A 57,354-nucleotide genomic window follows, 5' to 3' on the forward strand; every position below is an offset into this window, starting at 1 on the left:
GGCCGCGCCAGACGCTGGGGTGGGATACCCCGGCCCAGCGTCTGGCCGAGCTGATCGCTCCCGACCCGGTGGCGTGAGCCATGGTTGCACTCACCACTTGACGCGGCCCGCCGGAATTCGGTCGATATCGCCGAGATCAACGGAGGGGTGCGCACAGCCTTCATCCCGAGCCGCGTACCCGCGCGACCAGCCGTTCCACGCGATCGGCCGCATCCGCGAGCCGCGCTCGGGAGACGGCGCCGCCGCGGACCGCCTCCAGCAGGCCGTCGCGCGCGGCCGCGAACATCTCCTCGTCGCCCGCTCCGGCCGTGGACGGATTGCCCAGGCAGAGCAGATCGGCACCGGCCGCCAGCGCGGCCACGGAGCCCCGGGCCAGGTGCTCCCGCATTTCCCCGGCCCCGGTGAAGGCGGTGAGCCCGCGCATGTCCAGCGCGTCGGTCAACGCCACGCTGGTGAACCCCAGTTCCGCGCGGAGCAGCGCGTAGACGCGCGGCGACACGCTGGCCGGGACCGTGCCGTCCAGGACCGGGATGCCGATGTGGCCGACCATCACCATGTCGACGCCCGCCGAGATCGCCGCGGCGAAGGGAGGCAGCTCCCGACGTCGCAGCGTCGCGAGGTCGATGTCGATGACCGGGAGGTCGACGTGGGAGTCGACGCGCGTGTCGCCGTGTCCGGGGAAGTGCTTGGCCGCGGCCGCCACCCCGGCCGCGTGCAGTCCCGCGATGAACGCCGTCCCGTGCCGGGCGACTGTGTCGGGGTCGGCACCGAAGGAGCGCACCCCGATCACGGGGTTGGCGGGGTCGACGTTGACGTCCATGACGGGCGCGAGCGCGGCACCGATACCGACCGAGCGCAGTTCGCGCCCCATGGCCTCGGCGACATCGCGGGTGTGCGCGGTGTCGCCAGCGGCGCCGAGTTCCCCGTGCCCCGGGTAGGGCGAACCGTTGGCGGCGTGCAACCGGGAGACGGTGCCGCCCTCCTCGTCGCTGGCGCACAGCAGGTCCGGGCGCAGCTCGTGCAGCTCGGCCGACAGGCGAGCGGGGGCGTCGGCGAGGTTCGGGGTGAAGTACAGGACGGAGGCGAGGCCGTCCTCGATCGCGCGGGCCAGCCACGGCGGTACCGAGGTTCCGGTGAAGCCGGGCATCAGGACCGTGTGGACCATCCGGACCAGGCGCCGGTCACCGTGTCTCTCGCCGTCGGATCCCGCCACCGCCGTCACCCCTTCACCGCTCCCTGGACGAGTCCGGAGACCAGTCCGCGCTGCACGATCAGGAAGAACACCATGACCGGGACGGTGATGATCGTGGAGGCGGCCATCAGCGCTCCCCAGTCGGTGGTGTGCTGCTGGAAGAACTGGCGCAGGCCGACCGCGACGGTGAACTTCTCACCGTCCTGGAGGAACGTCAGCGCGAGGATGAACTCGTTCCAAGCGACGATGAAGGAGAAGACGCCGGTGGCCACCAGCCCCGGGGCGACCAGGGGGAACAGCACCGACCAGAACATCCGGGGCCAGGAGGCGCCGTCGATGTAGGCGGCTTCCTCGACCTCGATGGGGACGGCGGCGACGAACCCGCGCAGCATCCAGATGGCGAACGGCAGGGACATCGCGATGTAGACGATGCTCAGACCGATCAGCGAGTTGAGCATTCCCAGGTCGCTGGCTTGGAGGAAGAGCGGGATCACCAGAGCCTCCAGCGGGACCATCTGCACGATGAGCACCATGACCAGAACGCTGGTGCGCAGTCGGAAGCGGAAGCGCGCCACAGCGGTGGCCGCGAACAGTGCCAGGAGGCTGCTGCCCACGACCGTGATGAGCGCGACGAGCAGTGAGTTGCGCAGGTAGGTGAGGAACCCGGCCTCGGTCAGCACGTAGGTGAAGTTGTCCAGGGAGAGGGTCTGGGGGACGAGTGCGTCGGTGCCGGAGACGGCGCGCTCCGATACCCCGCTGACCAGCATGAAGTAGGCGGGGAAGAGGGTGAAGGCGAGGACGGCGGTGATCCCCGCCGCGCGTCCGGCGGCTCGCGTGGAGCCGCCCGCGCGACGGGGACGGGGCCGGGTTTGGGCGGTGGGGTTTCGTGGCGTGTCCGGTACGGCGCGGGCGCCGCTCGGCTTCCCGTCAGCGCGCTCGGCCAGGCGGCTCATCGCAGTTCGTCCTCTCGGAACAGGGCACGCAGGTAGACGATGGTGATCGCGAGCAGGAGCAGGGTCAGCATCACGGCGATCGCCGAGCCCATGCCGTAGCTCTGGTGGCTGAAGGAGCGAATGTAGGACCACACGCCCAGGTTGAACACCTCCTGGTTGCCCCCGGAACCGCCCGGCATCAGATAGACCTGCGCGAACACCTTGAAGTCCCAGATCGTGGAGAGGATCGTGACGACGGCGAACACCGGGCGGATGGTCGGCACGGTCACGTACCAGAACCGTTGCCAGGCACCGGCGCCGTCGATCAGCGCCGCCTCATACAGCTCGCGCGGGATGGTGAGCAGACCGGCGAGCACGGTGACGGCCACGAACGGGAAGCCGTGGTGGATGACGTTGAGGACGACGATCGCGTAGAACCACAGCCGGTCGGCGAACCAGTTGAACCCGTCGGGACCGAGGAGCCCGAGGGCGGTCAGGGCGTTGCGCACGACGCCGCGGTCGACGTCGAAGATCCAGATCCAGACGTAGGTGCCGGTGACGGCCGGCATCGCCCAGGCGACCATGACGCAGCTGATGACGATGGTCCGGGCGACCGGCCCCAGGGAGCGCAGCAGCAGCGCGACGAGCGTGCCCACGGCCACCGTGCCGCCGACCGCGAACACGGCGAACACCACCGTGTTGGGCAGCACGACCTGCCACAGGTAAGGCTCGGAGAGCAGGTCGAGGTAGTTGGCGCCCCAGTTGTAGTTGGTCTCGCCGGTGTAGATGTTCTTCAGCTCGTAGTGCTGGAAGGACAGCCACACCACGCGGCCGAGCGGGAACAGCAGCAGTCCGCCGATGACCAGGAGCCCGGGGGCCAGCAGCCCCCAGGGCAGCCACCGGCGCACCGACCGCACCGGTGTCCTGGCGCGGGGGCGGGGCGGCGGAGGGTCGTCCCGCTCGGCGGTGGGCCGGGTACCGACGGCGGCGCTCACGTGTCAGGCGCCTTCGTTGAGGGTCGTCTCGATCTCCTCTGCGGCCTTGGCGGTGGCGTCGTCCAGGGAGGCCTTGTCGTTGAGGATGGACTGGATCATCCGGGGGATGACACTGTCGCCTTCGACCTTGCCGAAGTTCTGTGAGGCCGGGAGGCCCTTGCCGGCGTCGCGCATCTGCACAGCGAAGGGCGCGACGAGGGGGTCCTGCGATTCGGTGAAGGGGGCGAGCTGCTCGGTCTTGCCGGGGAAGTAGGTGCTCTGCTCCGACCACAGCGCCGCGTTCTCGTCGTTGGTGAGGAGCTCCATGTAGGACCAGGCGAGGTCCTCGTCCTCGGTTCCGGACATCATGGCCAGGTGCGAGCCGCCGACGAAGGAGGGGCTGAAGCTGCCGTCGGGGCCGGGGATGGGGAAGACGCCGATCTTGCCCTTGAGTTCGGGGTTAGCCTCGATGATGGCGGCGGGGGTCCAGCTGCCGGAGACGGCCATGGCGACGTTGCCGTCGGTGAAGTTGTCCAGGACGTCGGTCTCACGCCAGGTGCTGGCGCCGGTGCTGGAGACCTTGTCCTTCAGGGCGAGGTCGGTGTAGAAGGACAGGCCTTCGCGTGCTTCTTCGCCGTCGAGGGGTGAGGTCCACGTCCCGTCGGGACCCTGCACGGCGATCTCGCCGCCGGCGCCCCAGATGAACGGGAGGGCGTGGTAGTAGGCGTCGCCCGCCACCGGGAAGGCGGTGATGTCGTCTTTCTCGCCGGCGATTGTCAGCGCGGTCTCCCGGAGCTGGGCCCAGGTGGTGGGCTCCTCCAGGCCGAGTTCGTCGAAGATGTCGGTGCGATAGATGATCGAGCGCACCCCCGCGTACCAGGGCAGGCCGTAGAGCTTCCCGTCGACGGTTCCGGCCTCGACAAGACCCTCGGAGTAGGCTGCGGTGTCACCGACCCGGTCGCTGATGTCGATGAGCGCGCCGGAGGCGGCGAACTCCGGGGTCCAGGTCGTTCCGACCTCGGCGACGTCGGGCAGGCTGCGCCCGGCAATGGCGGTGACGAACTTGTCGTGGGCGTCGGCCCACTGCACGTACTCGACGTTGACGTCCGCCCCGGTCTGTTGGCGGAACTGCTTGGCCACATCGGCGAAGTACTCGCTTGCGTCGGGGTTAGTACCCTCCATGATCCAGACGTCGAGGGTCCCGCCGTCCGCGGCGCTGCCTCCCCCGCCGCCTCCGCAGCCGGTGGCGAGCAGGGCCAGTGCGGTGCCGAGCGCGGCGACGGACCGGGCATGTGTTGGTGCCATCGGAGATCTCCCGTCCATTCAGGGTCCCCCGCGGGGTGGTAAGAAACCTACGCAAAATCCACTCGGCTGTGAAGAAGGTCCACTGGCCGATCGCGGTCCCCCTCGACCTGCCGCCGGGCGGCAGGTGAACACCGTACCCGGCGGCCGTGGGGAAGGGTCAGAACGAACACGGCATGGACTTGATGCCGTTGACGAAGTTCGAGACCAGCCGCTGCGGCTTGCCGGTGGAGTGGATGGCGGGAAGGCGCCGGTGCAGCTCGCGGAACATGACGGTGACTTCCCGCCGGGCGAGGTGCGCGCCGAGACAGAAGTGGGGGCCGGGGCCGCCGAACCCGACGTGCGGGTTGGGGGTGCGGGTGATGTCGAAGCGGTCGGGCTCGTCGAAGACGGTCTCGTCGCGGTTGGCCGAGGCGTAGTAGAGCACCGCCTTGTCACCGGCACGGTAGTGGTGGCCGTTCATTTCGTGGTCGCGGGCGACGGTGCGGCGCATCCACACCACGGGTGAGGCGTGCCGGATGATCTCCTCGACCGCGGTGGCGGCGTGCGCCTCGAAGTCCGACCACCACAGGTCGCGCTGGTCGGGGTGGAGGGTGAGGAGTTTGAGGCCGTGGCTGATGGCGTTGCGGGTGGTCTCGTTCCCGGCGACGGCCAGCAGGATGAAGAAGGAGCCGAGTTCGGCGTCGGTCAGTGATTCGCCGTCGATGTTGGCGTTAACCAGTGCCGAGGTGAGGTCGTTGGTGGGGTGGGCGCGGCGTTCGGCGGCGAGTTCGCTGAGCAGCCCGGCCAGATCGGATCCGGCGGTGAGGAGCCGCCCCAGTGCGGTGTCGATGTCGTCGCCGAGGTAGTCGCGGTCGTGTCCCGCGAGCACGATGTTGGAGTTCTCGAACACCATCCGGTGGTGGCTCTCGGGGATGCCCATCATCTCGCAGATGACCACGAGTGGGAGGCGAGCGGCGGCGTGGGCGACGAAGTCGCAGGGGCCGGTCTCCTCCAGTTCGGCGACGATGCGCTCGGCCTGGCGCTGGACGCCGTCCTCCAGCCGGGCGAGCATGCGGGGGGTGAAGCCGCGCGAGACGATGCGGCGCAGCCGCGCGTGCCGGGGGTCGTCGAGGTTGATCATCGATCCGAAGAACTCGCCGAAGCCCTCGGGCATGTCGGGGATGGAGACCGCGCTCGGCTCTGAGGCGAATACCTGCGGGTTCCTGCTGGCTTCGACCACGTCGGCGTGCCGGACGAGCGCGTAGTAGCCGGGTCCGCTGGGGACCGGGCCGAGGTCGGGTTCGGTGAAGAAGACCGGGGCGGGCTGGGCGCGCAGCCGGGCGAAGGCGGCGTGGCGCTCCGAGCTGGGACGGCTCCAGAACTCCATGTCGGAGAGGTCGATGTCGTCGAGGGGGGCAGGTCTGGTCACCGGAGTCATGGGGGGGTGTCCTTTCCCTCACTCCCGCCGTCCCGAAGGGGCGGGACGGCCGAGGTACGGAGTGCGCTGGCTCACCCCCACACTCTTTACATATCAGTTACCTATGTCAAGCAAGGCGCCCCTTATGCCCGCTTTTTCGTCGTTTCAGTGCGTCTCAGGGTCACTCCGCCAAGCCGCACGCGATGCGTAGCGTCGAGATGAGCTCGGCCGGCTTGTACACGGCCTGGCCGATGGCCGCGCAGAAGGCGGCGAGCATGTGCACGTAGATCACCGGATCGCCGTTGGAGAAGCGCTCGGCCGCCTCCTCCTCGCCCAGAGAATAGGCCTCCCACACGGTGACCACGGCGAACTCGATCTCCGGGTCGAGCACGTCGGCCACCGCCGAGGCCACGGCCTCGCGCGCGTCCGCCGGCTTCCACACCACCCCGGTCTCCTGCACCCGGCGCGTGAGGAAGGTGGCGAAGACCTTCAGGTCGGAGGTGACCTCGGCGACGTCGCCACCGATCGCGGCCACCGCGCTCTCCAGTCCGTCGCGGTCCTTGCGCACATAGGCGTCGACGAGGGTGACGGCGATCTGCTTGACGCGGTCGGCGTTGTCTGCGTCTTCTGTTTCAGGCATGTCTCCATCATGCCCGCGTCGAGGGCGTTGATCGCCACGGTTCAGGCGCGATGCCCGTTCCCACCCCGTCCCTCCGTTGATCTCGGCGATATCGACGGAGGGACGGTGACTTCGGTGGTGGAACGTCAGGTGAAGTCGGGCCGCAGCGGCATGTGCGCGTCGGTGCCGTCGAGCTTGACGCCGAGGATCTGGTGCAGCTGCACCACGTTGCGCTCGAAGCCGAGGATGCAGCCGGCCATGTAGAGCCGCCACACCCGCGCGGTGCCCTCTCCGACCTGGGCGACGGCAGCGTCCCAGTTGGCCTCCAGGTTGTCGCACCAGCGCCGCAGCGTCAGCGCGTAGTGCTCGCGGAGGTTCTCCTGGTGCCGGATCTCGAAGCCCGCGTCGTTCATCGACGTCTGCAGGACGCCCGGCCCCTCCAGCTCGCCGTCGGGGAAGACGTAGCGGTTGATGACACCGCCGGGGAACATCGGGGGCAGGTCGTTGCGCGGCCGGGTGATGCAGTGGTTAAGCAGGCGGCCGCCCGGCTTGAGCTTGGCGTACAGGCCGGCGAAGTAGGAGTCGATGTTCTTGTGGCCGATGTGCTCGGTCAGGCCGATGGAACTGATCCGGTCATAGATGCCGTCGGGCACGTCCCGGTAGTCCATGTGCCGGACCTCGGCCAGGTCGGACAGGCCCTCCTGGGCGATCTTCTTGCTCGCCCACTCCGCCTGCTCCTTGGACAGGGTGACGCCCAGCGCCTTGACGCCGTACTCGCGGGCGGCGTGGCGGACCATGCCGCCCCAGCCGCAGCCCACGTCCAGCAGCCGCATGCCGGGCTGGAGGTCCAGCTTCTTGGCGACCAGGTCGTACTTGTCGAACTGGGCCTGCTCCAGGGAGGTCTCGGGGGTGGCGAAGACGGCGCAGGTGTAGGTCATCGACGGGCCGAGCACCAGCTCGTAGAACGCGTTGGAGACGTCGTAGTGGTGCTGGATCACCTCGGCGTCGCGGTCCTTGGAGTGCCGCAGACCCCGGCCGAACAGGCGCTTGCGCGTCATCTCCTGCGGCGGCGGGGGAACGCGGTTGACGAACTTCACCCACCCGATGTCCTTGGCGATCTTGACCATCTCCAGTGGGGAGATGCGAATGCCATCCCCGATGGCCAGATCCCACATGCGCTTCAGGGCGGTGTACATGTCGCCCTCAAGGTCGAGGTGGCCGCCCACATAGGCCCGGGTCAGGCCCATGGCCCCCGGCGACTGGGCCAGGTAGTTCAATGCCACCGGGGTGCGGACGACGATGGTGACATCGCTGTCCGGGTCCCCCGCTGTGCTGCCGTCATAGGCGCGGAACCGAACGGGCGCGTTAGCGCCAACCACGCGTTCGAAGATCTCCGCAAGCCGCATGCTCTTTCCCTTCATCACCTCAGTGCCGGACCAGTCCCCCGCAACCGGTCGGCGATTCACTTATTGCCGACACACTTCTCATAAAGCCCCAGAAGCCGCCCATCGGGGTCGTAGGCCCGCTTCAAGCGCTGGTACGCGTCGCCGTTGTACTGCCGCCAGAACTCCTCCTCGGTATAGAAGGCGTCGGAGTACAGGGACTTGTGGCCGTCGAGCCGTGCGACCTCCTCCTCCACCAGCCGGTTGTGGTGGGCGCGCCGCTGCCCCGGTTTCATCTCGACCATGCCCCAGAAACCGAAGTTGATGTAGAGGCGGTCCTGCTCAAGCGGGTACAGCGGCCACACGTGCGGCTCGCCCTCGGCCGGCGCGGCCCGCTCGCGCAACCGCAACGGGCACATCCAGACCGGGGTCATGCCGATCTCGGCGTGGAAGAAGTCGAGGAACTCGGCGCCGCGCTCCACGCCGACCTCGATGTCCTGGATCAGCGGCTCCGACTGCCGCTTGCCCGTGTAGCGGGCGAGCAGGCGGCTGAAGTCCGTGCGCCGGTCCAGCGCGACCAGCCTGCGGTAGACGTCGGAGCGCTTCAGGGAGCGCGGCCAGAAGCGGCGCACGGTCGGGTTCTGGACGCCGAACGCGCGGGAGCACCAGAACCAGTCGGTGTCCCACCGCCACAGGTAGTCGTGGATGGTGAGGTAGTCGCCCGGGCCCGGCCCGGCGTAGCGCGGGATGGACTGGTAGTAGATGTCATGGCCGGTGTAGTCGCTGGCCCAAGGGGCGCTGTCGACGAACGCGGCCAGGGTCAGGTAGAGCTCGCCGGGACCGAAGGCGACACCGTCGATGAAGTCCACCTGCTCGCCCTCGTACTCAGCGTCGGCGCAGATGCGCGCGAAGGCGTCCATGGCCTCCTTCGCGTCGCCGAAGCGCAGGTGGCGCAGGTGGACATAGGGCTTGACCGGCTCCAGCTCGATACGCAGCCGCAGCGAGTAGCCCAGCGTGCCGTAGGAGTTGGGAAAGCCGTGGAACAGGTCCCGGTACTCGTTGTCGCGCCGGGCCACCACGGTGTCGCCCGCGCCGGTGAGGATCTCGATCTCCTGCACCGACTCGTGGGGGAGCCCGTTGCGGAAGGACGAGGCCTCGATGCCCATCCCGGTGACCGCGCCGCCCAGGGTGATGGTGCGCAGCTGCGGCACCACCAGCGGCATCAGTCCGTGCGGAAGGGTGGCGGCGACCAGGTCCTCATAGGTCGTCATCCCGCCGACCTCGGCCACACGCTCGACCGGGTCGACGGAGATCACCGAGGAGAAGGCACTCACGTCGAGCGGTTGGGTGGCCGAGGGGTCACGGAAGCGGAAGAGGTTGGAGGTCGGCTTGGCCAACCTCACCGGCGCCCCGGGGGGCAGGGCCGCGTAGTCGCGCCGCAGCCGCTGGACGGCTTCGACGTGATCGGCGAAATCTCGTTGCGTAGGCTGACGAATCACGTTCACCCGCTCTATTCACCCGCTTCAGACGCTATTCGCGCCCCTGTTCAGCACAGCTTGGACACCGAAAGGGCGTAAGCCGTCCGTCAGCCTACGCCTACCCATCGGTAGCGACAGCACGCCCGGTATTGTTCCGCCCCCACCGCCTCATGTCTCCCTTCTCACAGCCGAAACTGCGGTTCGTTGCCTATACGTGAGCGGAGAACACGGAACGGCGTGGTTCCCCACCTCATTCTGTCGCGGACACCACAGCGCATCCATGACATTTTTTCCGGCCTACCGCGGGGACCGCCTATGATCGGCTGACGTGCGCATCACCCTCACCCTCGTCGACTCCGGCATCGGCATGCTGTCCACCGCCGCCGCGCTGCGCGCGGCCCGGCCCGACGCCGACCTGATCCTGTCCATGGACCCCGACCACATGCCGTGGGGGCCGCGGCGCCCCGACGACGTGATCGGGCGGGCGCTGGCCGGAGCGCGGGCCACCGCTGACGCCCGTCCCGACGCGATCGTGGTGCCCTGCAACACCGCTTCCGTCCACGGCCTCGACGCGCTGCGCGCGGAATTCGAGCCGGACGTCCCGGTTATCGGCACCGTCCCGCCGATCAAACCGGCCACCGAGCACGGCGGTCCCATCGCGGTCTGGTCCACCGTCGCCACCACGCGCAGCCACTACCAGGCCGACCTCGTCGCGCGCTTCGCCGCCGGACACACCGTCACCCCCGTGGCCTGTGTCGGGCTCGCCGAGGCGGTGGAGAGCGCGGACCCGGCCGCCGTCGCCGACGCCGTGGGCTACGCCGCCGAACGCACCCCCGCCGACGTCGCCGCTGTCGTCCTCGGCTGCACCCACTACGACCTCGTCGAGGACGAGATCTCCGCGGCGCTGGGGCACCGCGCCGAGCTGTTCAGCGCGGCCGACGCCGTCGCCGCGCAGACCCTGCGCCGTCTGGGCGTCGCCCCCACGCCGGATGCTGCCCGCACTGGCACCGTGAGCGTACTGGCCAGCGGCCGACCGAGCACGCTGCCCGATGCGGCGCTGAGCTATCCGGCGGGCGCGGCGCTGGCCCTGCCTCCGGTACGCACCGGCGTCTGAGACGCCCCAGCTCCTCCTGCCACGCCAACGCCGAGGACGGTCGCGCCCGTCTTTTCGACAGGGGGAGCGGATAGACTCGGGCGGACCGAGGCCGGGAGGCATCGGGCACGGCGACACGGGAGGGGAGCACGGCGCACATGGGATGGCTGGACCGGTTCGGACTCCGCAAGGCCAAGCGGCAGAGCAACGCCCGTTTTGACCGCGCCGCAGAGGATTCCGATGTGAAGGCACTCATCGACTTCGCTAAGAGCCGCGTGGGCGTGGAGTTCTACGTCGAGCCCGAAACCTTCGCCACCAGCACCACAGCGGTCGCGGTGGCCACCGACGGCGAGTGGACCCGCCGCCGGGTCGGTTCCCCCGATGTCATCCGTCGGGTCGCCCGCAACCTCGCCGCCCCTGTCTACGACGTTCAGGTCGTGGGCTATCCCAAGCGCATGCGCGAGTGGACCGCGCGCAACAAGCGCGGCCTGTCCCTGGACGACTGACCCCCCGGATTCCCCGTGGCCCGCCGCCGGTCACGAGAACCGCCCCCGATAAGGAAGTCGTCGCGCCACATGAGCGCCCCACGCAGTAACGGCATGCCCACGTGGCTGCCCCGGGCCATGGTCCTCGCCCTCTGGACCGTGATCGTCTTCGGCGTGGCCGGATGGATGCTGCTCCAGCTTCGCGGCCTGCTGATCCTGCTGCTGATCTCGTTGTTCCTCGCACTGGCCCTGGAACCCGCGGTCAACTGGCTCCATCAGCGCGGCTGGCCTCGGGGACTGGCCACGTCCGCGGTCCTACTGGGCGCCTTCGGCGTCTTCCTGCTGTTCGTCAGTGTCCTGGGCTCCATGCTGATCGGGCAGGTGCTGGACTTCGTCAACCAGCTCCCCGCGATGAGCAGGGCGCTCCTGCGCTGGGTCAACGCCACGTTCAACACGTCGTTCGACCCGGTGTTGCTCCTGGACGAGATCTCCGACCTCAGCGGAACCCTGGAGCGCTACGCCAGCAGCGCGGCCGAGAACGCACTGGCGGCCGGCACCACGGTGCTGACGCTGGTGTTCAACGGCATGGCGATCGCGCTGTTCACCTTCTACCTGACCACCGACGGCCCGAAGTTCCGCCGCACCCTCTGCTCGGTGCTGCCGCCCCGGACCCAGAGCGAGGTGCTGCGCGCCTGGGAGATCGCCATCAGCAAGACCGGCGGGTACATCTACTCCCGCGCACTGCTGGCGCTGATATCGACGGCGGCGCACTATGTCGCGCTGCTGGTCCTGGACATCCCCTACGCGTTCGCCCTGGCCCTGTGGATCGGCGTCATCTCCCAGTTCATCCCGACTGTCGGCACCTTCATCGGCGGTGCCCTGCCGGTCCTGGTCGCCCTGTTGCAGGGCCCCTTCCCCGCCCTGTGGCTGCTCGTGGTCATCACGCTCTACCAGCAGTTCGAGAACTACCTGCTGCAGCCGCGGATCACCGCGCGCACCCTGGACATGCATCCCGCGGTCGCGTTCGGGGCGGTCATCGCGGGCGCCGCCATACTCGGCGCCCCGGGCGCCCTGCTGGCGCTGCCGGTCGGAGCGAGCCTGCAGGCGTTCCTCGGTGTCTACATCAAGCGCTACGAGGTCGCCGAGCACCCCCTGCTCGACGCCGTCGAGGAGACCGAGGAACCGGCGGAAAAGACCAGTACCCACGGCCCCGCCGCATCCGCCGAGGCCGGCAACGGAAACCAGCCCGACGGCTGAAAAAGCGCAATGTACCGTACATTGCCACCGTGTTTCTAGAGGTAAGCGGGAAAAGATTTCCGGTACACCGTTTTTTGGTCGTTGATGACGACAGTTTGTAGAACTCCTTCGGCCAACCGGTTCCCTTATAAGGGGTTCACGTCGCATACTCCCTGGGGAGGGGGAGTGAAAGGATGAAGCGGGATCTCACCGCCCTGTGCTGCGATTGTGGCGCGATCCAACAGGTCAGCGCGCATAACGGCATAGGCGAAGCACAATCCGCGTACGGCCACGCGCGCTGCGTGGTCCGTCGGGTGTGCCGGTCCTGCGGATATCGGACCGACCATGCCTACCTGCGCGACGATGACGAGCGTGACGAACTGGAGGACGCGCTCAAACTCGATGACGCCCTCGCCGCCGAGGCGCTGGACGAAGAGGTCGAGCAACTACGGCTGTGCGGGATCGACATCGGGCATGCCCCTGTCCCCGCCATATGGGACGGACAGCCGGTGGGAATGGTCACCCAGCGCCTCTCCGACCGGTCGTACGCCATCGTGCTCGACCCCGAGTCGTCGGTCGTCGCCCGGCTCAAGCTCATCGACATGATCTGGAACGAGTTGTCCATCGGCGACAACGAGGACCGCTGGTACATCCAGCCCGCTGATGACGAAAACCCCGGATACGCCGTCCGCCTCTTCGGGTACCGGGTGCGCCGCTAGGGAAAAACGCCGGAGGGGGACCGAGTGCGGAAGACCGGGGTCTGCTGGGCGGCCTTGTCGGCGTTCACCTGACCGATGTTCGGTGGTGAAAAGCAGCAGCGACGGCAGGCGAGGGTGGGGGCTCTCTTTCGCCCACCGGGCGACGCCGGGTCCTCCAACGGGTACGGCGGATCCGGGGTCGCCGCGTGCGGGGGTTGTCTCGCTTCGCGTGAAGGGCCTTCCGCGACGCGGGCCCCTCCGCCGATGATCATGGGGAGAGTCCCGATCCTGTCCGCTTTGCCGGAAGAATTGCCATGATCATCGCCGGGAGAAACGACAAACGCCGACAGGGCCGCCAAGCATGCCCACAGGCCATCATCCCGCCACGGGAGCCGCTGACAGGCGACGCAGCGCGGCGCGGGCGACGTCGGGGTCGGTGGTGCCCCAGTAGGGCGGCAGTGAAGAGCGCAGGAAGCCGCCGTAGCGGGCCGTGGCCAGGCGGGGATCGAGCACCGCGACCACGCCCCGGTCGTTCATCGAGCGCAGCAGCCGCCCGGTGCCCTGGGCCAGCAGGAGAGCCGCGTGGGTGGCGGCCACGGCCATGAACCCGTTGCCTCCATGGGCGCCCACGGAACGCTGGCGGGCGGAGGCCAGCGGGTCGTCCGGGCGCGGGAAGGGGATCCGGTCGACGATGACGAGCTGCAGCGACGGTCCCGGGACGTCGACCCCCTGCCACAGGGACAACGTGCCGAACAGGCAGGACTCCTCGTCGTCGGCGAAACGGCTGACCAACTGGCCGGTGGAGTCGTCGCCCTGGCACAGGATCTCGAAGTCGAGGCGGTCCCGCAGCTCCTCCGCGGCCTGGGTGGCGGCCCGCATCGACGAGAAGAGGCCGAGCGTACGCCCGCCCGAGGCCTCGATCAGCTCGGCGATCTCATCGATGTAGCTGGGTGCCAGGCCATCGCGGCCCGGTGGGGGCAGGTGCTTGGCGACGTACAGGATGCCGCTGCGGGCGTGGTCGAAGGGAGACCCGACGTCCAGCCCCCGCCATCGGGGTTCGCCCGCCGAGGTGTGGTCCGGCTCCGCCGCAGCGGCGTTCGTGCTCTCCGCGCCCGCGGCAGCGGTGTCCGTCGGCGGGTCGTCGGTGGGAGCGGTGCCGCGATCACGGGTCGCCGCGGCGCGCGGCTCCCCCGCGTCAAGGACGGTCTGCCGCCCCAGGCCCCACTGCATGGCCAACGTGTCGAAGGACCCGCCAAGCGCGAGCGTGGCCGAGGTCAGCACTGCCGTGCGATCGCCCCACAGCTTCTCGCGCAGCAGGCCGCCGACGGCCAACGGGGCAAGGTGCAGGCTGGGCGCCTGCTTGCCGCCCTTCGCCAGCCACACGACGTCGCGGCGGTCGCGCAGCGGCGGTTCGAAGGACTCCAGGATGCCCACCGCGGAGTCGTGGACCTCCTCCAGCGCGGCCAGCGCGAGCTTGCGTGCCGTGGCGGTCTCGGGATCCTGCTCGGCGCTGGCCGGGCGGATGGCGGTCATGCAGGCGTGCGCGGCGTCGCGGACACTGGCCACCGCCCCCGCGAGGCCCTCGGGGATGTGGTCGATTCGGCCGGGCTCCTCCTCGACGAACATCAGCCCCAAGCCCTCGCCGGTCTCGGCCAGCCGACCGGTGAGCCCCTCCTCGCAGAGCCGCGCGGCACGCTTGGCGGCGGTGGTCACCGACCGCTCGCTCAGGGCGAGGGTGGCCACGGACGTCACGCGGTCGGCGAGCTCGTGGGCCTCGTCGACCACGAGCACCCGGTGGTCGGGCAGCAGCTGGTAGCCCTGCATCGCACCGATAGCGAGCATGGCGTGGTTGGTGACGACGATGTCGACGCCTCCGGCGTCGGCCCGCGCCTGCTCGGCGAAGCACTCCTGGCCGAACGTGCACGCCGACGCGCCCACGCACTCGTTGGCGGACACCGAGACCTGCCGCCAGGCGAGGTCGCTGACACCGGGCACCAGCTCATCGCGGTCGCCGGTGATGGTCTCGTCGGCCCACTCATGCAGGCGCTTGACCTGGCGCCCCAGCGACGAGAGCTGGTGCGGGTCGAACAGGGAGGCGTCCTCGGGCTCGTCATCGGCGGTCTGCAGGCGCTGACGGCACAGGTAGTTGCGCCGCCCCTTCAGGATGGCGAACGTGGGCTCGCGGCCGAGCAGCGGGGCCAGGGCCTCGGCCAGGCGCGGAAGATCGCGTTCGATGAGCTGGCGCTGCAGGGCGATGGTGGCCGTGGAGACGACCACGGTGGAATCGGTGCGCAGCGCGTGGTGGAGGGCGGGGACCAGGTAGGCCAGGGACTTCCCGGTACCGGTCCCGGCCTGCACCACCAGATGCTCCTCGGCCGCGATGGCGTCGTCGACCGCGGCGGCCATGGCCACCTGGCCGTCGCGGCGGGCGCCGCCGAGGGCGCTGACCGCGGCGTCCAGCAGGGTTTCGACATCGGGAAGTTCAGCCACACAAGCAAATCTAGTGCCCTGTGGAGACGGATGCGCCGCTCGTCCACACACCCCGGGGCGGCGCACCCGACCCGCTCGGGGCAGACGTCCCCCGCGGCGGTTCGGCGGAGTGTCCCCGGCCCCCGGTCACGCCTTTTCGAGGTCGATGGTGACCTCGTCGTGCAGGAAGCAGTAGTGGTCCCGCACGTCCTGGCCCTCCTGCAGCGGGTGGGGGATGGTCCAGGCGGCGTCGGCGATCTCCCGGTCGCCGACGCGGATGTTGAAGTAGCACGCCCCGCCCTTGTAGGGGCAGTAGGTCCGGGTCGTGCTGGGCGTCAGCAGCTCGCGGCGCACGTCGCTCGGCGGCAGATAGTAGCGGTTGGGCAGGCCGGTCTCGGAGAGCACGACGGGGTTGGCGGAGAGCGCGAGGACCTGGTCTCCGACGGACACCCGGACGATCGTGTGCGAGCGGCGGGTGTCGACGCGGTGATAGGGGTCGGGCAGGTGGCCGTAGACGCGTTCGGCCTCGTCGAACCAGGCGTCGGCGGCGTCCCAGTACAGCGAGGCGAGGCCGCGCAGCCAGTAGGCCTCGTCCTTGGGCTGCGGATAGGACCACACCGCGTTCTCCACGACGCGTTCGCCGACCTTGACGTGGCGGTAGGTGGCGTCCCCCTTGTACGGGCAGTGCGTGGTGTGATCGCTGGGCTGCAGCATGCCCTGCCGGATGTCCTCCTCCGGGACGTAGAGCACGGGCAGCAGGTGAGTCTCGTGCACCAGGTAGCCCCGCTCGGAGTCGAGCACCGTCCGCCCGCCGATCTCGGCCCGGACCCGCCGCGGGAACGGCTCCATGAACAGCGAGTGCCGCGGAGACTCGACGGTATAGTTCACGGTCTTCGGTGCGTCTGCGGCGAGCGGTCCGCCGCCGAGGGTGAGTGACATCTCTGTCATCCTCTCATCGGATTAGAGATTCCCAGGGTGGTCATGCCCGCGGCGAAGCGGTCTCATCCGACGTCGGCCCGGGGCGCGGGTGGGCGCGGCGGGGGCGCGGCTCTGATACGGCGTCGCCTCACCTGTCGTCGCCGTCGATTCCGGCCTTGCGGCTCCGCCCCAGGTAGATCGCGGCGCTGCCGCCGCCCAGCGCGACCAGGCCGCTGCCGATCAGGCTGAAGAGCGCGCTGCCGGTGATGGGGAGGTAGCCGGGGTGGTCGGCGCGGCCCGGCTGGCGGGGCGGGGTCGGGGCCGGGAGGACCGGCTGCGCGGGCGTGGGCTGGGTCGGTGACGGAGTGGAGCTCGGCCGCCGCTGCGGCGCCGACGGCGCGGACGGCGGCGGTGTGCGCGGGCCGGGGTCGGTCGCCGAGGGGGACGCGGGCGGGGTGGTACCGCTGGCCCCGCGCTCCGGCGGGGGCGCCGGCTGGGGGTCGGGTTCGGGTGTGGGGTTCCCCGTCAGGACGGGCGGCTCCGAGGCCTCGCCGCTCTTGGGCGTGCCGCCGCTCACTCCGCGGGTGGGGGTCGCGTCCGCAGTGCCGCCGCCGGGCTCCGTGTCACCGTCGCCTTCGCCGGGTGTCCCGGTCCCCGTTGCCTCGCCGGTGGCTTTCTCGCTGTGCACACCGGCCTGGGCGAGCTCCAGCAGGTAGTCGGCGGAAGCGGTCTCCTCACCGTCCTCGGCCAGCCACGAGACGGCGAATCGGATGGTGAGCCAGGCGTTGGCGGTCGTTGCGGTGGTCCGCTCGTCGAACAGTTCGGCCACATGCTTCTCGGCGGTGACCTCCACGTGGACGCTGTCGCCGTGCGCGCCCTCCTCGATCACGTCGGTGCGGTAGGGGCCGTCGGCGAGGTCCACCGGCTCGCCCAGGATTTCCAAGCCCTCGACCTCCATGGTCGCGCGCGCCCCGTCCTGGACCGTCCAGTCGGCGAGCGTGCGGACGGATTCCAGCACCACCAGGTCCTCGTCCCGCAGGAGGTCGGGGAGCTCCCTCCCCGCGCCCTCGTCCGGGTCCCGCGCTTCGGCGAAGGGCGCGCAGTCGGGGGCGAAGCGCAGGTTCGCGACGTCCGCCGCGGCGGTCAGCTCATCGTCCCGGCGGGTGACCGCGCTGTGGGCCCCGCCCGGCGGTTCGCGGAAGTGCGGCTCGGCGCCGACCCCATCGGCGTCGCTCGTCCAGTCGGCGGTGGCGTCCCCGCCGGAGCGATCGGTGGTGATATCGCCGATAACGCCCTGGTCGCACCATTCGAGCGCGGCGATGCGCGCCGCGGCGAAGTGCTGTCCCGATCGATCGGCGACGTGGTCGGAGAGGGCCGATGCGGCCAGCGCCGGAAGCGCTCCGGCGAGCGTCAACGCGCCCACGGCCGTGATCGCGCTTCCTGTCGCGATCAGCCTACGGTGCGGTGTGGGGGAACTCGCAGTCACGATCGTCCTTAGGAGGGCGCTGAACAGTCCCCGGGTATCCCGGAGAACCGTCATCGAACCTACATTCCCATGCGGCGTGCGATAACGGCAGTCGTGTCACCAACCCGATACGCCGGAGACCCGGTGCGGGCGGACCGTCCTCGCCCGCACCCTGGGGTCGGGGCCGAGTGAGGTCGCTACGGCGTCGCAGGTGGCCGCGGGGATACCCACGGGGAACGCCACGGAGGCCGATGAAGGGTCACCCTGCGGCCGGAATCGGCCACTCGCCCCCGCGACGGGAAAAAGGGCCCACAGCCGTAGGACACGCGACCTTCCGAAAAGCGGTCGCTACGGAACACCCGGTACTCCGCCAGGACCACGCGCGGCACCCCCGTGCCCCTGCCTCCGCGCACTGCCCAATCCGGTCACCCGGTCAAGGAGCTGACGGGTGAGGCGATTCGCCGCCGCGGCATGAGGCCGCGGGGTGTGGATCGGGACATCCGGTGCACGGAGCGACCGTCGCGCATGGCCTCCCGGCCGCCGCCTGCGGGCGCTCGCCACCCCTGCCGCGCCGCGACCATGCGGCGCAAGAAGGCCGCAGTTGCACACCATACGCTGGTGCGATATCGCTGCGTAGGCATATCGCGTCGTATGGTGACATCGCCGAGTTGTCCCAGCCGGGAGGTCCGGAACGCCCTCATGCTCACCGTGCTGACCCACCGCACCTACCGACGCCTGTTCGCCGCTCAGGTCATCGCGCTCATCGGTACCGGCCTGGCCACCGTCGCCCTCGGCCTGCTCGCCTACGACATCGCCGGTGCCGACGCCGGCGCGGTGCTGGGCACCGCTCTGGCGATCAAGATGGTCGCCTACGTCGGCGTCGGCCCGCTGGCGGGCACGCTCGCCGTACTCCTGCCCCGCAAGGCGCTGCTGGTGGCGTTGGACGCGGTCCGCGCGGCGATTGCGCTCGCCCTGCCGTGGGTGGACCAGACCTGGCAGGTCTACGTGCTGATCTTCGTGCTGCAAGCCGCCTCAGCCGCGTTCACCCCGACCTTCCAGGCCACCATCCCCGACATCCTCACCAGCGAACGCGACTACACCCGAGCGCTGAGCCTGTCCCGGCTGGCCTACGACCTGGAAAGTCTGCTCAGCCCCCTGCTTGCCGCCGGCCTGCTGCTGGTGGTCGGCTACGACCACCTGTTCGTCGGCACAGCGATCGGCTTCGCGGCCTCCGCCCTGCTGGTGGCCGCGGCCCTGCTGCCCGCGGCGCACGCGACCGCGCCCGTCGGCCGCCCCCTGGATGCGACCACCCGCGGCATCCGGATCTATGTGTCCACCCCGCGGCTGCGCGGCCTGCTCGCCGTGCACCTGGCCGTCGCCGCGGCCGGGGCGATGGTCCTGGTCAACACGGTCGGCTACGTCCGTCACCTGCTGGGCCTCGACGAGGCCGCCGTCGCGCTCGCCCTGGGCGCCTACGGCCTGGGCTCGCTGCTGGCCGCCCTGGCCCTTCCCCGCGTCCTCGACCGGTTCGCCGACCGCACGGTCATGCTGTGCGCCGCGGCGCTCCTGGCCGCCGCTCTGGCGATCGCGGTGCCGGTCACCGCCGCCCTCGGGGCGTGGCGGTGGCCCGGTCTGCTCCTGCTGTGGGCGGTCATCGGCGCGGGCAGCTCGCTGGTGCTGACCCCCAGCGGCAGGCTCCTGCGCCGCTCCGCCCACCCCCAGGATCGCACAGCGCTGTTCGCCGCCGACTTCGCCCTGTCCCACGCCTGCTGGCTGCTGTGCTACCCACTGGCCGGCCAGCTGGGCCGTATCACCGGAATGGCCCCGACCCTGGCGGTTCTCTGCGCGCTCACCACCGTGGCCGCTGTGGCCGCGACCCGGCTCTGGCCCGCCCACGACCCCGAAGTTATCGAGCACGGCCACCCCGAGCTCGACCCCGAGCACGACCATTTCAACGATGGCGCCACCGTGAACGGCCACCGGCGCCACACCCACCCCTACCGCATCGACGGCCTGCACACCCGCTGGCCGACATGACCCCGATACCGGCGGTGGGTTCACCTTGGGCCGACCGCTCCGAGAGCTCGCCGGGGGCGCACGGCCGCGGAAGAAAAGCACTCCGCGGAATCCGGTGTGCGCCGCCAGGCCGGGGTGATGTGTGAGGGCCGCCTCTACTTGGGGAGCCACGACCACCTGAGACTGAAAAAGGCCGACAGTGTACTGTCGGCCTGCGGTGTTCAGAGTGGAGCTATGGGGATTCGAACCCCAGACCTCTTCCATGCCATGGAAGCGCGCTACCAACTGCGCCATAGCCCCGTGGAGACATCCGCGAGTATATCGGACCCGCGAAGCCGCGCCGACCACCTCGGCGGCGTCCGTTCTCCGGTACCGCGGCCCCGCCCCACTGGGGGTGGAGCCCCGGGCCTCGGGCGACGGCCGGACCGGCACCCCCGGCGAACGAGAGAGCCGCTCCCGGTCACCCGGAAACGGCTCGCGGCGTGGAGCTATGGGGATTCGAACCCCAGACCTCTTCCATGCCATGGAAGCGCGCTACCAACTGCGCCATAGCCCCTGATTCGGCGCCGCCCGGCGGGCTTCTCGCCCCGGCGACACCACGACTCTACCGGATCCGCGCGGGTGCTCGCGCCAGTGCGGGGGCCGGCGCGGACCGCACGCCACATTGTCGACACGCAATAAGCTTGAGGGGTGTCCGAATCGAAGCTTGAGATACAGATGCTGCACGACCGCCTGCTCGTACGCGAGACTCCGGAAAAAGGAGAGCGGCGCAGCAGCGCCGGTTTGGTCATTCCTGAAACCGTGAAGATGGCGACCCGCCTGGTCTGGGGTGAGGTCTGCGGGGCGGGAACCGGAGCCCGACACGTCAAGACGGGCGACCGGGTGCTGTTCAACCCGGAGGACCAGCACGAGGTCGAGCTCCAGGCAGAGCGCTACCTGGTGCTGCGTGAGCGCGATGTCCACGCCATCGCCAGCGAGCACCCCACGCAGGGCACCGGCCTCTACCTGTAATGGCCCTCGACGGCCGCTGACCGCCCTCACGGCGTCACCGGCGTCCCTCCGCCGGCGGATCACCGGTGGCAAGCTCGGGAAGCGACACTCCCCCCACAACGACGAAACGGCCCGGCGAGCGAGGAAGACGCGTTCGCCGGGCCGTTTCGGCCATGTGTGGAGCTATGGGGATTCGAACCCCAGACCTCTTCCATGCCATGGAAGCGCGCTACCAACTGCGCCATAGCCCCTGATGGGAGTCGTCGGGGGTGACCCCGCCGACTCCCCGAACAATAGCGGAAACCGGGGTTTTCGTCGAAACGATGACCGGCCGCCCGGGGCGGAGCTCGTCACCCGCCACCCCAATGTCCAGGTCACCGGGTCAACGGTCATCACTGAGGACGCGCTCCTCGGGCAGGCTGGCCGCGTTGTGCTCCAGCAGCCGCCAGCCGCCGATGCGCAGCGGCCCGAGGAGCGACCACGAGCAGTTGCCGAGCGGCCCCAGCGCCTGCCGCAGCTCCGTCGGCAGGCCCAGCATCCGGCCGATCCCCGCGCGCAGGGCCGCGCCGTGACTGGCCACGACCAACAGGCCGTTCTCCGGGACACGGGCCAGGCCGCGCACGATGGCCTCCTGCACGCGCTCCCCCACCGCCTCCATGTCCTCCCCGTCGGGGATGGCCATCCGGGCGTTCTCCTCGGGCCACCGCTCGTGGATCTCCGCTGTGGTCAGGCCTTCCCAGGAGCCCCCGTACCGCTCCCTCAGCCCTTTGTCGTGCTCGACCGTCAGCCCGGTCCGCGCCGCCAGGCACTCCGCGGTGTCGGCGGCGCGGCGCAGGTCGGAGGAGACGATGGCGTCCGGCCGCAGCCGTGCGAGCAGCGCCGCCGCGCTGCGCGCCTGCTCTACCCCGGTGTCGTTCAAGGGGATGTCGGTCTGCCCCTGGAACCGCTTCTCGGTGTTCCAGGCGGTCTGGCCATGGCGCCAGCAGATGACACGGCGGGTCTCGGGCACGGGCTGCCTCTCAACAATCGAGCGTGAGCGGGCTAAGGGAGTGTCGGTGGCGGTGGGAGTCGCTCCGGGCCGCGGTGCCCGGACGGTCGGGCCGGTCATCCGGACCGGGAAGGGTCGACCTAGGTGTCGTCGGTGGTGCGGCTCTGCCCCTTGGCGGTCTCCGGGAGCTTGATCTCCGGGCAGTCCTTCCACAGCCGTTCGAGGCCGTAGTGCCCGCGCTCCTCCTCGTGCTGGACGTGCACCACGACCTCGGTGTAGTCCAGGAGTACCCAGCGGCCGTCGCGTTCCCCCTCCCGGCGGACCGGTTTGGCGCCGGCCTGGCGCAGCCGCTCCTCGACTTCGTCGACGACGGAGCGCACCTGGCGGTCGTTGGGGGCGGAGCACAGGAGGAACGCGTCGGTGATGACCAGCTGGTCACTGACGTCGTAGGCGATGATCTCCTGGGCGAGTTTGTCCGCCGCGGCCTCCGCGGCGATGTTCACGAGCTCGACGGCCCTGTCCGTGGCGGTCACGATGTTGCAGCTGCCTCCCCTGGGCCGTTACCCCGACATGTGATCGTCGAGGTAGAGCCCGGTCTTGTTGATATAGCGAACGATGCCGTCGGGCACCAGGTACCAGATCGGTTCGCCCTTGCGGACGCGCTCCCGACACTCCGTCGAGGAGATAGCCAGCGCTGGAATCTCCACCAGGCTGACCTTTCCGTCGGGAAGCCCGGTATCGGTGAGCCGATGCCCGGGACGGTTACAGCCTACGAAATGCGCGAGTTCGAAAAGCTCATCGACGTTGTGCCAGCTCAGGATAGCGCCCAGCGCGTCCGCTCCCGTGATGAAGAACAGTTCGACATCGGGGCCGTACATCCCGCGCATCTCGCGCAGGGTGTCGAGGGTGTAGGTGGGGCCGTCGCGGTCGATCTCGATGCGGCTCACCCGGAACTGCGGGTTCTCCGCGGTGGCGATGACCGTCATCAGGTAGCGGTGCTCGGCCGCGGCCACCTTCGACAGGTCCTTCTGGTACGGCTGCCCCGTGGGCACGAACACCACCTCGTCCAGATGGAAGAGGTGAGCGACCTCACTGGCCGCGACGAGGTGGCCGTGGTGGATCGGGTCGAACGTACCGCCCATGATGCCCACGCGGCTGGGACGCGCGCCGAGCCGCCGTGCGCCGCCCAGTGCGTTCGTTGCTTCGTTCGGCACCTTGACCGCTCCCGTTTCTTCCCCGATGCCGGTTTTCGTCAACCAACGCCGAGAGTAGCCGACTCGTCCTGCTTTCTGCCCCCGCCCTACCCGGCGGAGTCGCGTGAAATTCGCGTCATATCTCGACATCGGAAAGCCCGGAGCATAGGCTGCCGACATGTCCACGAACTCTCCAGAACGCGCCCGCGTCCGCCTCGAAAACATCAGTTCCCGGGCCTACGAGCATCCCGCCGACCGAGGCGCGCTGGTCGCGCTGCGGTCGCTACGGGGGTTCGACGAGGTCTTCAAACGGCTGTCCGGCCTCTTCAACGAACGCGCGCTGCGGCTGATGTTCCTCTCCAGCTCGGTGCGGGTGAGCGAACAGCAGTTCCCCGACGTGCACAACTACGTGCGCGACGCCGCCTACGTCCTCGACCTGGACGAGGTACCCGAGCTCTATATCCAGATGAACCCGAAGCCCAACGCCATGGCGATCGGCAGCCAGAAGCCGTTCATCGTCATGACCACCGGGCTGTTCGACCTGCTCGACGCCGAAGAGCAGCGGTTCGTCGTGGGCCATGAGGTCGGCCACATCCTCTCGGGACACGCCGTCTACCGCACCATGCTCCTCGCGCTCATACAGCTCGCCGCGCGCGTCGCCTGGATTCCGCTGGGCTACATCGGCCTGCGCGCCATCGTCGCGGCCCTGGAGGAGTGGTACCGCAAGTCCGAACTGTCCTGTGACCGCGCCGGGCTGCTCGCCGGGCAGGACCCCGAAGCCGCCAAGCGCGCGCTCATGAAGATGGCCGGCGGGTCGCGCCTCGCCGAGATGAACCCCGACGCCTTCCTGGAGCAGGCCAAGGAGTACGAGCGCGGCGGCGACGCCCGCGACAGCCTGATCAAGCTGGTCAGCCTGATGGGCCAGACCCACCCGTTCGCGGTGATCCGCATGGCCGAGCTGGACCGCTGGATCAAGGACGGCTCCTACCGCCGCGTCATCGCCGGGGACTACCCGCGCCGCGACAGCGACAAGGACGCCTCCATCGGCGACGAGGCCCGCCGTGCCGCCAACTCCTACAAGGAGTCCTGGGAGCGGTCCGACGACCCGCTCCTCGGCACGCTACGCGACGTCGCGGGCACCGCGGCCAGCGCGGGCGGCAAGCTCTTCGACACCGTGGCCGACCGTTGGAAGAGCGCCGGCCGTCGTGACGGGAACTCGTCCACTTCGGGGTCGTGAGACACACCTGACGCGAGGGCGATCGGGTGAACGATATCGCCGACCTTCGATCGCCCTCCCGCCGCCTCAGCCGACCCAGGTCAGGTGGAGGGCGACGAGGTCAAGGAACTGGAGGCTGCCCTCAAGCAGCTCGTCGGGCAGCTCACTGGCCTGTTTCGCGGCAATCTCCGAAAGCCTGACCGTGTACACCTATCGCCCCAACCAGGCCTCGATCTGGGCTTTAATCTCGGAAGCAGGTGTGCCGTGCACAGGCTCGCCGCGATTCAGCCGGTCAGCGATTTCCATCATACGGCGGTGTTCCGCGGGATCCCTGGAAGAGAGAGCGACGACCCACCACTGGTCGATGAATTCGAAGACCGCGGTCAGGTCACGTCGTTCCTTCGCCTCATTCATGACGCGACGGAACTCACGGTCGAAGGCATCGACGTCCTCCGGAAGCAGGGCCTCCCGGATCGCCTGCGGAGTCTTCTCAATACGTCTCCGCGTATCCGAACCTGACTCAGCACCCGAAGGTGTATGGGCACCCATCACCATCGTTTGTCCCACCTCCTTTCGTCACCGTAGAAGACCTCCCCCACGCTGTGGCGACAAACAGTGAATCAGTCTCCACCATGCCGCGTCAGCGCACGTGGCCATCGCCCGTGACGACGTACTTGGTAGAGGTCATCTCCGGCAGGCCCATGGGGCCGCGGGCGTGCAGTTTCTGCGTGGAGATACCGATCTCCGCGCCGAAGCCGAACTCGCCGCCGTCGGTGAAGCGTGTGGAGGCGTTCACCATGACCGCGGCCGAGTCGACCCGCGCGACGAAGCGCCGCGCCGCCGCCTGCGAATCGGTCACGATCGCCTCGGTGTGCGCGGTGGAGTAGCGGCGGATGTGGGCGACGGCGTCGTCCAGGGAGTCGACGACCTTGACCGCGAGGTCGGCGGAGAGGTACTCGGTGGACCAGTCCTCCTCGGTGGCCTCGACGACCTCCGTGTCGTAGGAGCGGACCTTGGGATCGCCGTGCACGGTGACGCCCAGCTCGCGCAGGCGCCGCAGGACGTCCGGCAGGAAAGCGTCGGCGACGTTCTTGTGGACCAGCAGCGTCTCGGCGGTGTTGCAGGTGGAGTAGCGCTGCGTCTTGGCGTTCACCGCGACGTCCAGCGCCTTGTCCAGGTCGGCCGCGGCGTCGACGTAGACGTGGCAGTTGCCCTCGCCGGTCTCGATGACCGGGACGGTGGAATCGCGCACCACGGCCTGGATCAGGGCACCGCCGCCCCGCGGGATGAGCACGTCGACCAGGCCGCGCGCCCGCATCAGCGCCTGCGCGGAGTCGCGGCTGGCGCCGGGGACGAGCTGCACCGCGTCGACGGGAACCCCGGTCTTGGCCAGCGCACCGCGCAGCACCTCCACGATGCGGGTGTTGGACGAGTAGGCCGAGGAGGAGCCGCGCAGCAGGGCGGCGTTGCCGCTCTTCAGGCAGAGGGCGGCGGCGTCCGCGGTGACGTTGGGGCGGCCCTCGTAGATGATGCCGATAACACCCAGCGGGACCCGGATCTGGTGCAGTTCCAGGCCGTTGGGGAGGACCTTGCCGCGCACGACCTCGCCGACCGGGTCGGGCAGCTCGACGATCTCCCGCACGGCGTCGGCGACCGCCTCGATGCGCTCGACCGACAGGGAGAGGCGGTCGATCATCGCCTCGCTCTGGCCGTTCTCGCGGGCACGGGCGGTGTCCTCGGCGTTGGCCGCGACGATGGACTCGGCGTGCTCGACCAGGGCGTGGGCCATGGCGAGCAGCGCTTCGTCCTTCACCGCGCGGCTCAGCGGCGCAAGGTCGGCGGCGGCGTCCTTGGCCCGCTCGGCGACGGCGTGGACCTCGCGCTCGATGTCACTCATGGTGGTGTTCCGCTTTCCAGGATCGTCGGGGTGGTATGCGCCAGCTTATGGGGTGGGACCCCGGGCGCGCCGGTCCTCTCCCCCGATGTCGTCCTGCCCGGCGCCCACCACAGCGTGGGGACCCCCGCTCCGATCGGAGCGGGGGTCCGAACGTGACCGGTCGACGATCGGCTCCGCGCACCGCGAGCACGGTGCGGGGCCCGTCGCCGAAAAGCGGAACGCGGTTGGTTCTAGAAGGCCTTCCCGGCGTCCTCGGCGTCGGACTTGGCCGCGGTCCGGCGCTCGCTGGCCTTGCCTTCGATCTCGTCGGCGCGCTCGTCGGTGGCGGGCGCGCTTCTGGTGGTGAAGGTCGGCATGTCGGCGAACTCGCCGGTGACCTCGCCGCGGATGCGGTTGTTGGCGCCCTTCTGGGCCACGGGGTCGTTATTCTGCCCGACGAGGTTGCCGCGGATGATGTTGTCGTTGATCAGGGCGCCGCCGGCGTTGCCCTTGACCTCGACGTTGCCGCCCCAGTAGCTGACGCCGCGGCAGGTGCCGTCCTTGCCGGAGGCGCCGATCTGCAGCGGACCCACGTTGCCGGTGTAGGAGGCGTTGCCGTGCACCTCGCCGTGGCAGAACACGCTGCCGAGCCGGTTGCCGTCGATGTGAAGATTGCCGTTGACCTCGGTGTCGTAAAGGTCGGTGTACTCGGTGCCCTTACTGGCGATGTTGCCGCCCACCGAGGCGCCGACAAAGTAGACGTCGCCGTGGGTCGCGTTGATGTTGCCGCCGACCTTGCTGTCGATGGTGTAGAGGAAGCTCTCGTTCTTGGAGCCTCTGCCCTTCAGGGTGCGGACGTTCCTGCCGGCCTCGCTCTCGTCGAGGTAGGCACCGTAGGCGCCGCGGGTGGTCACCGTGCCCTTGATCTCGGTGTCCTTGGTGTCAAGGAAGGCGTTGTGCCGCACGGTGACGCTGGAGTTCAGGGTCCCGTCGATGACCACCAGGTCAGCGCCTTTGCGTACCGTGACCTCACCCTCGACCGTGGTTCCCTCCAGCGTGCAGGACTTGCCCGCGGGGACGACCAGCTCACCCGGGACGGTGACGGCTCCGCCGACGCCGACGCACGAGGTGACCAGGTCGGCATGTGCGGGGGCCGCGAAGAAGGTGAGGCCGCCGAGGGCGAGCACCGTGGTCGAGGCGAGTGCACTCCAGGACTTCATTAATGTGTCCCTTTCCGCATGGAGACTGTGGGGGACGGCTCCCCGGAACGCCGTCGCGCCGGGGCGCGGGAAATCGGACACAACGACCGAAACACCGTGGCGGAGGGGGGTAAAGCCGTCCTCATCTTCTCCTCCACGGGTCCGGTGCGCCATTGAACCGACTCGAGCCGTTACGGAGTGAAGTTACCGACAGAGCCTCGCAGAAGGAACATCTGGAGCAGAGAATCTTCTTTTTCTCAGGCGATCCGACACGTCCCGTCCCTAACGCGTTCACCTGTCCGCCCGAGTTTCGGGCACTGACGCCAGAACCTTTTCGATATCCGGGACAGGCCAGAACTCGGGGGATAGGGTGTCGGCGCCAGTATGAGGAGAGACGGAAGGGCGGATGAACAATGTCCGCATGTCCGCAGGGCGGGGAACACGACTGGGTGCTGGGGACCGACCGCAAGTTCCATTGCTCCAAGTGCGGGGCGCAGAGCGCCCGGCGGCTGTAGAACGCCCCTCCCCCGGAATCGCGGGCGCGGCGGCGGGCCCCTAGGGCGTCGGGTGCATGGTCCCCTCGCGCACGACTTCGCCCTCGGAGACCGCCCGCCAGGAAACCGGGCCGCTGATCTGGTCGGCCACGGCCTGCGCCCAGCGCTCAAGCGGAAGGAACATGTCCGGGCCGGGGGACAGGACGGTCCGCCCCCGATACACCATCCCGCCCAGCGTCACGACTTCCCCGTTGTGGAGCAGCTCGGTGTCGTACTCATGAGTGGTGGGCCGCATGGCGCCACCCTAATCGCCTCGGTCCCTTCGCGCATCAGCCGAGGACCCCGGATCCGCGGCGGGCCGCCGGCGGCCGCGGACGCCCTCGCGCCCGACACCGGTTCTCCGCCCCGCCCCTCCGCAGCCCCGCGATCGATGGAGGCCCCGGCGGCTGTGCGGGTGAGGTGTCAGTGGGCCGCTGGGGCGGGGAGCACCACCAGATCGTCCCGGTGCACGATCTCCCGCTCGTACTCCGGCCCCAGCTCACGGGCGAGCCACCGGGTCGAGCGCCCCATCAGGTCGGGGATCTCCACCGCGTCGTAGTTGACCAGGCCGCGCGCCACCAGGCGGCCGTCCTCGTCGCGCAGGTCCACCGGGTCGCCCGCGACGAACTCGCCGTCCACCTTCACCACACCGGCCGGGAGCAGCGACGCGTTCTCCTCGGCCACCGCCCGCACCGCGCCGGGGTCCAGCACGACACTTCCCCGTCCGGCGGTCGCGTGCGCGAGCCAGAGCTGCCGGGTCGAGGGACGGCGCCGACTGGAGGCGGTGAACAGCGTGCCGACGTTCTCCCCCGCCAGTGCCGCGCGGGCGCTGGCCGCCGACGTCAGCACCGTCGGCACGCCCGCCTCCGTGGCGATGCGCGCGGAGTCCACCTTGGTCACCATGCCGCCGGTGCCGACGCCGCGCCGCCCCGCACTGCCGATGTCGATGCCGTCCAGATCGTGCGGGTCAGCGATCTCCACGATCCGGCGCGCGCCGGGATCCGCCGGATTCCCGTCGTACAGGGCGTCGACGTCGGAGAGCAGCAGGAGCGCATCGGCGCGCAGCAGGTGGGCGACCAGGGCGGCCAACCGGTCGTTGTCGCCGAACCGGATCTCGTGCGTGGCCACCGTGTCGTTCTCGTTCACGATCGGCACCACGCCGAGGTCCAGGAGTCGGCGCAGGGTGCGCTGGGCGTTGCGGTGCTGGACCCGGCGCATCATGTCCTCGACCGTGAGGAGCACCTGGGCCGCGGTCAGGCCGTGGGCGGCGAAGGCGCGCGTGTAGTGCGCCACCAGCAGGCCCTGGCCGACGCTGGCCGCCGCCTGCTGGGTGGCGAGGTCGTGGGGCCGCTTGGCGAGCCCCAGGGGGCTCATACCCGCGGCGACCGCGCCGGAGGAGACCAGGATGACCTCGGTCCCGTCGGCCCTCCGCTCCGCGAACACATCGGCCAGCTCGCGGATGCGCTCACGGTCGATGAGCCCCTTCGGCGTCGTCAGTGACGACGATCCGATCTTGACGATGATCCGCCGCGCGTTCTTCAGCTGTGCGCGCTCGGCGGTGCCGTTCTCCCCGTGGGACGTTGCGTGCTGCACGTCGTTCTACTTCCCATCCGTGTCCGTGCGTCGAGATGGCTGGAAGCAGGGGTCCCCACGCGGCGTCAGCCCAGCCGGGAGTCGGTGCCGCGCGGGCCGATCGGGGTGGCTTCGGCGTCCACGGACGGGTCCCAGTCGAAGACCACGGAATCCTCCTCGGTCCCGATGTAGACCTCGGCTCCCTCGACGGCCCCGGCCTTGGCGAGGGCCTCCTCGATGCCGAGGCGGTTGAGCCGGTCGGCGAGGTAGCCGACGGCCTCGTCGTTGGAGAAGTCGGTCTGGCGCACCCAGCGCGCGGTCTTGTCGCCCCGCACCCGGAAGGTGTTGTCGCCGAGCGGAACGACCTCGAACGGGGTCTCGCCGATCTCGCGGGGGCGCAGCACGACCCGCGTGGGCTCGGGCGTGGGCGCGGCGGCCCGCGCCGCGGCGACCTGCTCGGCCATGGCGAAGGAGAGCTCGCGCAGCCCCTCGCGGGTGGCGGCGGAGACGGGGACGACCTTGAACCCGCGCTCTTGAAGCATGGGCGTGACGAACTCGGCGAGCTCGCGGCCGTCGGGCACATCCACCTTGTTGAGCACGACGATGCGCGGTCGGTCGGTCAGGTCGATCTCGGTGCGCACGCTGTAGGCCGTGAGCTCGGCCTCAATGGACTCCAGGTCGCTGATGGGATCGCGGCCCTGCTCGTAGGTGGCGCAGTCGAGCACGTGCACGAGCGTGGAGCACCGCTCCACATGGCGCAGGAAGGCCAGGCCGAGCCCCTTGCCCTCGCTGGCGCCCGGGATCAACCCGGGGACGTCGGCGACCACGTACTGGGTGGCGCCCGCCTCGACCACACCGAGGTTGGGAATCAGCGTGGTGAAGGGGTAGTCGGCGATCTTCGGACGCGCCGCGGACAGCGCGGCGATCAGTGAGGACTTGCCCGCGCTGGGGAACCCGACCAGGCCGACGTCGGCAATGGTCTTGATCTCCAGCTTGACGTCAACGGACTCGCCCTCCTCGCCCTTGAGAGCGAAGCCGGGGGCCTTCCGCCGCGGCGAGGCGAGCGCGGCGTTGCCGAGTCCGCCAGGGCCGCCCTGGGCGATGATGAGCCGGGTTCCGGCACCCACCAGGTCGGCGATGACCTCGCCGTCGGGGCCCGTGACCACGGTGCCTTCGGGGACGCCGAGCACCAGGTCGTCACCCTTGGCGCCGTTCCGGTGCCCGCCCTGGCCGGGCGTGCCGTTGCGGGCCTTGCGGTGCGGGCGGCGCTGGTATTCGAGCAGCGTGGCGACCTGCGGGTCGACTTCGAGGATGACGTCGCCGCCCCGGCCCCCGTTGCCGCCGTCGGGCCCGCCGAGGGGCTTGAACTTCTCCCGATGCACGGAGGCACAGCCATGCCCGCCGTCACCGGCCTTGAGATGCAAGACCGCTTCGTCGACGAAGTCCGGCATGTGATTTCTCCCCGTGGATTAGGACGTGTTCAATGGTGGAACGCGCGAAGGGCGGGCCAGATTTCCTGGCCCGCCCTTCGGGGTATCCGTCGGCGTCGAAGCGCCGCGCTGTGAGGCGCGGTCGGCATTCTCGCCCTTCCGGGCCGACCTACTCGGCGGCGGCCGGCGTCGGGACGATGTTCACGGCCTTGCGGCCGCGCCGGTTGCCGAACTCCACCTTGCCCGCGACCAGGGCGAACAGGGTGTCGTCGCCACCACGGCCGACGTTGTCGCCCGGGTGGAACTTGGTGCCGCGCTGGCGGATGAGGATCTCGCCGGCCTTGACGGACTGGCCGCCGAAGCGCTTGACACCAAGCCGCTTAGCGTTGGAGTCGCGCCCGTTACGGCTGGACGATGCGCCCTTCTTGTGTGCCATGTCGAGCCCTCCCCCTACTTCGCCGCGATGCCGGTGACGCGAACCTGGGTGTAGTTCTGGCGGTGACCCAGGCGCTTCTTGTAACCGGTCTTGTTCTTGTACTTCATGATGTTGATCTTGGGGCCCTTGGCCTCGCCGACAACCTCGGCGGTGACCTTGTAGGAGCTCAGCTCAGCGGTGTCGCTGATGACCTTGCCGTCCTCGACGACAAGCAGCGGCTCCCACGTCACCGTCGAGCCGGCCTCACCGGAGACCTTGTCGATGTTCAAGACGTCATCGACAGACACCTTCTCCTGTCGGCCGCCCGCTCGCACGATCGCGTACACCGGGAAACTCTCTTCCTGCTCGTGGACAATCCTCGCCTGAGCGAGGAGCAAATGCGCTGCTGTTGACCGCAGCTCGTACCCATCGGGCACCCGCGGTGGGGGCGTGGGAATCGAGGTCTGGTCTCGGGCGCGCGAACGTTTGGGGCGCGCCGACGCACCGACCCTTAGATTACCACCCGCCGATCGGCGGCCGACACGTTTGCGGGTGTGATCAGGCCGAACCGGACCCTACTGGACATGGTAGGCATGGTTCGGCCGGATCACCCTCCCGTTATCCCGCCTCGGCGACCGGGGACTCGGTGCTGGTAGCGGCCTTGGTCCGGCGGGTGCGGCGCCGACGCGGGCGCTCGGTCTCGCCGCTCTCCCCGGCACCGTCGGCGGCCGCCGCGAGCGGGGCCGCCTCCACCGGCGCGGGCGCGGCGGTCTCCGCGTCCGCGGCCTGCTCCTCGTCCTTCTTCGCCTTGCGGGACGTCTTCTTGGCGGTGGTGGTCGCCCTCTTCTTCGGAGCCGCCTTGGCGGTCTTGGCCTTGGCGGTCTTGGCCGCCTTCTTCGGCTCCTCGGCCGGTGCCTCCGCCTGGTCGGGCTCCTCCGCCGAGGCAGCGGGCGCGGCGGCCGTCTCCTCGGCCGCTGACGTGTCCGCTGCCTTGGTCTTGGCCTTAGTCCTGGCCTTCTTCGCGGTGCCAGGCGCGGGCGACGTCTCCTCCGCGGCCGGGACCTCGGCGGGTTCGGGCGCCGTCTCCGCCTTCGGCTCCTCGGCGGCCTTCTCCGCCGGTTCGGCCTTCTCGGCCGCGGCGCCGCCCTTGGCCTTCTTCTTTTTGCCGTTGCCGGTGACAGCGCCGCCGGACTTGTGCTCGACCGGCTCCGCGGAGACCAGCAGGCCGCGCCCGTTGCAGTGCTCACAGCTGCTGGAAAACGCCTCCAGCAGGCCCTGGCCGACGCGCTTGCGCGTCATCTGCACCAGGCCCAGCGAGGTGACCTCGGCCACCTGGTGCTTGGTGCGGTCGCGGGACAGGCATTCCAGCATGCGGCGGAGCACCAGGTCGCGGTTGCTCTCCAGCACCATGTCGATGAAGTCGATCACAATGATGCCGCCGATGTCGCGCAGCCGCAGCTGGCGCACGATCTCTTCGGCCGCCTCAAGGTTGTTCTTGGTGACCGTCTCTTCGAGGTTGCCGCCCTGGCCGGTGAACTTTCCGGTGTTGACGTCGACGACGGTCATCGCCTCCGTGCGGTCGATGATCAGCGAGCCGCCGCTGGGGAGCCACACCTTGCGCTCCAGCGCCTTGGCGATCTGCTCGTCCACCCGGTAGGCCTCGAAGATGTCGCGGTCTCCGTCCCACTTCGATACGCGCTCCGACAGGTGCGGGGCGACGTACTCGACGTACTCCTGGACCGTGTCCCAGGCCTCGTCGCCGGAGACGACCAGGCTGGAGAAGTCCTCGTTGAAGACGTCGCGCACCACCCGGATGGTGAGGTCGGGCTCGCTGTTCAGCAGCGAGGGCGCGGTCGCCGACTTCGACTTGCGCTTGATCGACTCCCACTGCGCGGCCAGGCGCGAGATGTCGCGCTCCAGCTCCTCTTCGCTGGCGCCCTCGGCGGCGGTGCGCACGATGACGCCGGCGTTCTCGGGCATGACCTTCTTGAGGATCTGCTTGAGCCGCGCGCGCTCCTTGTCGGGCAGCTTGCGGCTGATGCCGGTCATGGAGCCGTCGGGCACGTAGACCAGGTAGCGGCCGGGCAGACTGATCTGGCTGGTGAGCCGGGCGCCCTTGTGGCCCATCGGGTCCTTGGTGACCTGCACCAGCACCGACTGGCCGGACTTCAGCACCGATTCGATGCGCTTGGGCTGACCCTCCAGGCCGGACGCGTCCCAGTTGACCTCGCCGGCGTACAGGACGGCGTTGCGGCCCTTGCCGATGTCGACGAACGCGGCCTCCATGGACGGCAGCACGTTCTGCACCCGCCCCAGGTAGACGTTGCCGACATACGAGCGATGGGTGGCGCGGTCGACGTAGTGCTCGACGAGGACGTCGTCCTCCAGCACGCCGATCTGGGTGCGCTCACCGGTGCGGCGGATCACCAGGTCCCGCTTGACCGCCTCGCGGCGCGCCAGGAACTCCGACTCGGTGATGACCGGGGTCCGGCGGCGGCCCTGCTCGCGGCCCTCGCGGCGGCGCTGCTTCTTGGCCTCCAGGCGGGTGGAACCGCGGACGGCCTGGACCTCGTCCTCGATCGGCTTCTCGGGGCGCGGCTCGCGCACGCGCACAACGGTGTTGGGCGGATCGTCGCGGTCCGGGGTCGCCTCAGCGGTCTCACCGCCGGAACGGCGGCGCCGCCGGCGTCGACGACGGCTGCCCCCGGTGGTCTCCTCAGCGGTGTCGGCCGCAGCTTCCTGCTCGGCCTCGCCGCTGTCCTTGGCCTTCGCGGTGGAGTCGTCCTCCGACGCCTTGGCCGTGGCGGCGCTGGACGGGACGCGCTCGGCCTCGCTCTCCTCCTCGCCGATACGCGACTTCCCGCGCCCCCGGCCGCCGCGACGGCGTCGGCGGCGGGACGGCCGCTCCTCGCCTGTCTCGCCGCGTGTTTCCTCGGTCGGCTCCTCGGACTCGGCCTGCTCCGCCTCGGTGTCCTCGGCGCCCTCCTCGGCCGTGGCCGTCTCGGCGGTGCCCGTGGCGGGGGCGACCGGCGGCTGGAACAGGACCATGGGCGGCTGGAAAGAGGCGGTGGACGCGGCCTCCTCGTCGGCCGAGGTCGCCGCGTCGTCGCGTGCGGAGGGCGCGGCGCTGGTCGAGGGCTCGGCGTCGGCGTCCGGAGTGGACGCGGCCGCGCCGCGCGCGCGGGTCGTCCGCGACGAGGCCCGCGTCGTCGTGGCCGCGCTCTTCGCCGAGCGGCTGCGGGCGCGCTTGCGCGGCGCGCTCTCCTCCGCCTGCGCGGGCTCGGCGGCCTCCGCGTCCTCCGCGGATCCGGTGGTGTCGGCAGCGCCCGCGCCGGTGTCGGCGACCGGCGTCACGACCTGCCGGGCGACCGCGGTCTTGGCCACCACCGGCGCGGCCTCGACGTCGCCTGGACCGGCCAGCCGCGTCAGCGGAGCGGCGCCCGGCGTGAACACGGGTTCCGGCTCCGGCGGCGGTCCGGCCTGGCGCGCGGCTCCGCCGCGCTTACTCGGCCCGCTGACCTTGATCTCCGCGTCCTGCTGCGGCGCGAACGTGGTCCGCGCGGTCGTGCCGTTGGAGGCGGCAGCGGTGGTGCCAGTCGCGTTTTCCGATGTTTCAGTTGTACCCGCGGTGCCGTCGGCACCGCTGTTGGGCTCGTTTTCGAGCATCCGGGTGGTCTCCCGTCAGAGTCCTCGGGCGCGGGGTCGGCCTGTCGGCCGCCTCCGCTGCGCGCGAGAACTGTCGTCGCTATGTCGGCGCCGGTAGCGCTTTCGCCGCTACCGGGGCAAAGTCCGTGTTTGAGGTCGCCCACGTTCCCCGGTGGAGGTCACACATCCGGTGCGCTCCACGTGGGCGCCGACGGCCGCGGCTTCGTATCCGCGCGTCCGTCCGCATCGGCCTGTGCCGTACCGCTCCCCGGTACGGCCCGTTCCCGCCCGGTGTCGCGGGCGGCCGCGTTCTCGGCGGCGAACGGGTCGGCGATCGCGTCGGACGCCTCGTCAAGGGGTCCCTGCGCCAGCCGGGTCATCACCGGTGATGACAGCGGCGCGAGGCCGGCCACCTGACGAAGGCCGGTCACCACATCGTCTGGTCGAACGGCGGGTGTGGTGTGCCGAACAACCATACGAAGTATGGCATATTTCGCTTCTTGTCCCGTTGCGGGACGCTCGTCCGCTTCCAGGCGGACGACCGCCGAACGGGTGTCGAAGCGGCGACGGCCCTTTTTGGTCAGCCGTTCCACTTCGACGGTCTCGGCCGCGAGGAACGCGGCCGCTGCCGCCGCGGCGTCGTCGGGGTCGACGCCGGGCAGCTCCACCTGCCACTCCGATGCTTCCAGGCGGTCCGCGAGACCACCCGCCGCCGCTTCCACGACCTCGGTCACATCCAGCCCGTCGGGCATGGCGTCATCGAGCCGGACACGCACCTGTCCGGGGTCGCGGGGCTCGGCCAGGGTGAGTTCGAAGTATTCCGCCTCACTGCCCACCCCCGTGGGGGCGGCGCCGGTGTAGGAGATCTTCGGGTGTGGCGTGAACCCCGCTGAGAACGCGACGGGGACCCCGGCCCGGCGAAGGGCCCGCTCCAGCGCGCGGGCGATGTCGCGATGGCTCGCGAATCGCATCCGTCCGCGCTTGGCATAGCGGACGCGCAGCCGCCGACCGGCCTGTCCTGTGGAGGGCGAGGTGGTGCCCTCAGGTGCGGGGGGCAGCGCTACTCCTTTCCTCGATGTCTCCTGGGACGGGTGGCCGATTCCTCCTTGACACACCCACCTGGGAGATTCACGTCCTATTCAGCCTACGGTGCGCGCCGGGTACCGCGCGCCAGCGGCTCGGTGCGAGTGCCGATCAGGCGCTCACGGTCGACGTATCGCGGGGCGCTCCGGGTCTCCATTCCCGGACCGCTCCTCCCTAGAGCTGTTCCCCTCGACGCGATACTTGAAAAGCGGACCTCCCGTTGCTTCCGACACAGTCGCGCGTCGGCCCGCCAATGGCGCATACCCAGGATGACCTGGGCATCCGATCCGAAGTCAGATTTCTTCGAAGTTTTTTGGGATTCCATGCCAACCTCGCGCGCCCCCCGCCCGTCCAACTGTGCGTATGGCCCGGCGCGAGCGGGGCGCCGGGCCATACCTCGCTCGCGTCTCCGGCACCAGGCCATCGCGTGGCCGGTTCCGGACTTCGTGGCCTCGTGCCCCCCATCCGCGGCGTACCGCTTCGGGCCCGCCGCATCAGACCACGGACAGCGGCAGCAGTTTTCTCTTCTCCCCCGGGCCGATCTGGATCTCGGTGCCCATGCTCGGGCAGACCCCGCAGTCGTAGCAGGGGTTCCACCGGCAGTCGTCCACTTCCAGCGACTCCTCGCCGTACAGCGCGTCCTGCCAGTCCTGCCACAGCCAGTCGCGGTCCAGGCCCGCGTCGAGGTGGTCCCAGGGCAGGACCTCGTCCTCGCCCCGCTCGCGCGTGGTGTACCAGTCGAGGTCGACGTCCTCGGCGGCGAGGGCCTTGGCAGCGGCCTCGCACCAGCGCTCGTAGGAGAAGTGCTCGCTCCAGCCGTCGAACCGCCCGCCGGCGCGCCACACCTCCTCGATGACGCGGCCGACGCGCCGGTCGCCGCGGGAGAGCAGGCCCTCGATGATCGACGGGCTGCCCTCGTGGTAGCGCAGACCGATCGACTTTCCGTAGCGGCGGTCGGCGCGCAGCGTGTCCTTGAGCTTGTACAGGCGCGCGTCGACGACCTCGGCGGGGGTCTGCCCGGCCCACTGGAAGGGGGTCTGCGGCTTGGGCACGAACCCGCCGATGGAAATGGTGCAGCGGATGTCCTTGCGGCCGGTGACCTCGCGGCCGGTCTTGATGACCTCGGCGGCCAGCCGGGCGATGGCCAGGACGTCCTCGTCCTCCTCCGTGGGCAGTCCGCACATGAAGTACAGCTTGACCTGGCGCCACCCCGCCTCGTAGGCGGCGGTCACCGTGCGGATGAGGTCGGCCTCGGTGACCATCTTGTTGATCACCCGGCGCATCCGCTCGCTGCCGCCCTCGGGGGCGAAGGTCAGGCCGGAGCGGCGCCCGTTGCGGGTCAGCTCGTTCGCCAGGTCGATGTTGAAGGCGTCGACACGGGTCGAGGGCAGGGACAGCCCGGTGTTGGTGCCTTCGTAGCTGTCGGCCAGCTCCTTGGCGATACCGTCGATCTCGCTGTGGTCGGCGCTGGACAGCGAGAGCAGGCCCACCTCCTGGAAGCCGGAGGATTTCACGCCCTGGTCGACCATCTTCTTGACGGTCTCCTTGCCGCGCTCGCGGACCGGGCGGGTGATCATTCCGGCCTGGCAGAAGCGGCAGCCGCGGGTGCACCCGCGGAAGATCTCGACGCTGTAGCGCTCGTGGACGGACTCGGCGATGGGCACGACCGGGTTCTTCGGGTAGGGCCAGTCGTCGAGGTTCATCACGGTGTGCTTCTGCACGGTCCAGGGCACGCCGGGGCGGTTGGGGGCGTAGCGCTCGATCCGGCCGTCGTCGCGGTAGGTGACGTCGTAGAAGCGCGGGACGTACACGCCGCCCGTGCTGGCCAGTCGCAGCAGCAGGCCGTCGCGTCCGCCGGGGCACCCCTCGTGCTTCCACTCCCGGATGATCTCGGTGATGGCCAGCGCGATCTCCTCGCCGTCGCCGAGGACGACGGCGTCGAGGAACTCGGCGATCGGCTCGGGGTTGAAGGCGGAGTGCCCGCCGGCCAGCACGACGGGGTGATCGTCGGTACGGTCGGCCGAGTACATCGGGATGCCCGCGAGGTCCAGCGCGGTGAGCAGGTTGGTATAGCCCATCTCGCTGGCGAAGCTGACACCGAGGATGTCGAACGCGCCCACGGGCCGGTGCGCGTCGACGGTGAACTGGGGAAGGCCGTGCTCGCGCATGAGCGCTTCCAGGTCGGGCCAGACGGCATAGGTGCGCTCGGCCAGCACGCCCTCGCGCTCGTTGAGGACCTCGTACAGGATCTGGATGCCCTGGTTGGGGACGCCCACCTCGTAGGCGTCGGGGTACATCAGCGCCCAGCGGACATCGGCGGCGTCCCAGTCGCCGACAACGGAGTTGAGTTCCCCGCCGACGTACTGGATCGGCTTTTGCACCCGCGGCAGCAGGGTCTCCAGTCGCGGGAAGACGCTTTCGATGGGCATGGTCTCATCCCTCGTCAGATCCTGCGGTGAATGATGTACACGAAGAGTCTTTTCAGCTTAGCCATCAACGCGAAGGTCGGCGCACTTTCGGGGCGGGCCGAGGTTGGCGGCGGGGTCGGCCGGGGTCAGGTGAGGTCGCGGACCACAGCGTCGGCGAGCAGCCGTCCGCGGCGGGTCAGCACGGCGCGGCCCTCGGCGTGGGCCGCCGCCTCCAGCAGACCCTCGCCGACCGCGCGGGCCGCGGCGGCGCGTCCCGCGTCGTCCAGCAGGTCCAGTGGGCACCCCTCGGCGATGCGCAGTTCCAGCAGGACGCGTTCGAAGCGGCGGGCGTCCGCGTCGAGCACCTCCCGGGCGTGTCCGGGGCTCACACCGCCGGCGACGCGGGCCGCGTAGGCGGCGGGGTGCTTCACGTTCCACCAGCGGGTTCCGCCGATGTGGCTGTGCGCGCCGGGGCCCACACCCCACCAGTCCCCGCCGGTCCAGTACAGGCGGTTGTGGCGGCTGCGGGCAGCCGTGCCGCGCGCCCAGTTCGACACCTCATAGGCGTGCAGCCCGGCGGCGGTGAGGGCGTCGTCGGCCATCACGTAGCGGTCGGCCATGGTGTCCTCGTCGGGCGGGCTCAACTCGCCGCGCCGCACGCGGGCGGCGAGGCGGGTGCCCTCCTCGACGATCAGGGAGTAGGCAGAGACGTGGTCGGGTCCGGCCCCGATGGCAGCCCGCAGGGAGTCCTTCCAGTCGGCGTCGGTCTCGCCGGGGGTGCCGTAGATGAGGTCGAGATTGACGTGCTCGAACCCGGCAGCCCGGGCCCAGGCCACGCACTGCTCGGGGCGTCCGGGGGTGTGGCCGCGTTCGAGCACCCGCAGCACGTGCGGCCGGGAGCTCTGCATGCCGAAGGAGACCCGGGTGAAACCGGCCGCGCGCAGTCGGGCGAGGGAGTCGGGGGCGACGGTTTCGGGGTTGGCCTCGGTCGTGACCTCGGCGTCGGGCGCCAGGCCGAAGTGGGCGTCGATGGCGGCGAGGATACGGCCCAGGTCCTCGGGCGGCAGCAGAGTCGGTGTGCCGCCCCCGACGAACACCGTGCTCACGGGGATGTCGGCGGTGCCCAGCACGCGGCGGGCAAAGCCGATCTCGGCGATCGCCTGCTCGGCGTAGGTTGCGCGGGAGGCGGTGGCGCCGCCGTCGCGGGATCGCAGTTCGTCGGCGGTGTAGGTGTTGAAGTCGCAGTAGCCGCAGCGGGTGGCGCAGAACGGCACGTGCACGTAGAACCCGAACGGGCGCTGCCCGACGGCGGCGGTGGCCTGGGCGGGCAGGGCGCCGTCCGCGGGGACCGGGTCGCCGTCGAGCGGAACGGAAGGCATGTTTCCAGTGTCGGTGATGTCGGGGAGTCGCCCGACCTTCCGTGCGGCTCGGGGATAGCGGCCTCGGGCGTGCAGGCAGGGTGGTCAGACGACGCGGTTGAGCCGCTTGGCGACCTTGGCCGCCTCCTGCCGCCACTTGTCGGCGGGGTCGGGTAGCTCCAGGACACGGTTGAGCAGGTCGAGATCGCGGTCGTCGCGGGCTTGGGCGGCGCGGTAGACGGTGATGTCGTGGTCGGGGCGCTCCACGGTGATGGTGTCGCCCGCGGCGAGCTCGCCCTCCTCCAGGACGCGCAGGTAGATCCCGGCGCGTCCTTCGGCGGCGAACCGTTTGACCCACTGGGGCTCGTCCATCCAGGCCTGGAAGGTGCGGCAGGGGACGCGCGGCAGCGTCGCCTCCAGCAGCACGGTGCCGATCCGCCAGCGCTCCCCGATGCGGACCTGGGAGGGGTCGATGCCGCGGGTGGTGAGGTTCTCACCGAACCGGCCGTCGCGCAGCGGGTGGCCGAGGTGCTCCTGCCACCGGTCCAGGTCTTCGCGCGCATAGGCGTAAACCGCCTGGTCGCGCCCGCCGTGGCGGGCGGTGTCGGCCTGTTCGTCCCCGGTGATCCCCAGGGTCCGCACGGTGACCGTCCCCTCGACGGGGCGCTTGTCGATGGCGGTGCGCGTCGCCTTTCCCGCCCAGTCGTGCTCGACGGCGCGACCGGAGTTGACGGAGCGGACGACGGCGGCGGTGAGGTGAGAAGGCATGGCAGAACGTTAGGACACGCGGCCCGTTGCCGTACGCGCGGGGTTCCCGCCCTTCCCGCTGCCCGTGACTGCGGCGGGGGCCGCGCCGGTGGAGCCGCGCACCACGAGCTCGGGGTCGAAGAGGTACTCCGAGCGCGACGCCGCGGACGCGTGCCCCGCGATCTCGTCGCACAGGGTGCGCACGGCCGCCAGGGCCATGGGCTGCACGGGTTGGCGGACGGTCGTCAGCGGCGGGTCGGTGAAGGCGACGAGTTGGGAGTCGTCGTAGCCCACGACGGAGACGTCGCCGGGCACCGACAGTCCGCGCTGGCGGGCGGCGCGGATGGCGCCGAGCGCCATGAGGTCGGAACCGCAGACCATGGCGGTGGCACCGCGCTCCAGGAGCCGGACGGCGGCGGCGTGGCCGCCTTCGAGGCTGAAGAGGGACAGCTCCACCAGATCGTCCGCGGGCAGCCCGTTGCGGGCCATGGCCTCCCGGTAGCCCTCCAGCTTGCGCTGCACGGGGACGAAGCGTTCGGGTCCGCTGGTGAAGCCGATGCGCGTGTGGCCGAGTGCGGCGAGGTGATCCACGGCGACGCGTCCGGCCTCACGGTCGTCGCAGGAGACGAACGCGGCCGGGACGTCCTCGGCGTATCCGTTGACCAGCACGATCGGCAGCCTGCGGGCGGCGAGGCGGCGGTAGCGGTCGTGGTCGGCGGTGGTGTCGGCGTGCAGGCCGGAGACGAAGATGATGCCGGAGACGTGGCGCTCCAGCAGCAGTTCGACGTATTCGTCCTCGGCGATCCCGCCGGGCGTGCGCGTGCACAGGACGGGGGTGTAGCCGTGCTGCGCGAGCGCGCCCTCGGCCGCCTGGGCGAACATCGGGAAGACGGGGTTCTCCAGTTCAGGGACGACCATGCCGACCAGGCCGGCGGAGCGCTGCCGGAGCCGGGCGGGCCGCTCGTAGCCGAGCACGTCGAGCGCCGTCAGTACGGCCTTGCGCGTGTCCGCCCCGACGCCAGGCTTGTCGTTGAGAACCCGGGAAACGGTCGCCTCACTGACGCCCGCCTGCCGTGCGATATCGGCCAATCGTGGACCCATGGCAGCACTCTAATGGAAATCTTCTGCTCGTCCCTTGCAAGAAACAGGTAATCTTGCGCAAGCTCTTGCATCGCCATTTCGGCGCCGGACCGGGAACCGCCGTCACCACCGCTCCGGCGCCAGAGAGGGAACCACCCATGCCACCCACTCCCCCACACGGGACCCCCGCTTCTCCCAGCACCTCGCCGGGCTGGTGGCGCGACGCCGCCATCTACCAGATCTATGTGCGCAGCTTCGCCGACTCCAACGGGGACGGCGAGGGCGACCTGCCGGGCATCCGCCATCGCCTGCCTGAACTCGCCGCGCTCGGCGTCGACGCCGTCTGGCTCACCCCCTTCTACCTCTCCCCCCTCGCCGACGGCGGCTACGACGTGGCCGACTACCGCCAGGTGGACCCGCGCTTCGGCACTCTGGCCGACTTCGACGCGCTGACCGCGACGGCGCACGAGCTCGGCCTGCGGGTGATCATCGACATCGTGCCCAACCACACCTCGGCGGCGCACCGCTGGTTCCGCGCGGCGGTGGCGGCCGAGCCCGGAAGTCCCGAGCGGTCCCGCTACGTCTTCCGGCCTGGTAGGGGAGCCGATGGCGAGGATCCGCCGAACAACTGGCAATCGATCTTCGGTGGGCCGGCGTGGACCCGGCTGAAACGGCCGGACGGCACCCCGGAGGAGTGGTACCTGCACCTCTTCGACGCCGAGCAGCCCGACCTCGACTGGACCTCACCCGAAGTGCGGCAGGAGTTCGAGGACGTGCTGCGGTTCTGGCTGGACCGCGACGTCGACGGGTTCCGCATCGACGTGGCGCACGGCATGGTCAAGGACCCCGCGCTGCCCGACATCGCCCCCGGGCAGAAAGCCGCGCTGCTCGACGGGCAGACGCGGCTGCCCTACTTCGACCAGGAGGGGGTGCACGAGATCTACCGGCGGTGGCGGAGCCTCGTCGACTCCTACCCGGGCGAGCGCGCCCTGGTGGCCGAGGCGTGGGTGGACGACGCCCCGCGGGTGGCCCGGTACCTGCGCCCCGACGAGCTGCACCAGGCGTTCAACTTCGAGTACTTGACCGCGGAATGGGACGCGGCGGCGCTGCGTTCGGTCATCGAGGCCTCGCTGGCGGCCAACGGCGCGGTCGGCGCGACGACCACGTGGGTGCTGTCCAACCACGACGTCACCCGGCACGTCACGCGGTTCGGCGACGGCGCCCGGGGCCTGCGCCGCGCCCGCGCCGCGGCGCTGCTCACCCTCGCGCTGCCCGGTTCGGTCTATCTGTACCAGGGCGAGGAGCTGGGCCTCCCCGAGGTCGCCGACCTACCGGAGGAGGCGCTGCAGGACCCCACCTGGGAGCGCTCGGGACGCACCGAGCGCGGACGCGACGGCTGCCGGGTTCCCCTTCCTTGGGAGGGCGGCGAGCCGCCGTTCGGATTCGCCCCCGAAGGCGCGGAGCCGTGGCTCCCGATACCGGAGGCGTGGGCGGCCCTGACGCGCGCGGCGCAGCGGCGCGACGCCGACTCGACCCTGGCGCTGTACACCACCGCACTGCACGAGCGCCGCGCCCATCCGGCACTGGGCGATGGGGCGATGGAATGGGTGGCGGCGCCGGAGGGCGTCCTCGCCTTCCGCCGCGACCCCGCCTTCGCCTGCGTCGCCAACTTCTCCGACACGGCCGTCCGCTCCCCGCTCCCCGGCGGGGTGCTGCTGTCCAGCTCCCCCGTGACCACCGACGGCGACGCCTTCTTGCTGCCGCCCGACACGGCGGTGTGGCTGCGGCTCTGACGGCCGTCCGGCTTTTCCTCCCGGTGCGGCGGCAGCGGCTCGGCGCCGACACGGCGGCGGCGCGAGGGCATCACGCTCCTCCCGCCGCCGTCGTCTCCGGGTCTCCGTGGCGCTGTCCCGCGGCGGCCACTACTTCTTCTTGGCGTCCTTGTCGCCGCTGTCGTCGGTGGACAGCGCGGTGATGAAGGCCTCCTGGGGCACTTCGACGCGGCCTACCATCTTCATCCGCTTCTTGCCCTCCTTCTGCTTCTCCAGGAGCTTGCGCTTACGGCTGATGTCGCCGCCGTAGCACTTGGAGAGCACGTCCTTGCGGATGGCGCGGATGTTCTCGCGGGCGATGACCCGCGAGCCGATGGCCGCCTGAACCGGCACCTCGTACTGCTGCCGCGGGATGAGCTCGCGCAGCTTCTTGGTCATCTCGGTGCCGTAGGCGTAGGCCTTCTCCTTGTGGACGATCGCCGAGAACGCGTCGACGGCCTCGCCCTGCAAAAGGATGTCCACCTTGACCAGGTCGGACATCTGCTCGCCGGAGGGCTCGTAGTCAAGGGAGGCATAGCCCTTGGTGCGCGACTTGAGCTGGTCGAAGAAGTCGAAGACGATTTCGGCGAGCGGGAGCGTGTAGCGCATCTCCACCCGGTCCTCCGACAGGTAGTCCATGCCCTGGAGGGAGCCGCGGCGGTTCTGGCACAGCTCCATGATCGGCCCGACGAACTCGGCGGGAGAGAGCAGGGTGCCCCTGACGATCGGCTCGTAGACCTCAGCGATCTTGCCCTCGGGGAACTCGCTGGGGTTGGTCACCTGATGCTCGGTGCCGTCTTCCATGATCACCCGGTAAATGACGTTGGGCGCCGTGGAGATCAGGTCGAGGTTGAACTCGCGCTCCAGGCGGGCGCGGGTGATCTCCAGGTGCAGCAGGCCGAGGAACCCGCAGCGGAATCCGAAGCCCAGCGCCGCCGACGTCTCCGGTTCGAACACCAGCGCGGCGTCGTTGAGCTGGAGCTTCTCCAGGGCGTCGCGGAGCACCGGGTAGTCGGTGCCGTCCATCGGGTAGAGCCCGGAGAACACCATGGGCTTGGGGTCCCGGTAGCCCTCCAGCATGTCGGCCGCGCCCTTGGTGGCGGAGGTGATGGTGTCACCGACCCGCGACTGCCGGACGTCCTTGACGCCGGTGATGATGTAGCCGACCTCGCCGACACCCAGCCCTTCGACCTTGGTGGGTTCGGGGGCGATGACGCCCACTTCGAGCATCTCGTGGGTGGCGTCCGTGGACATCATCTTGATGCGCTCGCGGGTGCTGAGGCGGCCGTCCACGATCCGGACGTAGGTGACCACACCGCGGTAGGTGTCGTAGACCGAGTCGAAGATCATCGCGCGGGCCGGGGCGTCGGCGTCGCCGACGGGGGCCGGGACGCGCTGGACGATCTCGTTCAGCAGCTCCTCGACACCCTGCCCGCTCTTGGCACTGACCCGGAGGACATCGGAGGGCTCGCAGCCGATGATCCCGGCCAGCTCGGCGGCGTACTTGTCGGGCTGCGCGGCCGGAAGGTCGATCTTGTTCAGCACCGGGATGATCGCGAGATCGTTCTCCAGCGCCAGGTAGAGGTTGGCCAGGGTCTGCGCCTCGATGCCCTGGGCCGCGTCGACCAGCAGGATCGCGCCCTCACAGGCCGCCAGCGACCGCGAGACCTCGTAGCTGAAGTCGACGTGGCCGGGGGTGTCGATGAGGTTCAGGACGTAGGTGGTGTCGTCGAGCGCCGTGAAGGGCAGGCGCACCGCCTGCGACTTGATGGTGATGCCGCGTTCGCGCTCGATGTCCATCCGGTCGAGGTACTGCTCGCGCATCTTGCGGTCTTCGACGACGCCGGTCAACTGGAGCATGCGGTCGGCCAGCGTCGACTTGCCATGGTCGATGTGCGCGATGATGCAGAAGTTCCGGATCAGCGCGGGATCGGTCCGATTCGGCTGTGGCACCGTGCTCCGTTCACAAGTCTCGTACGTCGTGTGGGACATGCCGTGGTGGGACATGACCTCCGCGGGCGTCGCGCGCGGGTATCGCCGTCTATGATCCCATGACCCCCGTGGTCCCTCGCCACGGCGGCGGCAAGGACACCCGGCACACTCAGGCTAAGCGACGACCGGGAAGTGGTGGACAACGGTGAAGTGGCTGCTGACCAGGATCCTCGCCGGGCTGGCCGCGCTCCTGGTGGTCGTGGTGGGTGCGGGCGTGCTGCTGGCGGCGCAGTACGCGGGGTCACCCGCGGCGTGGGCAACCTCCACGGGACGCAACGCGGCATGGCTCGGTGGGGCCTGGGTGACGGGGGACGCGGGCCGCGAGGAGTACGCGTCCCTGGCGTCCCGGACCGAGCGGGGCGGCATCTCGGAACTGTACGTCTACCTCGGCGAGATCGACGAGGACGGGACGCTCGCGCCGGACGGCTACGCCGCGGCGGCCGAGTTTCTGGCGTGGGCGGAGCGGGAGCTGCCTGATGTGCGCGTGCTCGGCTGGATGGACTACGCGGCCGAGGGGTCCTCGCTCGTCCACGACCGGTTCGACGAGGAGCAGCGGGAGGCCGTCGCGGCGGCGGCCGGTGCGGTGCGGGAGGCGGGGTTCGACGGCGTGCACCTCGCGGTCGCGCCCGTCACCACGAACGACCCGTCGCTGCCGAAGCTGGTGGAGCAGGTGCGCACGGCGATCGGCGCGGACGGGGTGCTGTCGGTACAGGTGCAGCCGGTGGAGCTCGTCCCGGGGGCGCGGGTGCCCTCGTTCATCCTGTCGGGCGAGGAGAAGTACTGGTCCAAGGGGTACCTGGCGCGGGTCACCGAGCAGGCCGACATCGTGGTGGTCCCGGGCCACGACAGCGGGATGCCGATGTCGTCCCTGTACGGCGGCTTCATGGTGCGCCAGGTCGAGGAGACGCTCAGCGCGCTCGACGGCCCAGACGACACGATCGAGCGCGAAAACCCGGTCGCAGTACGTTTCGGTGTCCCCGCGTTCGACGACACGACCTGGGGCGAACCGTCCGGCGCGGAGAGCGTCGAGACCGCCACCGAGGCCGTGCGGATCGGGCTGACCGACAACGGTGAGCGGGATAACGTCGGGATGGCGGTGTACCTGCTCGACGACGCCGATGCGCCAGACTGGGATGCCTTCCTCACCGGCTGGGTCGACCCGGGCGGGGTCGAAGCCGAGGAATGACGGAGCCGGCCGCGCACCCGCCGAGGTGTCGTGACCACTCGTTTCGCGGATGCATAATGGAGTATCCGTGTCTCGGACGTTCCACGTTCGGTTTTGAGCCCTTCGGTTCACATACCTGGCGTTACGGCGTGTCAGGCCACTCCCGCGGATCGGCTGCCCGCGGCGCAGGGCCGGACCCGGCGGCGCAATGATCAGAATTTACTGGAGCACGTTTTCGCATGGCGAACATCAAGTCGCAGAAGAAGCGCAACCGTCAGAACGAGAAGCGCTACATGCGCAACAAGGCGGTGCGGTCTGAGCTGAAGACCGCCATCCGCAAGTTCCGCGAAGCTGCCGAGGGTGGGAATGTCGAGCAGGCCACCGAGCTGCAGCGTCACGCTGCCCGCAAGCTCGACAAGGCCGTGAGCAAGGGCGTCATCCACAGCAACCAGGCGGCGAACCGCAAGAGCGCGATCGCCAAGCGGCTGGACAAGCTGCAGAAGACCGCCTAGTCGGTACCGGATCTTTCCCGAGCCCCCCCCCCCCCGTAAGGGGCGGGGGCCGACGTGTTGTCATGTCCGCAACATCCCGACCCATCGACCAGAGCCCGGTCAGGCTCCGTGATCACCGCCGGATAGGGCCGGGATCCAGGGTCTGCTGGGCGGCCTTGTCGGCGGTCGGCCCATCCGGTGTTCGGTGGTGAAAAGCGGCATCGACGGCGGTGGGGGCTGGGGCGCCCGCTCCCCTGACGGGTGCGGCGGGGCAAGGGCTCGCAGCGTGGGGGCGATCCTTTCGCTTCGCGTGAAGCGCCTTCCGCGATACGGGAGCACTCCCCCGCCACAGACCCCCTCTGGCGATGATCATGGGGATTCTCCCGACAAACCGGACAGAACCGGGACAAATCCCATGATCATCGCGGGGAACGTGGGGCAAACCGGGCATACCCGGCGCACGGCGGCCCGCACGTCGGATTCCGGGCCGCCCGCATGCCCCGCCCAGGAAGCCGACAGGCGCGCCCCCCACCCCCGCCTCATCGCCGCCGCCCTCACCGGTCCACCCGGGAGGAGACCGGCGGGGCGAACCGCCGCCGCCCCCGCCCGGCCGCACCCCTGAGACGACTGGCGCCCCCAGTCCCCTCCGCCGTCGCTGCCGCTTTTCACCACCGAACACCGGATGGGCCGACCGCAGACAAGGCCGCCCAGCAGACAAGGCTGTAGGTCCGCTCCTCGACGGCGTTGCCGGGCCGGGTCTCAGGCGCGACAGCTATCCACAGCCTCGAAAGTCCGCCGTGACAGGCCAGGAGGCGGATTCCTAGCGTCGGTCACATGGCCTCTTCTTCTCGATCCCGACGCTCGTCCACCGACATCGCTCTGCGGCGGCTGCGCTCGCTCACCTCCGAGGAGGTGGACACCGCTGCGCCCACTTCCCCTTCCGACAGCGTTCCGCCTGAGGCGGACGGTCCGCCCAACGACGTTCCGCTGTGCACCGACATCCCCGTACCTCCGTATGCCGCCGCGTCAACGGATACCGCCACCTCCCCCGATTCCCCCGGCTCGGCCGCCGACCAGGACACCGGCGCGGACCCCACGGCGGAGCGAAACGGCCGCACCGGTCGCCACCGGCGATCGGCAGACGGCGCTAGACCCCGCACGGACCGACCCCCGGGGGAGAACGACGCTGGGGGCCGCCCACCGGACACCGCCCCGGACGACCGCCCTCCCCGTGGGTACGTCGAGGTCGACGGTTCCCCGCCGCCTCGTTCACGGCTCTCGGCCCTCGCCGAGTTACTCCCGTCCGGATGGGCCGAGCAGCCGCTGCTGAACCGCGGCAGCCTTCAGGCCCTCCTCGTTGTCTGCGCCTGCGCCATCCTCGCCACCGCCTGGTTCCTGCTCCAATCCCGGCCCGACGCCACACCCGCGCCCGAGCTGATCTCCGATCATGGGCTCGCACCCTCCCCCAGTGGCACGGCGCCAGCCGCCCCCTCGTCCGCCCCGGCCGCTTCGCCCACCGGCGAGGTGATCGTCCACGTCGGCGGAAAAGTCGAGACGCCAGGCGTGTACTCCCTCCCCGCGGGCTCCCGGGTGGCCGACGCGATCGAGGCGGCAGGTGGCGTCAGCGCCGACGCCGATGTGGACACCGATACCCTCAACCTCGCCCGGCCCCTCGTCGACGGTGAGCGGGTCCTGGTGGGTGTCACGCCCTCCCCCGGAGCCCCCGGTCCCACCGGGGCCGCTCCCCGCGCGGGGATGCCCGGCGTGCCCAGCGGCCCCGGTGCGGTGGACGCTCCGGGCCCCCTCGACCTGAACACCGCAACCTCCGAGCAGTTGCAGACGCTGCCGGGCATCGGGCCGGTGCTGGCCGAGCGCATCGTGCGGTTCCGCGACACCAACGGCGGCTTCGGCAGCGTGAAGCAGTTGCGGGAGGTCAGCGGTATCGGCGAGCGGCGCTTCGCCGATCTGCGCGAGCGCGTCTGGGTGAGTGCCCGATGACTACCTGGCTCGGAACCGACGCCGCCGGAATGGGAGCCCCCCGCGACCTGCGGTTGGTCGCTCCCGCCGTGGCCACCTGGGGCACGGCTCTCCCCCTGCTGAACGCCCCTCCGTCCTCCTCGCTCATCGTCGCGCTCATCACCGGATGCGCCGCACTGCTCCTGTTGCCGTTCGTCCGGCACGGGACCGCCGCCGAGATGGCGACGGCCCCCGTGGTCGCGGTGCTTGCGTGCGCGTGCGCGGCGGCCCTGGTAGTCGGAGCGCGGGTCACCATGGTGCGGGTGAGTCCGGTCGCCGTGCTCGCCGAGGACGAAGGGCGGGCCGCCTTCACCGCTGTCATCACCCGGGACCCGCGCCCCCGGTCCGGTCTCCCCCGGCCGGGGCGCGCCGAGTACGTCATCGAGGCGCGCACCACGTGGGTCCGGGTGGGTCGCGACCGCGTCCCGACGCGGGTCCCCGTCGTCATCCTGGCCTCGGGTGCGGAGTGGCGGCGCCTGGTCCCCAGCCAGAGGGTGCGGGCTTCGGGTGTGTTCCTGGGCACCAACGACGCGCTGACGGCGGCTCTCGTTCCCGTACGCGGACCACCCGAGGAAATCGCACCGCCATCCACCGCACACGCCGTCGCGGGTCTGGCCCGAGAGCGGTTGCGAGGCGCGTCGGAGTCCCTGCCCCATCCGGAACGTGGCCTACTGCCCGCCCTCCTGGTGGGCGACACCTCCGAGCTGCGTCCCGAGACCGCCGAGCACTTTCGCGCCACCGGGATGACCCACCTGCTCACCGTCTCCGGATCCAACCTCGCCATCATGACCGGCGTCGTTATCGGCCTCTCCCGACGGTTGCACGGGCCCACCTGGTGCACCGTCCTCGGTGGAGCCGCGATGATCGCGGTGTTCGTGCTGCTGGCGCGGCCGGAACCGAGCGTCGTACGGGCCGCGTTCATGGGCGCCATCGCGCTGCTTGCACTGGCTCTGGGGCGACGGCATACCGGCCTTGCCGCGCTGAGCGCGACCGTCATCGGGCTCCTGCTGTTCGACCCCGCGCTCGCCGGGTCCTATGGCTTCGCGCTGTCCGTACTGGCCACGGGCGGAATCCTGCTGCTGGCGCCAAGGTGGACACGAACGTGGTCGCAGCGGATGCCCCGGCCCCTCGCTGAGGCGGTGGCGGTGGCGCTCGCCGCGCATGTGGCGTGCGCGCCCGTGCTGGTATTGCTGTCCGAGGAGGTGAGCTGGGTCGCCATCCCCGCGAACGTCGCCGCTGCCCCGATGGTCGGGGCGGCCACCGTTCTCGGTCTGTTCGTGGCCGCGATAGCACTGGTCTCCCCTCTGGCGGCGGCGGTCGTGATCGGGGTCCCCGGGCTGGCCGTCGCCTGGATCGCCGCCGTCGCGGAGGCGGGGGCGCGCGTGCCCCACGGCACCGTTCCGTGGCGCCCCGATGTCACCGGGGCCCTGGTCCTCGCGGCGCTGATCGCGCTCGCTCTGCTCCTTAGGGGCTGGGCACGCCGGATCGCGGTCGTGGTGGCCGTCGCGATCGGTGGCACCGTCGCCCTGGTCCAGTGTGTCGCCCCGTCGTGGCCGCCGCCCGGGTGGGCCGTCGTTACCTGCGACGTCGGGCAGGGCGATGCCGTCGTCCTCGACGCGGGAGACGGCACCGCGGTACTGGTGGATACCGGCGAGGAGGCGGGCGCGGTGGACGACTGTCTGGACCGGCTCGGCATCAGGGAGGTGTCCCTGCTCATCCTCACGCACGACCACGCCGATCACGTCGACGCCGCACCGGCCGTGGCGCGCGGCCGGTCCGTGCGCGCCGCCCTCGCCCCTCCGGGGTTCGCCGACAGCACCGTCGGACGGACGCTCCGGGCCCAGGGGGTGCCGCTGCACGCGGGGGTAGCGGGACGAACACTGCGCTCGGGGTTATGGCGGCTCGACGTCCTGGGACCGCGTGATGGTGCGATCGGCAACCTGAACGACCGCAGCGTGGTGGTCCGGGCCGAACGCGCACCGGCTCCCGGCTCCGGCGAGGTGCCCGTGTCGGTGCTGCTCTCCGGCGACATCGAAGAGTCCGCGCAGCTGTCCCTGCTCTCTTCGGGCCCCGCACTGGACGTGGACGTGCTCAAGACCCCGCACCACGGATCGGCGGCGCAGGATCCGGCGTTCTTACGGGCGACCCGGCCCGTGATCACCCTCACCTCCGTCGGCGCGGATAACACCTACGGCCACCCCGCCCCCGCGACCATGCGGCGGCTGGAGGCCCTCACCGCCGCCAACTACCGCACCGACCTGCACGGCGACATCGCCGTCATCACCGGCCCGGACGGCCTCGCGGTCGTGTGCGAACGCCGCTGCGGCACCACGGAACAGGACACCTGAGTCGGAGCGTCCAGCCGCCCCTTCCCACCGAATGAGCCGCATCGGATCCGCATCGGGATGTCCCCGGAACATGGCATGCTGCATGCATGGGCTCCACCTCCGTCTCCCCGATCACCGTCGTCGTCGGCGACGAGGAACTCCTCGTCGACCGGGCCGTGGCCGAACTGGTCGCCTCGGTGCGCGCCGACGACCCCGACGTGGACGTCCACGATCTGGCCCCTAGCCAGGTGACGGCCGGGAAACTGGTGGAGGTTACCTCGCCTTCGCTGTTCGGTGAGCGCCGTATCGTCGTGCTGCGCTCGGCCCAGGACCTCACCAAGGATCTCGCGACCGAGGTCACGGGATACCTCAAAGCCCCGGCCGACGACGTCATCATGGTCGTGGTTCACGCCGGGGGCGCGAAGGGCAAGGCGCTACTCGAAGCCGCGGTGAAGGCCGGCGCCAAGCGCATCAACTGCCCGAAGCCGACCAAGGCGAACGAGCGCCTGCAGTTCATCAAGGGCGAATTCTCCCGGGCCGGACGGCAGATCACGGCGGACGCGGCCCAGTCACTGCTCGACGCGATCGGCAACGACCTGCGCGAGCTAGCCGCCGCCTGCACCCAACTGGTCGCCGACACCGAGGGCCGCGTCGACGCCGCCGCCGTCGCCCGCTACCACACCGGCAAGGCCGAGGCCTCCGGCTTCACCGTCGCCGACCGCGCGGTGGAAGGCCGCCTGCCCGAGGCTTTGGAGCAGCTGCGCTGGTCGCTGGCGGTGGGCACCGCACCGGTCCTCATCAACAGCGCCCTGGCCGGAGCCGTCCGCGGCCTGGCCGTGGCCGCCCAGCCGCCCCGGGGCATGTCCGAGGCGGAACTCGCCAAGCGCGCCAAGGTCCCGCCGTGGAAGCTCAAAACCCTCCGCCAACAGGCCCGCGGCTGGTCCCCCCAGGGCGTGGCCCGCGCTATGGAGGTCATCGCCGAAACCGACGCCCTCATCAAGGGCGCCGGCCGCGACCCGGCCTACGCGTTGGAACGCGCCGTCATCGAGATCGCCTCCGCACGCGGGCAGCGCTAGCGCTAGAGCTCCCAGCCGTCGCTCCCGTGGCGGTTCAGGCGATGTTCCAGGCGCTGTCGCGCAGGTCGTAGGCCAGGTAGAACCACACATGCCTGTGGCTGACCCACCCGCTGTCACCCCACGTGGTGGCGAACGCGTCGATCAGCACCAGCCCGCGCCCGGTCTCGGAACCGGTGTCGAACCCGGCCGGATCGATGCGCAGGTAGTCGCGGGCACTCCCCCGGCCGTGGGCTTGGCCGTGGTCGCGGCAGGTCAGCTTGATCCCGTCGAGGGAGCGTTCGGCCACCAGGGTGGACGAAGCCGCGCTGCGGCGCATGATCGGCGGTAGAGAGGTCATGTTGGCCCAGTTGGAGCACCTGTTGCACATGGCGCAGCTACCCAACATCGATGTCCAGGTGCTTCCCTACGAGGCGGGAGCCCACGCAGCTCTTGCCGCGCCGTTCACTATCTTGGAGTTTGCCGAGCCCCTAGGTACGCCGATCGTCTACGTCGGGACTGTTACGGACGCCATCTTCCTCGAAGAGGCAGAAGACATCAGCCAGTACAACGCAACGTTTGGCGACGTTCAGGGGTCTGCCCTTAGCACTGTCCGATCCGCCGCTTTCATTGAACAAGTGGCGGCATCCTTGGAGAGCGAGAAGTGACAGAAATGAGATTCTGGAAGAGCAGCTACAGCGGCCAGGATCAGGACTGCGTCGAAGTCGCCCACTTCCGGAAGAGCACCCACAGCGGCCAGCACCAAGCCTGCGTCGAGATCGCCGACCTCCCCACCGGAGCCGCCCTCCGCGACTCCAAACACCCGCACCACGGCCATCTCCCCTTCCCCGCCCCCGAATGGGCCGCCTTCCTCACCGCCGCCCGGACCCGAAGACTCTGACCCCCAAGACGTAGGGCGGCCACCAGCGCCGATGGCCATCGTTCGGCCCCGCCCCGCCTAGGGCCGCGGTTCGGCGACCATCACCTGATGGTCTCGCCGCCGCGCCACACGCGCAGGGTCTTCAAGCCGTAGGACCAGGCGAAGGCGCCCTCGTGGTCGGCGTCCCACTGGACGATGTCGGCGTAGCAGCCCGGGGTGAGAACGCCCCGGTCGGTGAGGCCGAGCGCGAAGGCGCCGCCGACGGTGGCGGACCGCAGTGCTTCCAGGACGCTCATGTTGAACATCGCGATGGCCAGGGCGATCGCCGTGGGCAGCGAGGTCAGGCCGGACTGCCCGGGATTGTGGTCGGTGCCCAGGCCGACGGGGACACCGTGGTCGAGCAGTGCCCGGACCGGCGGATTGCTGTGCTCGTGCAGCGACGTCGTCGGGCACACCACGACCGGTGTGGTCGTCTTGGCCAGCGCGAGGATGTCCTCCTCGTCGGTCTCGTGCACGAGGTCGACGGACGTGCACTGCAGATCGGTGGCCATCCGGACGGCGCCGTGGCGGGGCTTGGCGCAGGCGTGCATGTGGGTCTTGAGACCCGCGCCCTGGCCCGCCGAGAGCAGGCGGTGCGCGTCCTCGGCGGTGAACTGCTGGTTATCGCAGTAGACGTCCACGCCGTCGGCTCCGGCCTGGGCGGCGTCGCCGAGCCAGGAGCAGACGGCGTCGACGTAGTCGTGCGGGCGCCCGAAGTACTCCGGCGGTACGGCGTGCGCGGCGAAGAAGGTGGCGTGCAGCCGGGGCATGCCCGGCTCCTCCTCCAGGGAGCGCAGCAGCCGGATGTCGGAGAGTTCGCCGTCGCGCGTGAGGTGGTACCCGGTCTTGGCCTCCACGGTGGTGCAGCCCGAGAGCACCCAGTGCCGCAGCCGCTCCCGCACCGCGTTGCACAGGGTCCACGGGTCGGTTCCGCGCGTGACGGTCACGGTCGAGGCGACGCCGCCGCCGGCTCCGGTGATCTCGGTCTTGGAGGCACCGCTGGCGCGCATGGTGATCTCGGCATAGCGGTTGCCCGCGTAGACGGGGTGGCAGTGCGCGTCGATCAGTCCGGGAGTGACCAGTCCGCCACCGAGGTTGTCGACCTCGTCGACGTCGACGATGTCTTCGATGATGCCGGGGAGGCTCTGCGGTAGTTCCGCGGCGGGTCCCACCCACGCGACCCGGTCGTGCTGGAGCAGCATGGCGGCGTTGCTGAGGAGGTCGGTCCCGGTCCACAGCCGTCCGATGTTCGTGAGCAGTCGCACTGTCATCGTCTCACCGGCCTGCCTTGGGGGTCAGCACCGCGCCGATACGGACACAAGGGCAGGTCGGAGCATGCGGGAAGACATAAGCGACCTCGATCTCGACTGGTCCGGAGGGGGAGGGAAAGAGGAGGCGGCGGGGCCGTCGGCTCACGTTCCTCATACCGGTGACTCAGAACCGTAGTTCATCGGCGGACCGCGTGTACACCTCTTCCCCGCTTATACATGGCAACGGCGGAACCCCGCCCGGGGTTCCGCCGTTGCCGCTCAGATTGTTCTCGGCCGGTTCTTCTCAGCCGACCGGTACGGCGAACTCCTCCAGCTTCCCTGCCAGGAACGCGGGCACGTAGGCGTGCAGGGACGTTCCGTCGCCGGTGTGCTCCTCGGCGACGATGCGGCCTTCCTCGTGAACGCGCGAAACCAGGTCGCCCCGCTCGTAGGGGAGCACAACCCGGACTTCCCGGTCGAGCTCCGGCAGGGCCACCGAGACCGCCTCGATCAGCTCCGACACGCCCGTTCCCGTGCGGGCGGACACCTCGACGGAGCGCGGCTCGCGGGTGCGCATCTGCTTGAGCACGATCGGGTCGGCGGCATCGGTCTTGTTGAAGACGATCAGTTCGGGAACGTCCTGGGCGCCGATCTCACCGAACACCTCGCGTACCGACGCGAGCTGCTGCTCGGGGTCGGGGTGCGAGGCGTCGACGACGTGCAGGATCAGGTCGGCGTCGGCGACCTCCTCCAGGGTCGAGCGGAACGCCTCCACCAGCTGGTGCGGCAGGTGCCGGACGAATCCGACGGTGTCGCTCAGCGTGAACCCGCGGCCGTCGGGCGTGCGGGCCTGGCGGACGGTCGGGTCCAGGGTGGCGAACAGCGCGTTCTCCACCAGCACGCCCGCGCCGGTCAGGCGGTTGAGCAGGCTCGACTTGCCCGCGTTGGTGTATCCGGCGATGGCCACCGCCGGCACCTGCCGCACACGGCGCTGGTCGCGCTTGACCTCACGGGCCGTGCCCATCTGGGAGAGCTGGCGGCGCAGCTTGGCCATCCGGGCGTTGATGCGGCGCCGGTCGGTCTCGATCTTGGTCTCACCGGGGCCGCGCAGCCCCACGCCGCCGTTGCCGCCCGCGCGTCCGCCCGCCTGCCGGGACAGGGAGTCACCCCAGCCGCGCAGGCGCGGCAGCAGGTAGTTGAGCTGCGCGAGTTCGACCTGGGCCTTACCCTCGCGGCTGCGCGCGTGCTGGGCGAAGATGTCGAGGATGAGCGCGGTGCGGTCGATGACCTTCACCTTGACCACATCCTCCAGCTGGCGCAGCTGGCCAGGGGTGAGTTCACCGTCGCAGATCAGGGTGTCGGCGCCGGTGCTCTCGACGATGTCGCGCAGTTCGCCCGCCTTGCCGCGGCCGACGTAGGTGGCCGGGTCGGGCTTGGGGCGGCGCTGGGTGGCGCCTTCGAGGACCATCGCGCCCGCCGTCTCGGCGAGCAGCTTGAGCTCCATGAGCGAGTTGTCGGCGTCCGCCTGGGTCCCGGAGGTCCACACACCGATGAGGACGACCCGCTCCAGGCGGAGCGAGCGGTACTCGACTTCGGTGACGTCGGTGAGTTCGGTGGAGAGCCCGGCGACCCTGCGCAGCGCATGGCGGTCGGCGAGCTCCATCTCCCCCTGGTCGGGGGTCGCGGCGTCGTCGGATCCCGTTTCAGAGGCGAGCAGCGCATCGGTGTCCAGGTCTCCGACGGCGATCGCGGCACGGCCCCCGTCCCTGCCCTGCGCGTGGACACGCGCGGTGGGGTCGGAGCCGTGGTCGTAAAGCTTATTCATATCCCTCCAGCAGGGGCAACGTCCCGGGGACGGCGGTTGTTCCCTCGGATAGTGACACGTCGACCGGGTATTGGCATCTGGTTTTCATCTGGGGGAACGTGGCTCATACCACACCCCTTCCCGCGCCAGCCGGGAAGAAGCCAAAAAGGCGCGAATTTTCACTAGAAAAGAGTCGATATTTTCCGCAAGCCGGAAAGTATTGTGATGTGTGAGACGCTCACAACGTTGACCACACCCCCACCGGGGAGTAGCGTCATATTCCACATAACAGAAGCAAATTTCGCTTTGTGGAAGGTTATCCCATGGGCGCCACGAACGGGGTCGAGGTCACCGGCCCCCTGCACGAGCGGTACGACGAGATCCTCACCGATGACGCACTCGCCCTCATCGCCGATCTGCACCGGAGGTTCGAGGGCCGCCGTCAAGAGCTGCTGGCCGCGCGCAAGCGCCGCCAAGCCGAGATCTCGGCCGGTGCCAACCTCGACTTTCTGCCGGAGACCCGGGAGATCCGGGAGGACCCGGACTGGAAGGTCGCGCCGCCCGCTCCCGGGATCACCGACCGTCGGGTGGAGATCACCGGCCCCACCGACCGCAAGATGACGATCAACGCGCTCAACTCCGGGGCGAAGGTGTGGCTGGCCGACTTCGAGGACGCCAACACCCCGCTGTGGGAGAACATGATCGGCGGCCAGCTCAACCTGCGCGACGCGCTGGACCGCACCATCGACTTCTCCACCCCCGAAGGCAAGAGCTACGCGCTGAAGGACGACAACGGACTCGCCACCATCGTCGTCCGCCCCCGCGGTTGGCATCTGGACGAGAAGCACATCCTGGTCGACGGCCAGCGCACCTCCGGCGGCATCGTCGACTTCGCGCTCTACTTCTTCCACTGCGCGCGCCGCCAGCTCGACAAGGGCAAGGGTCCCTACTTCTACCTGCCCAAGATGGAGAGCCACCTCGAAGCGCGGCTGTGGAACGAGATCTTCGTCGTCGCCCAGGAGCGCCTCGGCATCCCGCGCGGCACCATCCGCGCCACCGTGCTCATCGAGACGATCCCCGCCGCTTTCGAGATGGAGGAGATCCTCTACGAGCTGGGCGAGCACTCCGCCGGGCTC

Annotated in this window: 49 protein-coding genes and 3 tRNA genes (1 of these 52 only partly in view); 16 read left to right on the plus strand and 36 right to left on the minus strand. The window is 70.1% G+C overall.

The genetic code is table 11. The features are described 5' to 3' along the window. Window positions 1-160 precede the first annotated feature (160 nt). From ABD259_RS19075 to ABD259_RS19110, 8 genes are all read right to left on the minus strand, one after another. On the minus strand, window positions 161-1,213 hold the full coding sequence (locus ABD259_RS19075) for a glycoside hydrolase family 3 N-terminal domain-containing protein (protein ID WP_344164308.1): 1,053 nt from the start codon (window positions 1,211-1,213) through the stop codon (window positions 161-163). A 5-nt stretch (window positions 1,214-1,218) separates the two neighbouring features. Next, the gene (locus ABD259_RS19080; protein ID WP_344164311.1) at window positions 1,219-2,145 is read right to left on the minus strand and encodes a carbohydrate ABC transporter permease; all 927 of its coding nucleotides are present in this window, start codon (window positions 2,143-2,145) and stop codon (window positions 1,219-1,221) included. Beyond that, window positions 2,142-3,119, minus strand: a complete 978-nt coding sequence (locus ABD259_RS19085; protein ID WP_412759370.1) for a carbohydrate ABC transporter permease — start codon at window positions 3,117-3,119, stop codon at window positions 2,142-2,144. The genes ABD259_RS19080 and ABD259_RS19085 overlap by 4 nt, the downstream gene beginning before the upstream one ends. A gap of 3 nt (window positions 3,120-3,122) precedes the next feature. Continuing rightward, the gene (locus ABD259_RS19090) at window positions 3,123-4,403 is read right to left on the minus strand and encodes a sugar ABC transporter substrate-binding protein (protein WP_344102518.1); all 1,281 of its coding nucleotides are present in this window, start codon (window positions 4,401-4,403) and stop codon (window positions 3,123-3,125) included. A gap of 157 nt (window positions 4,404-4,560) precedes the next feature. Further along, window positions 4,561-5,820 carry a cytochrome P450 gene (locus tag ABD259_RS19095; RefSeq protein WP_344102520.1) on the minus strand — a complete coding sequence of 420 codons (1,260 nt, stop codon included), beginning with the start codon at window positions 5,818-5,820 and terminating at the stop codon, window positions 4,561-4,563. A 160-nt stretch (window positions 5,821-5,980) separates the two neighbouring features. After that, complete coding sequence (locus ABD259_RS19100) at window positions 5,981-6,439, minus strand: hypothetical protein (protein ID WP_344164314.1); 459 nt, start codon at window positions 6,437-6,439, stop codon at window positions 5,981-5,983. A 125-nt stretch (window positions 6,440-6,564) separates the two neighbouring features. Beyond that, window positions 6,565-7,824, minus strand: a complete 1,260-nt coding sequence (locus ABD259_RS19105) for a class I SAM-dependent methyltransferase (protein ID WP_344102524.1) — start codon at window positions 7,822-7,824, stop codon at window positions 6,565-6,567. Window positions 7,825-7,880: 56 nt separating this feature from the next. Continuing rightward, complete coding sequence (locus ABD259_RS19110; protein WP_344102526.1) at window positions 7,881-9,305, minus strand: FAD-binding oxidoreductase; 1,425 nt, start codon at window positions 9,303-9,305, stop codon at window positions 7,881-7,883. Window positions 9,306-9,612: 307 nt separating this feature from the next. Here ABD259_RS19110 and ABD259_RS19115 point away from each other — a divergent pair, with 307 nt between their 5' ends. From ABD259_RS19115 to ABD259_RS19130, 4 genes are all read left to right on the plus strand, one after another. Next, window positions 9,613-10,392, plus strand: a complete 780-nt coding sequence (locus ABD259_RS19115) for a glutamate racemase (RefSeq protein WP_344164413.1) — start codon at window positions 9,613-9,615, stop codon at window positions 10,390-10,392. Between the two features lie 137 nt (window positions 10,393-10,529). After that, window positions 10,530-10,877: a hypothetical protein gene (locus tag ABD259_RS19120; RefSeq protein ID WP_344102528.1), complete on the plus strand. Its 348-nt coding sequence runs from the start codon at window positions 10,530-10,532 to the stop codon at window positions 10,875-10,877. A 69-nt stretch (window positions 10,878-10,946) separates the two neighbouring features. Beyond that, window positions 10,947-12,113: an AI-2E family transporter gene (locus ABD259_RS19125; RefSeq protein ID WP_344102530.1), complete on the plus strand. Its 1,167-nt coding sequence runs from the start codon at window positions 10,947-10,949 to the stop codon at window positions 12,111-12,113. A gap of 173 nt (window positions 12,114-12,286) precedes the next feature. Further along, window positions 12,287-12,811: a DUF6315 family protein gene (locus ABD259_RS19130; RefSeq protein ID WP_344102532.1), complete on the plus strand. Its 525-nt coding sequence runs from the start codon at window positions 12,287-12,289 to the stop codon at window positions 12,809-12,811. Between the two features lie 354 nt (window positions 12,812-13,165). Here the strand turns inward: ABD259_RS19130 and ABD259_RS19135 are convergent, their stop codons facing one another. The 3 genes from ABD259_RS19135 to ABD259_RS19145 form a co-directional block, all read right to left on the minus strand. Then, the gene (locus ABD259_RS19135) at window positions 13,166-15,280 is read right to left on the minus strand and encodes an ATP-dependent DNA helicase (protein WP_344164317.1); all 2,115 of its coding nucleotides are present in this window, start codon (window positions 15,278-15,280) and stop codon (window positions 13,166-13,168) included. Window positions 15,281-15,406: 126 nt separating this feature from the next. Beyond that, complete coding sequence (locus ABD259_RS19140; RefSeq protein WP_344164320.1) at window positions 15,407-16,198, minus strand: DUF427 domain-containing protein; 792 nt, start codon at window positions 16,196-16,198, stop codon at window positions 15,407-15,409. Between the two features lie 127 nt (window positions 16,199-16,325). Continuing rightward, on the minus strand, window positions 16,326-17,663 hold the full coding sequence (locus ABD259_RS19145; protein WP_344102537.1) for a hypothetical protein: 1,338 nt from the start codon (window positions 17,661-17,663) through the stop codon (window positions 16,326-16,328). A 678-nt stretch (window positions 17,664-18,341) separates the two neighbouring features. On the opposite strand from ABD259_RS19145, the gene ABD259_RS19150 reads away from it, so the two are divergent. Beyond that, a complete protein-coding gene (locus tag ABD259_RS19150) occupies window positions 18,342-19,679 on the plus strand; it encodes an MFS transporter (RefSeq protein WP_344102539.1) in 1,338 nt (445 codons plus the stop codon). Window positions 19,680-19,885: 206 nt separating this feature from the next. Here the strand turns inward: ABD259_RS19150 and ABD259_RS19155 are convergent. Continuing rightward, a tRNA-Ala gene (locus ABD259_RS19155) sits at window positions 19,886-19,958 on the minus strand. A gap of 183 nt (window positions 19,959-20,141) precedes the next feature. Then, window positions 20,142-20,214 (minus strand) — tRNA-Ala (locus ABD259_RS19160). A gap of 161 nt (window positions 20,215-20,375) precedes the next feature. On the opposite strand from ABD259_RS19160, the gene ABD259_RS19165 reads away from it, so the two are divergent. Continuing rightward, entirely contained in the window at window positions 20,376-20,669 is a 294-nt protein-coding gene (locus ABD259_RS19165) for a GroES family chaperonin (protein ID WP_344102683.1), read from the plus strand. Window positions 20,670-20,826: 157 nt separating this feature from the next. Here ABD259_RS19165 and ABD259_RS19170 read toward each other — a convergent pair. The 4 genes from ABD259_RS19170 to nadD all read right to left on the minus strand — a co-directional run bounded on the left by ABD259_RS19170 (window position 20,827) and on the right by nadD (window position 22,850). Next, window positions 20,827-20,899, minus strand: a tRNA-Ala gene (locus tag ABD259_RS19170). A gap of 131 nt (window positions 20,900-21,030) precedes the next feature. Then, entirely contained in the window at window positions 21,031-21,657 is a 627-nt protein-coding gene (locus ABD259_RS19175; protein WP_344102541.1) for a histidine phosphatase family protein, read from the minus strand. A gap of 119 nt (window positions 21,658-21,776) precedes the next feature. Next, the gene (gene rsfS / locus ABD259_RS19180) at window positions 21,777-22,169 is read right to left on the minus strand and encodes a ribosome silencing factor (RefSeq protein WP_344102543.1); all 393 of its coding nucleotides are present in this window, start codon (window positions 22,167-22,169) and stop codon (window positions 21,777-21,779) included. Window positions 22,170-22,196: 27 nt separating this feature from the next. After that, the gene (gene nadD / locus ABD259_RS19185) at window positions 22,197-22,850 is read right to left on the minus strand and encodes a nicotinate-nucleotide adenylyltransferase (protein WP_412759371.1); all 654 of its coding nucleotides are present in this window, start codon (window positions 22,848-22,850) and stop codon (window positions 22,197-22,199) included. Window positions 22,851-23,007: 157 nt separating this feature from the next. Here nadD and ABD259_RS19190 point away from each other — a divergent pair, with 157 nt between their 5' ends. Beyond that, the gene (locus ABD259_RS19190) at window positions 23,008-24,066 is read left to right on the plus strand and encodes a M48 family metallopeptidase (protein WP_344102546.1); all 1,059 of its coding nucleotides are present in this window, start codon (window positions 23,008-23,010) and stop codon (window positions 24,064-24,066) included. A gap of 66 nt (window positions 24,067-24,132) precedes the next feature. Here ABD259_RS19190 and ABD259_RS19195 read toward each other — a convergent pair whose 3' ends face one another. From ABD259_RS19195 to ABD259_RS19265, 15 genes are all read right to left on the minus strand, one after another. Further along, on the minus strand, window positions 24,133-24,255 hold the full coding sequence (locus ABD259_RS19195; RefSeq protein ID WP_344102549.1) for a hypothetical protein: 123 nt from the start codon (window positions 24,253-24,255) through the stop codon (window positions 24,133-24,135). Next, window positions 24,256-24,600 carry a DUF6247 family protein gene (locus ABD259_RS19200; protein WP_344102551.1) on the minus strand — a complete coding sequence of 115 codons (345 nt, stop codon included), beginning with the start codon at window positions 24,598-24,600 and terminating at the stop codon, window positions 24,256-24,258. An 85-nt stretch (window positions 24,601-24,685) separates the two neighbouring features. Then, window positions 24,686-25,942, minus strand: coding sequence for a glutamate-5-semialdehyde dehydrogenase (locus tag ABD259_RS19205; RefSeq protein WP_344164323.1), 1,257 nt, complete (start codon window positions 25,940-25,942; stop codon window positions 24,686-24,688). A gap of 230 nt (window positions 25,943-26,172) precedes the next feature. Beyond that, the gene (locus ABD259_RS19210; RefSeq protein ID WP_344164326.1) at window positions 26,173-27,141 is read right to left on the minus strand and encodes a hypothetical protein; all 969 of its coding nucleotides are present in this window, start codon (window positions 27,139-27,141) and stop codon (window positions 26,173-26,175) included. Window positions 27,142-27,675: 534 nt separating this feature from the next. Then, window positions 27,676-27,909: a hypothetical protein gene (locus tag ABD259_RS19215; protein WP_344102557.1), complete on the minus strand. Its 234-nt coding sequence runs from the start codon at window positions 27,907-27,909 to the stop codon at window positions 27,676-27,678. Window positions 27,910-28,076: 167 nt separating this feature from the next. Then, on the minus strand, window positions 28,077-29,246 hold the full coding sequence (gene proB, locus ABD259_RS19220) for a glutamate 5-kinase (protein ID WP_344102559.1): 1,170 nt from the start codon (window positions 29,244-29,246) through the stop codon (window positions 28,077-28,079). A gap of 65 nt (window positions 29,247-29,311) precedes the next feature. Beyond that, entirely contained in the window at window positions 29,312-30,676 is a 1,365-nt protein-coding gene (obgE, locus tag ABD259_RS19225) for a GTPase ObgE (protein ID WP_344102561.1), read from the minus strand. A 148-nt stretch (window positions 30,677-30,824) separates the two neighbouring features. After that, a complete protein-coding gene (gene rpmA / locus ABD259_RS19230) occupies window positions 30,825-31,091 on the minus strand; it encodes a 50S ribosomal protein L27 (protein ID WP_184076060.1) in 267 nt (88 codons plus the stop codon). A gap of 14 nt (window positions 31,092-31,105) precedes the next feature. Beyond that, window positions 31,106-31,417 carry a 50S ribosomal protein L21 gene (rplU, locus tag ABD259_RS19235; protein ID WP_344102567.1) on the minus strand — a complete coding sequence of 104 codons (312 nt, stop codon included), beginning with the start codon at window positions 31,415-31,417 and terminating at the stop codon, window positions 31,106-31,108. A 271-nt stretch (window positions 31,418-31,688) separates the two neighbouring features. Further along, a complete protein-coding gene (locus tag ABD259_RS19240; RefSeq protein WP_344102569.1) occupies window positions 31,689-34,736 on the minus strand; it encodes an Rne/Rng family ribonuclease in 3,048 nt (1,015 codons plus the stop codon). A gap of 158 nt (window positions 34,737-34,894) precedes the next feature. Further along, complete coding sequence (locus ABD259_RS19245) at window positions 34,895-35,686, minus strand: TIGR03936 family radical SAM-associated protein (RefSeq protein WP_412759372.1); 792 nt, start codon at window positions 35,684-35,686, stop codon at window positions 34,895-34,897. Between the two features lie 606 nt (window positions 35,687-36,292). Next, window positions 36,293-38,227, minus strand: coding sequence for a TIGR03960 family B12-binding radical SAM protein (locus ABD259_RS19250; RefSeq protein ID WP_344102571.1), 1,935 nt, complete (start codon window positions 38,225-38,227; stop codon window positions 36,293-36,295). 125 nt (window positions 38,228-38,352) lie between these two features. Then, the gene (gene hemW, locus ABD259_RS19255; protein ID WP_344102573.1) at window positions 38,353-39,585 is read right to left on the minus strand and encodes a radical SAM family heme chaperone HemW; all 1,233 of its coding nucleotides are present in this window, start codon (window positions 39,583-39,585) and stop codon (window positions 38,353-38,355) included. An 84-nt stretch (window positions 39,586-39,669) separates the two neighbouring features. Continuing rightward, a complete protein-coding gene (locus tag ABD259_RS19260; RefSeq protein WP_344102575.1) occupies window positions 39,670-40,332 on the minus strand; it encodes an MOSC domain-containing protein in 663 nt (220 codons plus the stop codon). Between the two features lie 9 nt (window positions 40,333-40,341). Continuing rightward, entirely contained in the window at window positions 40,342-41,412 is a 1,071-nt protein-coding gene (locus ABD259_RS19265; RefSeq protein WP_344102577.1) for a LacI family DNA-binding transcriptional regulator, read from the minus strand. Between the two features lie 137 nt (window positions 41,413-41,549). On the opposite strand from ABD259_RS19265, the gene ABD259_RS19270 reads away from it, so the two are divergent. Beyond that, window positions 41,550-43,184: a glycoside hydrolase family 13 protein gene (locus ABD259_RS19270; protein ID WP_344164329.1), complete on the plus strand. Its 1,635-nt coding sequence runs from the start codon at window positions 41,550-41,552 to the stop codon at window positions 43,182-43,184. Between the two features lie 129 nt (window positions 43,185-43,313). Here ABD259_RS19270 and lepA read toward each other — a convergent pair whose 3' ends face one another. Continuing rightward, entirely contained in the window at window positions 43,314-45,155 is a 1,842-nt protein-coding gene (gene lepA / locus ABD259_RS19275; protein ID WP_344102581.1) for a translation elongation factor 4, read from the minus strand. 184 nt (window positions 45,156-45,339) lie between these two features. On the opposite strand from lepA, the gene ABD259_RS19280 reads away from it, so the two are divergent. The 5 genes from ABD259_RS19280 to holA all read left to right on the plus strand — a co-directional run bounded on the left by ABD259_RS19280 (window position 45,340) and on the right by holA (window position 52,269). Continuing rightward, entirely contained in the window at window positions 45,340-46,380 is a 1,041-nt protein-coding gene (locus ABD259_RS19280; protein ID WP_344164332.1) for a hypothetical protein, read from the plus strand. 218 nt (window positions 46,381-46,598) lie between these two features. Next, window positions 46,599-46,871 (plus strand): 30S ribosomal protein S20, encoded by a 273-nt coding sequence (gene rpsT / locus ABD259_RS19285; protein ID WP_344102586.1) that lies wholly within the window; start codon window positions 46,599-46,601, stop codon window positions 46,869-46,871. A gap of 813 nt (window positions 46,872-47,684) precedes the next feature. After that, window positions 47,685-48,848 carry a ComEA family DNA-binding protein gene (locus ABD259_RS19290; protein ID WP_344102588.1) on the plus strand — a complete coding sequence of 388 codons (1,164 nt, stop codon included), beginning with the start codon at window positions 47,685-47,687 and terminating at the stop codon, window positions 48,846-48,848. Continuing rightward, window positions 48,845-51,214, plus strand: a complete 2,370-nt coding sequence (locus ABD259_RS19295) for a ComEC/Rec2 family competence protein (RefSeq protein WP_344164335.1) — start codon at window positions 48,845-48,847, stop codon at window positions 51,212-51,214. The genes ABD259_RS19290 and ABD259_RS19295 overlap by 4 nt, the downstream gene beginning before the upstream one ends. Before the next feature lie 86 nt (window positions 51,215-51,300). Further along, the gene (gene holA, locus ABD259_RS19300; protein WP_344164338.1) at window positions 51,301-52,269 is read left to right on the plus strand and encodes a DNA polymerase III subunit delta; all 969 of its coding nucleotides are present in this window, start codon (window positions 51,301-51,303) and stop codon (window positions 52,267-52,269) included. A gap of 34 nt (window positions 52,270-52,303) precedes the next feature. On the opposite strand, the gene ABD259_RS19305 is transcribed toward holA, so the two are convergent. Then, window positions 52,304-52,636 (minus strand): ATP-binding protein, encoded by a 333-nt coding sequence (locus tag ABD259_RS19305; protein ID WP_344164428.1) that lies wholly within the window; start codon window positions 52,634-52,636, stop codon window positions 52,304-52,306. Between ABD259_RS19305 and ABD259_RS19310 the strand changes: the two genes are divergently transcribed. Both ABD259_RS19310 and ABD259_RS19315 read left to right on the plus strand, forming a co-directional pair. Further along, window positions 52,605-52,913: a Scr1 family TA system antitoxin-like transcriptional regulator gene (locus tag ABD259_RS19310; protein ID WP_344164416.1), complete on the plus strand. Its 309-nt coding sequence runs from the start codon at window positions 52,605-52,607 to the stop codon at window positions 52,911-52,913. The two genes, ABD259_RS19305 and ABD259_RS19310, sit on opposite strands and share 32 nt — an antisense overlap. Before the next feature lie 5 nt (window positions 52,914-52,918). After that, window positions 52,919-53,146 carry a DUF397 domain-containing protein gene (locus tag ABD259_RS19315; RefSeq protein WP_344164419.1) on the plus strand — a complete coding sequence of 76 codons (228 nt, stop codon included), beginning with the start codon at window positions 52,919-52,921 and terminating at the stop codon, window positions 53,144-53,146. Window positions 53,147-53,226: 80 nt separating this feature from the next. Here the strand turns inward: ABD259_RS19315 and ABD259_RS19320 are convergent, their stop codons facing one another. Continuing rightward, on the minus strand, window positions 53,227-54,435 hold the full coding sequence (locus ABD259_RS19320) for an amidohydrolase family protein (RefSeq protein ID WP_344102605.1): 1,209 nt from the start codon (window positions 54,433-54,435) through the stop codon (window positions 53,227-53,229). Window positions 54,436-54,718: 283 nt separating this feature from the next. After that, window positions 54,719-56,239, minus strand: a complete 1,521-nt coding sequence (hflX, locus tag ABD259_RS19325) for a GTPase HflX (RefSeq protein WP_344164341.1) — start codon at window positions 56,237-56,239, stop codon at window positions 54,719-54,721. Between the two features lie 302 nt (window positions 56,240-56,541). Between hflX and aceB the strand changes: the two genes are divergently transcribed. Then, window positions 56,542-57,354 carry the 5' portion of a malate synthase A gene (gene aceB / locus ABD259_RS19330; RefSeq protein WP_344164344.1) on the plus strand. The gene runs 792 nt beyond the window's last position, so 813 of the gene's 1,605 nt are visible here — the first part of the coding sequence; the start codon lies at window positions 56,542-56,544; the stop codon falls past the right edge of the window.

This window comes from Nocardiopsis rhodophaea (genome assembly GCF_039530945.1).
GTDB lineage: Bacteria > Actinomycetota > Actinomycetes > Streptosporangiales > Streptosporangiaceae > Nocardiopsis_C > Nocardiopsis_C rhodophaea.

What these genes read in the sequence shown, in the direction of transcription:
- ABD259_RS19260 (WP_344102575.1), bottom strand. Translation starts at nt 40,332, where the DNA reads ATGCCTTCTCACCTCACCGCCGCCGTCGTCCGCTCCGTCAACTCCGGT.
- ABD259_RS19150 (WP_344102539.1), top strand. Translation starts at nt 18,342, where the DNA reads ATGCTCACCGTGCTGACCCACCGCACCTACCGACGCCTGTTCGCCGCT.
- ABD259_RS19100 (WP_344164314.1), bottom strand. Translation starts at nt 6,439, where the DNA reads ATGCCTGAAACAGAAGACGCAGACAACGCCGACCGCGTCAAGCAGATC.
- ABD259_RS19080 (WP_344164311.1), bottom strand. Translation starts at nt 2,145, where the DNA reads ATGAGCCGCCTGGCCGAGCGCGCTGACGGGAAGCCGAGCGGCGCCCGC.
- ABD259_RS19095 (WP_344102520.1), bottom strand. Translation starts at nt 5,820, where the DNA reads ATGACTCCGGTGACCAGACCTGCCCCCCTCGACGACATCGACCTCTCC.
- ABD259_RS19090 (WP_344102518.1), bottom strand. Translation starts at nt 4,403, where the DNA reads ATGGCACCAACACATGCCCGGTCCGTCGCCGCGCTCGGCACCGCACTG.
- ABD259_RS19290 (WP_344102588.1), top strand. Translation starts at nt 47,685, where the DNA reads ATGGCCTCTTCTTCTCGATCCCGACGCTCGTCCACCGACATCGCTCTG.
- obgE (WP_344102561.1), bottom strand. Translation starts at nt 30,676, where the DNA reads ATGCCGGACTTCGTCGACGAAGCGGTCTTGCATCTCAAGGCCGGTGAC.
- ABD259_RS19125 (WP_344102530.1), top strand. Translation starts at nt 10,947, where the DNA reads ATGAGCGCCCCACGCAGTAACGGCATGCCCACGTGGCTGCCCCGGGCC.
- ABD259_RS19310 (WP_344164416.1), top strand. Translation starts at nt 52,605, where the DNA reads ATGTTGGCCCAGTTGGAGCACCTGTTGCACATGGCGCAGCTACCCAAC.
- hflX (WP_344164341.1), bottom strand. Translation starts at nt 56,239, where the DNA reads ATGAATAAGCTTTACGACCACGGCTCCGACCCCACCGCGCGTGTCCAC.
- ABD259_RS19270 (WP_344164329.1), top strand. Translation starts at nt 41,550, where the DNA reads ATGCCACCCACTCCCCCACACGGGACCCCCGCTTCTCCCAGCACCTCG.
- hemW (WP_344102573.1), bottom strand. Translation starts at nt 39,585, where the DNA reads ATGCCTTCCGTTCCGCTCGACGGCGACCCGGTCCCCGCGGACGGCGCC.
- ABD259_RS19130 (WP_344102532.1), top strand. Translation starts at nt 12,287, where the DNA reads ATGAAGCGGGATCTCACCGCCCTGTGCTGCGATTGTGGCGCGATCCAA.
- rpsT (WP_344102586.1), top strand. Translation starts at nt 46,599, where the DNA reads ATGGCGAACATCAAGTCGCAGAAGAAGCGCAACCGTCAGAACGAGAAG.
- ABD259_RS19200 (WP_344102551.1), bottom strand. Translation starts at nt 24,600, where the DNA reads ATGGTGATGGGTGCCCATACACCTTCGGGTGCTGAGTCAGGTTCGGAT.
- ABD259_RS19205 (WP_344164323.1), bottom strand. Translation starts at nt 25,942, where the DNA reads ATGAGTGACATCGAGCGCGAGGTCCACGCCGTCGCCGAGCGGGCCAAG.
- ABD259_RS19315 (WP_344164419.1), top strand. Translation starts at nt 52,919, where the DNA reads ATGAGATTCTGGAAGAGCAGCTACAGCGGCCAGGATCAGGACTGCGTC.
- ABD259_RS19215 (WP_344102557.1), bottom strand. Translation starts at nt 27,909, where the DNA reads ATGCGGCCCACCACTCATGAGTACGACACCGAGCTGCTCCACAACGGG.
- ABD259_RS19295 (WP_344164335.1), top strand. Translation starts at nt 48,845, where the DNA reads ATGACTACCTGGCTCGGAACCGACGCCGCCGGAATGGGAGCCCCCCGC.
- ABD259_RS19210 (WP_344164326.1), bottom strand. Translation starts at nt 27,141, where the DNA reads ATGAAGTCCTGGAGTGCACTCGCCTCGACCACGGTGCTCGCCCTCGGC.
- ABD259_RS19140 (WP_344164320.1), bottom strand. Translation starts at nt 16,198, where the DNA reads ATGTCACTCACCCTCGGCGGCGGACCGCTCGCCGCAGACGCACCGAAG.
- ABD259_RS19105 (WP_344102524.1), bottom strand. Translation starts at nt 7,824, where the DNA reads ATGCGGCTTGCGGAGATCTTCGAACGCGTGGTTGGCGCTAACGCGCCC.
- holA (WP_344164338.1), top strand. Translation starts at nt 51,301, where the DNA reads ATGGGCTCCACCTCCGTCTCCCCGATCACCGTCGTCGTCGGCGACGAG.
- ABD259_RS19320 (WP_344102605.1), bottom strand. Translation starts at nt 54,435, where the DNA reads ATGACAGTGCGACTGCTCACGAACATCGGACGGCTGTGGACCGGGACC.
- ABD259_RS19190 (WP_344102546.1), top strand. Translation starts at nt 23,008, where the DNA reads ATGTCCACGAACTCTCCAGAACGCGCCCGCGTCCGCCTCGAAAACATC.
- ABD259_RS19165 (WP_344102683.1), top strand. Translation starts at nt 20,376, where the DNA reads ATGCTGCACGACCGCCTGCTCGTACGCGAGACTCCGGAAAAAGGAGAG.
- ABD259_RS19250 (WP_344102571.1), bottom strand. Translation starts at nt 38,227, where the DNA reads ATGCCCATCGAAAGCGTCTTCCCGCGACTGGAGACCCTGCTGCCGCGG.
- rpmA (WP_184076060.1), bottom strand. Translation starts at nt 31,091, where the DNA reads ATGGCACACAAGAAGGGCGCATCGTCCAGCCGTAACGGGCGCGACTCC.
- ABD259_RS19305 (WP_344164428.1), bottom strand. Translation starts at nt 52,636, where the DNA reads ATGTGCAACAGGTGCTCCAACTGGGCCAACATGACCTCTCTACCGCCG.
- ABD259_RS19265 (WP_344102577.1), bottom strand. Translation starts at nt 41,412, where the DNA reads ATGGGTCCACGATTGGCCGATATCGCACGGCAGGCGGGCGTCAGTGAG.
- ABD259_RS19240 (WP_344102569.1), bottom strand. Translation starts at nt 34,736, where the DNA reads ATGCTCGAAAACGAGCCCAACAGCGGTGCCGACGGCACCGCGGGTACA.
- ABD259_RS19120 (WP_344102528.1), top strand. Translation starts at nt 10,530, where the DNA reads ATGGGATGGCTGGACCGGTTCGGACTCCGCAAGGCCAAGCGGCAGAGC.
- ABD259_RS19245 (WP_412759372.1), bottom strand. Translation starts at nt 35,686, where the DNA reads ATGCGATTCGCGAGCCATCGCGACATCGCCCGCGCGCTGGAGCGGGCC.